This is a genomic window from Dechloromonas sp. H13 (assembly GCF_009469615.1).
GTDB lineage: Bacteria > Pseudomonadota > Gammaproteobacteria > Burkholderiales > Rhodocyclaceae > Azonexus.
Genome location: NZ_SSXX01000006.1, coordinates 1 through 57,278, shown reverse-complemented (window position 1 = coordinate 57,278; position 57,278 = coordinate 1). Strand labels below are relative to the sequence as shown.

Annotated in this window: 51 protein-coding genes (1 of these 51 running past the window's edge); 37 read left to right on the top strand and 14 right to left on the bottom strand. The window is 64.7% G+C overall.

Features of this window, described 5'->3' with window-relative positions:
• The 7 genes in view from smc to GH660_RS13425 are tightly spaced (each overlapping or abutting the next) and all read left to right on the top strand, a layout consistent with a single transcriptional unit that may run on beyond the window.
• Positions 1–2,332: the 3' portion of a chromosome segregation protein SMC gene (gene smc, locus GH660_RS13455; RefSeq protein WP_153147196.1), read on the top strand. Its footprint begins 1,181 nt before the window's first position; only the last 2,332 of its 3,513 coding nucleotides appear in the window; its start codon lies off the left edge, out of view; its stop codon occupies positions 2,330–2,332.
• Positions 2,333–3,547 (top strand): cell division protein ZipA C-terminal FtsZ-binding domain-containing protein, encoded by a 1,215-nt coding sequence (locus tag GH660_RS13450; RefSeq protein ID WP_153147195.1) that lies wholly within the window; start codon positions 2,333–2,335, stop codon positions 3,545–3,547.
• The gene (gene ligA, locus GH660_RS13445) at positions 3,547–5,931 is read left to right on the top strand and encodes an NAD-dependent DNA ligase LigA (protein ID WP_153147194.1); all 2,385 of its coding nucleotides are present in this window, start codon (positions 3,547–3,549) and stop codon (positions 5,929–5,931) included. Before GH660_RS13450 ends, ligA begins: the two co-directional genes overlap by 1 nt.
• The gene (galU, locus tag GH660_RS13440) at positions 5,928–6,797 is read left to right on the top strand and encodes a UTP--glucose-1-phosphate uridylyltransferase GalU (RefSeq protein WP_153147193.1); all 870 of its coding nucleotides are present in this window, start codon (positions 5,928–5,930) and stop codon (positions 6,795–6,797) included. The genes ligA and galU overlap by 4 nt, the downstream gene beginning before the upstream one ends.
• A complete protein-coding gene (locus GH660_RS13435; RefSeq protein WP_153147192.1) occupies positions 6,798–7,349 on the top strand; it encodes a hypoxanthine-guanine phosphoribosyltransferase in 552 nt (183 codons plus the stop codon). It begins immediately after the preceding gene.
• On the top strand, positions 7,346–8,050 hold the full coding sequence (locus GH660_RS13430; protein ID WP_153147191.1) for a class I SAM-dependent methyltransferase: 705 nt from the start codon (positions 7,346–7,348) through the stop codon (positions 8,048–8,050). Before GH660_RS13435 ends, GH660_RS13430 begins: the two co-directional genes overlap by 4 nt.
• Entirely contained in the window at positions 8,051–8,821 is a 771-nt protein-coding gene (locus tag GH660_RS13425; RefSeq protein WP_153147190.1) for an S-methyl-5'-thioinosine phosphorylase, read from the top strand. It abuts the gene before it with no gap.
• Between the two features lie 51 nt (positions 8,822–8,872).
• On the opposite strand, the gene GH660_RS13420 is transcribed toward GH660_RS13425, so the two are convergent.
• Together GH660_RS13420 and map are read right to left on the bottom strand one after the other, a co-directional pair.
• On the bottom strand, positions 8,873–11,437 hold the full coding sequence (locus GH660_RS13420; protein ID WP_153147189.1) for a [protein-PII] uridylyltransferase: 2,565 nt from the start codon (positions 11,435–11,437) through the stop codon (positions 8,873–8,875).
• Positions 11,437–12,237, bottom strand: coding sequence for a type I methionyl aminopeptidase (gene map, locus GH660_RS13415; RefSeq protein WP_153147188.1), 801 nt, complete (start codon positions 12,235–12,237; stop codon positions 11,437–11,439). The genes GH660_RS13420 and map overlap by 1 nt, the downstream gene beginning before the upstream one ends.
• A 121-nt stretch (positions 12,238–12,358) precedes the next feature.
• Here map and rfbD point away from each other — a divergent pair, with 121 nt between their 5' ends.
• The 18 genes from rfbD to GH660_RS13325 all read left to right on the top strand — a co-directional run bounded on the left by rfbD (position 12,359) and on the right by GH660_RS13325 (position 28,738).
• Positions 12,359–13,270, top strand: a complete 912-nt coding sequence (rfbD, locus tag GH660_RS13410; RefSeq protein WP_153147187.1) for a dTDP-4-dehydrorhamnose reductase — start codon at positions 12,359–12,361, stop codon at positions 13,268–13,270.
• A 188-nt stretch (positions 13,271–13,458) separates the two neighbouring features.
• Positions 13,459–14,208 (top strand): 30S ribosomal protein S2, encoded by a 750-nt coding sequence (gene rpsB / locus GH660_RS13405; RefSeq protein WP_153147186.1) that lies wholly within the window; start codon positions 13,459–13,461, stop codon positions 14,206–14,208.
• 55 nt (positions 14,209–14,263) lie between these two features.
• Complete coding sequence (tsf, locus tag GH660_RS13400; RefSeq protein WP_153147185.1) at positions 14,264–15,163, top strand: translation elongation factor Ts; 900 nt, start codon at positions 14,264–14,266, stop codon at positions 15,161–15,163.
• Positions 15,164–15,179: 16 nt separating this feature from the next.
• Complete coding sequence (gene pyrH / locus GH660_RS13395) at positions 15,180–15,896, top strand: UMP kinase (protein ID WP_153147184.1); 717 nt, start codon at positions 15,180–15,182, stop codon at positions 15,894–15,896.
• A 10-nt stretch (positions 15,897–15,906) separates the two neighbouring features.
• Positions 15,907–16,464, top strand: coding sequence for a ribosome recycling factor (gene frr / locus GH660_RS13390; protein WP_153147183.1), 558 nt, complete (start codon positions 15,907–15,909; stop codon positions 16,462–16,464).
• 29 nt (positions 16,465–16,493) lie between these two features.
• The gene (uppS, locus tag GH660_RS13385) at positions 16,494–17,255 is read left to right on the top strand and encodes a polyprenyl diphosphate synthase (RefSeq protein ID WP_153147182.1); all 762 of its coding nucleotides are present in this window, start codon (positions 16,494–16,496) and stop codon (positions 17,253–17,255) included.
• Positions 17,248–18,087: a phosphatidate cytidylyltransferase gene (locus GH660_RS13380; RefSeq protein ID WP_153147181.1), complete on the top strand. Its 840-nt coding sequence runs from the start codon at positions 17,248–17,250 to the stop codon at positions 18,085–18,087. The genes uppS and GH660_RS13380 overlap by 8 nt, the downstream gene beginning before the upstream one ends.
• Positions 18,084–19,274, top strand: coding sequence for a 1-deoxy-D-xylulose-5-phosphate reductoisomerase (ispC, locus tag GH660_RS13375; RefSeq protein ID WP_153147180.1), 1,191 nt, complete (start codon positions 18,084–18,086; stop codon positions 19,272–19,274). Before GH660_RS13380 ends, ispC begins: the two co-directional genes overlap by 4 nt.
• Positions 19,271–20,638: an RIP metalloprotease RseP gene (gene rseP / locus GH660_RS13370; protein ID WP_153147179.1), complete on the top strand. Its 1,368-nt coding sequence runs from the start codon at positions 19,271–19,273 to the stop codon at positions 20,636–20,638. Before ispC ends, rseP begins: the two co-directional genes overlap by 4 nt.
• Before the next feature lie 3 nt (positions 20,639–20,641).
• A complete protein-coding gene (gene bamA / locus GH660_RS13365) occupies positions 20,642–22,927 on the top strand; it encodes an outer membrane protein assembly factor BamA (protein ID WP_153147178.1) in 2,286 nt (761 codons plus the stop codon).
• Positions 22,928–22,939: 12 nt separating this feature from the next.
• Positions 22,940–23,449 (top strand): OmpH family outer membrane protein, encoded by a 510-nt coding sequence (locus GH660_RS13360; protein ID WP_228276496.1) that lies wholly within the window; start codon positions 22,940–22,942, stop codon positions 23,447–23,449.
• A gap of 20 nt (positions 23,450–23,469) precedes the next feature.
• On the top strand, positions 23,470–24,492 hold the full coding sequence (gene lpxD / locus GH660_RS13355) for a UDP-3-O-(3-hydroxymyristoyl)glucosamine N-acyltransferase (RefSeq protein ID WP_228276495.1): 1,023 nt from the start codon (positions 23,470–23,472) through the stop codon (positions 24,490–24,492).
• Positions 24,493–24,496: 4 nt separating this feature from the next.
• Positions 24,497–24,931: a 3-hydroxyacyl-ACP dehydratase FabZ gene (fabZ, locus tag GH660_RS13350; protein ID WP_153147335.1), complete on the top strand. Its 435-nt coding sequence runs from the start codon at positions 24,497–24,499 to the stop codon at positions 24,929–24,931.
• Entirely contained in the window at positions 24,924–25,703 is a 780-nt protein-coding gene (lpxA, locus tag GH660_RS13345) for an acyl-ACP--UDP-N-acetylglucosamine O-acyltransferase (RefSeq protein WP_368666118.1), read from the top strand. Before fabZ ends, lpxA begins: the two co-directional genes overlap by 8 nt.
• Positions 25,703–26,851, top strand: a complete 1,149-nt coding sequence (gene lpxB / locus GH660_RS13340) for a lipid-A-disaccharide synthase (protein ID WP_153147175.1) — start codon at positions 25,703–25,705, stop codon at positions 26,849–26,851. Before lpxA ends, lpxB begins: the two co-directional genes overlap by 1 nt.
• A complete protein-coding gene (gene rnhB, locus GH660_RS13335) occupies positions 26,839–27,429 on the top strand; it encodes a ribonuclease HII (protein ID WP_153147174.1) in 591 nt (196 codons plus the stop codon). Before lpxB ends, rnhB begins: the two co-directional genes overlap by 13 nt.
• Positions 27,426–28,217 carry an RNA methyltransferase gene (locus GH660_RS13330; protein ID WP_153147173.1) on the top strand — a complete coding sequence of 264 codons (792 nt, stop codon included), beginning with the start codon at positions 27,426–27,428 and terminating at the stop codon, positions 28,215–28,217. Before rnhB ends, GH660_RS13330 begins: the two co-directional genes overlap by 4 nt.
• A gap of 26 nt (positions 28,218–28,243) precedes the next feature.
• A complete protein-coding gene (locus GH660_RS13325) occupies positions 28,244–28,738 on the top strand; it encodes a hypothetical protein (protein WP_153147172.1) in 495 nt (164 codons plus the stop codon).
• A gap of 51 nt (positions 28,739–28,789) precedes the next feature.
• Here the strand turns inward: GH660_RS13325 and GH660_RS13320 are convergent, their stop codons facing one another.
• From GH660_RS13320 to GH660_RS13290, 7 genes are all read right to left on the bottom strand, one after another.
• Positions 28,790–29,608, bottom strand: coding sequence for a pyruvate, water dikinase regulatory protein (locus GH660_RS13320; RefSeq protein ID WP_153147171.1), 819 nt, complete (start codon positions 29,606–29,608; stop codon positions 28,790–28,792).
• A gap of 9 nt (positions 29,609–29,617) precedes the next feature.
• Entirely contained in the window at positions 29,618–32,380 is a 2,763-nt protein-coding gene (gene ppc / locus GH660_RS13315; protein WP_153147170.1) for a phosphoenolpyruvate carboxylase, read from the bottom strand.
• Positions 32,381–32,827: a universal stress protein gene (locus GH660_RS13310; protein WP_153147169.1), complete on the bottom strand. Its 447-nt coding sequence runs from the start codon at positions 32,825–32,827 to the stop codon at positions 32,381–32,383. It lies immediately after the preceding gene.
• A gap of 75 nt (positions 32,828–32,902) precedes the next feature.
• Positions 32,903–35,671, bottom strand: a complete 2,769-nt coding sequence (locus GH660_RS13305; RefSeq protein WP_153147168.1) for an FAD-binding and (Fe-S)-binding domain-containing protein — start codon at positions 35,669–35,671, stop codon at positions 32,903–32,905.
• A 676-nt stretch (positions 35,672–36,347) separates the two neighbouring features.
• Complete coding sequence (locus GH660_RS13300) at positions 36,348–37,778, bottom strand: LutB/LldF family L-lactate oxidation iron-sulfur protein (protein ID WP_153147167.1); 1,431 nt, start codon at positions 37,776–37,778, stop codon at positions 36,348–36,350.
• Positions 37,775–38,443, bottom strand: a complete 669-nt coding sequence (locus GH660_RS13295; RefSeq protein ID WP_153147166.1) for a lactate utilization protein C — start codon at positions 38,441–38,443, stop codon at positions 37,775–37,777. The genes GH660_RS13300 and GH660_RS13295 overlap by 4 nt, the downstream gene beginning before the upstream one ends.
• A complete protein-coding gene (locus GH660_RS13290) occupies positions 38,440–39,234 on the bottom strand; it encodes a (Fe-S)-binding protein (protein WP_153147165.1) in 795 nt (264 codons plus the stop codon). The genes GH660_RS13295 and GH660_RS13290 overlap by 4 nt, the downstream gene beginning before the upstream one ends.
• A gap of 159 nt (positions 39,235–39,393) precedes the next feature.
• Here GH660_RS13290 and GH660_RS13285 point away from each other — a divergent pair, with 159 nt between their 5' ends.
• The 4 genes from GH660_RS13285 to GH660_RS13270 all read left to right on the top strand — a co-directional run bounded on the left by GH660_RS13285 (position 39,394) and on the right by GH660_RS13270 (position 43,349).
• The gene (locus GH660_RS13285) at positions 39,394–40,179 is read left to right on the top strand and encodes a FadR/GntR family transcriptional regulator (RefSeq protein WP_153147164.1); all 786 of its coding nucleotides are present in this window, start codon (positions 39,394–39,396) and stop codon (positions 40,177–40,179) included.
• 25 nt (positions 40,180–40,204) lie between these two features.
• Positions 40,205–42,580: a phosphoenolpyruvate synthase gene (ppsA, locus tag GH660_RS13280; RefSeq protein ID WP_153147163.1), complete on the top strand. Its 2,376-nt coding sequence runs from the start codon at positions 40,205–40,207 to the stop codon at positions 42,578–42,580.
• Positions 42,581–42,723: 143 nt separating this feature from the next.
• The gene (locus tag GH660_RS13275) at positions 42,724–42,975 is read left to right on the top strand and encodes an AbrB/MazE/SpoVT family DNA-binding domain-containing protein (protein ID WP_153147162.1); all 252 of its coding nucleotides are present in this window, start codon (positions 42,724–42,726) and stop codon (positions 42,973–42,975) included.
• On the top strand, positions 42,969–43,349 hold the full coding sequence (locus GH660_RS13270) for a type II toxin-antitoxin system PemK/MazF family toxin (RefSeq protein ID WP_153147161.1): 381 nt from the start codon (positions 42,969–42,971) through the stop codon (positions 43,347–43,349). The genes GH660_RS13275 and GH660_RS13270 overlap by 7 nt, the downstream gene beginning before the upstream one ends.
• A 277-nt stretch (positions 43,350–43,626) precedes the next feature.
• On the opposite strand, the gene GH660_RS13265 is transcribed toward GH660_RS13270, so the two are convergent.
• Positions 43,627–44,529: a DMT family transporter gene (locus GH660_RS13265; protein WP_153147160.1), complete on the bottom strand. Its 903-nt coding sequence runs from the start codon at positions 44,527–44,529 to the stop codon at positions 43,627–43,629.
• 7 nt (positions 44,530–44,536) lie between these two features.
• Positions 44,537–44,929: a tautomerase family protein gene (locus GH660_RS13260; protein ID WP_153147159.1), complete on the bottom strand. Its 393-nt coding sequence runs from the start codon at positions 44,927–44,929 to the stop codon at positions 44,537–44,539.
• Positions 44,930–45,039: 110 nt separating this feature from the next.
• On the opposite strand from GH660_RS13260, the gene GH660_RS13255 reads away from it, so the two are divergent.
• Entirely contained in the window at positions 45,040–45,957 is a 918-nt protein-coding gene (locus tag GH660_RS13255; RefSeq protein ID WP_153147158.1) for a LysR substrate-binding domain-containing protein, read from the top strand.
• Positions 45,958–46,073: 116 nt separating this feature from the next.
• Here GH660_RS13255 and GH660_RS13250 read toward each other — a convergent pair whose 3' ends face one another.
• The 3 genes from GH660_RS13250 to GH660_RS13240 form a co-directional block, all read right to left on the bottom strand.
• Positions 46,074–46,292: a Nif11-like leader peptide family natural product precursor gene (locus GH660_RS13250; protein ID WP_153147157.1), complete on the bottom strand. Its 219-nt coding sequence runs from the start codon at positions 46,290–46,292 to the stop codon at positions 46,074–46,076.
• Positions 46,293–46,341: 49 nt separating this feature from the next.
• A complete protein-coding gene (locus GH660_RS13245) occupies positions 46,342–46,623 on the bottom strand; it encodes a DUF6156 family protein (RefSeq protein WP_153147156.1) in 282 nt (93 codons plus the stop codon).
• Positions 46,624–46,950: 327 nt separating this feature from the next.
• Positions 46,951–48,645, bottom strand: coding sequence for a Na/Pi cotransporter family protein (locus GH660_RS13240; RefSeq protein WP_153147155.1), 1,695 nt, complete (start codon positions 48,643–48,645; stop codon positions 46,951–46,953).
• 306 nt (positions 48,646–48,951) lie between these two features.
• Here GH660_RS13240 and GH660_RS13235 point away from each other — a divergent pair, with 306 nt between their 5' ends.
• The 7 genes from GH660_RS13235 (at position 48,952) to GH660_RS13205 (ending at position 56,411) form a co-directional block, all read left to right on the top strand.
• Complete coding sequence (locus GH660_RS13235) at positions 48,952–50,877, top strand: ATP-dependent DNA helicase (protein WP_228276494.1); 1,926 nt, start codon at positions 48,952–48,954, stop codon at positions 50,875–50,877.
• Positions 50,874–52,007, top strand: coding sequence for a hypothetical protein (locus GH660_RS13230; RefSeq protein ID WP_153147154.1), 1,134 nt, complete (start codon positions 50,874–50,876; stop codon positions 52,005–52,007). The genes GH660_RS13235 and GH660_RS13230 overlap by 4 nt, the downstream gene beginning before the upstream one ends.
• Before the next feature lie 17 nt (positions 52,008–52,024).
• The gene (mobB, locus tag GH660_RS13225; protein ID WP_153147153.1) at positions 52,025–52,525 is read left to right on the top strand and encodes a molybdopterin-guanine dinucleotide biosynthesis protein B; all 501 of its coding nucleotides are present in this window, start codon (positions 52,025–52,027) and stop codon (positions 52,523–52,525) included.
• The gene (gene glp / locus GH660_RS13220; RefSeq protein ID WP_194266319.1) at positions 52,525–53,730 is read left to right on the top strand and encodes a gephyrin-like molybdotransferase Glp; all 1,206 of its coding nucleotides are present in this window, start codon (positions 52,525–52,527) and stop codon (positions 53,728–53,730) included. The genes mobB and glp overlap by 1 nt, the downstream gene beginning before the upstream one ends.
• The gene (moaD, locus tag GH660_RS13215) at positions 53,727–53,975 is read left to right on the top strand and encodes a molybdopterin converting factor subunit 1 (RefSeq protein ID WP_153147152.1); all 249 of its coding nucleotides are present in this window, start codon (positions 53,727–53,729) and stop codon (positions 53,973–53,975) included. The genes glp and moaD overlap by 4 nt, the downstream gene beginning before the upstream one ends.
• A 1-nt stretch (position 53,976) precedes the next feature.
• On the top strand, positions 53,977–54,438 hold the full coding sequence (gene moaE / locus GH660_RS13210) for a molybdopterin synthase catalytic subunit MoaE (protein ID WP_153147151.1): 462 nt from the start codon (positions 53,977–53,979) through the stop codon (positions 54,436–54,438).
• Between the two features lie 638 nt (positions 54,439–55,076).
• The gene (locus GH660_RS13205; protein ID WP_153147150.1) at positions 55,077–56,411 is read left to right on the top strand and encodes a triacylglycerol lipase; all 1,335 of its coding nucleotides are present in this window, start codon (positions 55,077–55,079) and stop codon (positions 56,409–56,411) included.
• The last annotated feature ends 867 nt before the right edge of the window (positions 56,412–57,278 follow it).

The window sequence follows — 57,278 nt, the reverse complement described above, 5'->3', positions numbered from 1 at the left end:
CGAGCAGCGCCTGGAGGTCGAGCTGACCAACAAGTCGCATGCCCAGCGCGCGCTGCAGGCCATCGTCCAGCGCCGCGAGCGGTTGCGCGACGAGGGCGGCGGACAGGATGCGCCGGATGCGCTGGACCTGGCCGAGAAGGAAGAGGAACTGGCGTTGCTGCGCGAGGAGCTGGCCGGTGACCAGGACCATTTGCAGCAGTTGCAGCAGGAATTGCCGCAGCTCGAAGCCTCCCGCAAGCAGGTCCAGGGCGAGCTGCAGCGCAACGAGCGCGAACTGGCCGCCGGCCAGGCACGGCGCGCCGCGCTGGAGCAGATGCAGGCGCGCGCCCGCGAATCGGGCAGGTTGCCGGAATGGCTGCGCCGCCACGGGCTGGAAAACGCGACGCCGCTATGGCAGCAGATTCATGTCGAGGCCGGCTGGGAGTCGGCGGTCGAGGCGGTCCTGCGTGAACGCCTGAACGCCATCGCCTGTGACGATCCGGCCAAGCTCGACGAATGGCTGCACGACCGGCCCGACGCGCACCTGAGCGTGATGCTGGCCGCCGCAGCCGGCGACGGCGAGCAGGCCGGGCGGCTGAGCGAGCGGGTACGCTGCGACAATCCGGCGATCGCCGCCGCGCTGGCCGACTGGCTCGGTGCGGTGCACACGGCCGAATCGCTCGACGCTGCCCTGGCCCGGCGCGCCGAACTGGCGCCGGGGGCGGTGCTGGTAACGGCCGGCGGCGACCTGGTGACGCACGCCAGTCTCACCTTCTTCGCGCCCGACCAGGGCGAGCATGGCCTGCTCGAACGCCAGCGCGAAATCGAGACCCTGGCCGCAGATATTGCCGCCGGCGAGGAGCAGGCCGCGGCGGTGCGCGAGCAGCTGGCGATGCTCGACGAGCAGTACGCCGACAAGCAGGAAGAAATCGGCGAAATCCGCCAGTACGTGGCCGATCGCCAGCAGCGCGTACATGCGGTGCAGCTCGAGGTGCTCAAGCTCGGCCAGGCGATCGAGCGCCACCGCGAACAGAAGGAGCGCCTGCAGGAGCAGATGGCCGAACTCGCCGAGGAAGAGGAGGCCGAGCGCGAACGCGACATGGCAGCCGACGACAAGATCGCCGAGGTGCGTGACGGCCTGGCGCGCATCCGCGTGCTGGTCGCCGGTGCCCAGTCGCGGCTGGACGAGGCCGAACGCGCCGTGCGCGCCGAACGCGAGCGCAACGCCGACCTCGACCGCGCCCTGCGCGAGGCGCAGTTCTCGCAGCGTGAAAGCGAAGGCAAGCTGCAGGACGTGTTCGCCCAGCAGGCGGTGGCGCAGCGCGAACTGAACCGCATCGAGGCGGATCGCGCCCAGTGCGCCGAGCAGGTGGCGGTGGCGCCGGCCGACGTCATGGAGGACAACCTGCAGGCGGCGCTGGAAACGCGGCAGGAAAGGGAAAAGGCGCTGGCCCAATGCCGCGATGCCCTGGAGGCGGCGACCAATGCGCTGCGCGGGCTGGAAGAGCAGCGGCTGCGCATAGAACAGGGTCTGGAGCCGCTGCGCGTGCGCATCGGCGACCTCAAGCTGAAGGAGCAGGCGGCGGCGCTCAACACGGAGCAGTTCGCCCAGCAACTGCTGGAAGCCGGCGCCGACGAGGCGGCGCTGGCGCAGGAACTCGACAGCCAGGGCGGCGCCGTCCGGCCGGCGGCCCTGCAGGGCGAGATCACCCGCCTCGGCAACGCCATCGGCGAACTCGGCGCGGTCAACCTGGCGGCGTTGCAGGAACTGGAGACGGCGACCGAGCGCAAGGGCTACCTCGACATGCAGGCGGCCGACCTGACCGAGGCGATGGAAACGCTGGAAAACGCCATCCGCCGCATCGACCGCGAGACGCGCGACCTGCTGCAAAGCACCTTCGACACGGTCAACGGCCATTTCGGCCGGCTTTTCCCGGAACTCTTCGGCGGCGGCCGCGCCGAGCTGGTGATGACCGGCGACGAGATCCTCGATGCCGGCGTCCAGGTCATCGCCCAGCCGCCGGGCAAGAAGAACTCGACCATCCACCTGCTGTCCGGCGGCGAGAAGGCGCTGACGGCGATCGCGCTGGTCTTCTCGATGTTCCAGCTCAACCCGGCGCCGTTCTGCCTGCTCGACGAGGTCGACGCGCCGCTCGACGATACCAATACCGAGCGCTTTTGCGGCATGGTGCAGAAAATGTCCGCCAACACGCAGTTTCTATTCATTTCCCATAATAAAATCGCCATGGAAATGGCCGAGCAGCTGGTCGGCGTGACGATGCAGGAATCCGGCGTATCGCGCGTCGTGGAAGTGGATATCGAAGAAGCTTTGAAGATGAGGGATGCGGCTTAAATGACCGAACTCCAGATGGGATTGATTGGCCTGGGCGCGACGGCGGTGGTCGGCGTGTTCGCCTACAACAAGTGGCAGGAATACCGCCAGCGCAAGCTCGCCGAGGCGCTGCTGAAACCGCAGCACGAGGACGTGCTGCTCGGCGAAGGCCCGAAGGCGGCACCGGTGGTGCGCAACGAACCGGAATTCCATGCCGCCAGCCCGGTAGTCGCCGCGGAGCGCCGCGAACCGGTGCTGGCCGACGCCGCGCCGGAAGACGAGGGCGCCGCGCGGGATTTGCCGCCGAGCCTGGCAGATGCCGATACCGAAGTGCAGATGGCCTCGCCGGCCGCGGCTGCACCCGTGCCGGAACCCGAGATCGAAATTCCCGACCTGCCGGCCGGACTGGTGCCGGGCACGCTGCTCGACCCGCGCCTGGAATTCATCGCCGCCATGGAGCTGGTCGATGCGGTGCCCGGGGCGCAGATCGTCCATGCCCAGCACGCCACGCTGCAGCACCTGGGCAAGCCGGTGCATTGGGTCGCCTTCAACGAGCGCACGCGCGAGTGGGAACGCATCGCGCCGGACAGCGAGGTGCCGGTGCGCCGCCTGCGGGTCGGCCTGCAGCTGGTCGATCGCACCGGCCCGGTGTCGGATGCCGATCTGGCGACCTTTACCGAAGCCATGCACGACCTCGCTGACCAGTTGCTGGCGGTGGCCGACATGCCGGCCAGCCGCCTGGGTGACCAGGCGGCCGAGATCGACCGTTTCTGCGCTGCGGTCGACCTGGAAATCGGGGTCAATCTGGTCAGCCGTGCGGCGCCGTTTTCCGGCACCAAGATTCGTGCCCTCGCCGAGGCGGCCGGCATGGTGCTCGGCGATGACGGCGCCTTCACGCGCTACGATGACGACGGCCGCACCCAGTTCACGCTGCAGAACTTCGAGACGACCCGCTTTTCCGGGGAGGCGATGCGCAACCTGACGACGCATGGCCTGACCTTCGTTCTCGACGTGCCGCGCGTCGCCCACGGCGAGCGGGTTTTCCTGCAGATGGTCGACCTCGCCAGGCGTTTCGCGGAAACCCTGCAGGGCACGCTGGTGGACGACAACCGGCAACCGCTCAACGACATGCAGCTCGACCACATCCGGCGCGAATTCATCGGCAAGCCGCAAGCGACGATGGCCAGCTACGGAATTCCCGCCGGCTCGGCGCAGGCGCTGCGGCTCTTCTCCTGATGGCGGTGCCGGTGCCGGCCGCCGAGCGCGCCGCCTGGCTGCGCGGCGAAATCGAAAGCCACAACCACGCCTATTACGTCCTCGATGCGCCGACCGTTCCGGATGCCGAGTACGACCGGCTGTTCCGCGAACTGCAGGCGCTGGAGGCGGAACATCCCGGGCTGCGCACCGCCGATTCGCCCACCCTGCGCGTCGGCGCGCCGGCGCTCGCCCAGTTCGCGCCGGTACGCCACGACGTGCCGATGCTGTCGATCCAGACCGAAACCGACACCGGACCGAGCGGCGCGCTGAATTTCGACGCGCGCATCCGGCGCGAATTGCTGCTGGCGGACGACGCGCCGCCTGTCGATTACGCCGCCGAACTGAAATTCGACGGTCTGGCGATCAGCCTGCGCTACGAAAACGGCGTCCTCGTGCGCGGCGCGACGCGCGGCGACGGCGCCACCGGCGAGGACGTCACGCAGAACCTGCGTACCGTGCGGCAGATTCCGCTGCGCCTTTGGGGTGCGGCGCCGCCGCTGCTGGAAGTGCGCGGCGAGGTTTACATGCGGCGCGACGATCTCGAACGCTACAACGCGGCGGCCGCGGCGCGCGGCGAGAAGACGCTGGTCAATCCGCGCAACGCGGCGGCCGGTAGCATCCGCCAACTCGACCCGGCAGTGGCGGCGAGCCGGCCGCTGTGTTTCTTCGCCTACGGCCTGGGTGCGGTCGACGGCTGGGAAATGCCGAAAACGCATGCCGGCGTGCTCGACGCGCTGGCCGCCTTCGGCCTGCCGGTCTGCGAACACCGCGCCGTGCTGGCCGGCGGCGAGGCACTGGCCGGCTTCCACCGGCGCATCGCCGGGCTGCGCGACAGCCTGCCGTTCGACATCGACGGCGTGGTGTACAAGGTCAACAGCCTGGAGCTGCAATGCCGCCTCGGTTTCCGTTCGCGCGAGCCGCGCTGGGCGGTCGCCCACAAATACCCGCCGCAGGAGGCGTTGACCGTCGTCGAGGCGATCGACATCCAGGTCGGCCGCACCGGCGCGCTGACCCCGGTGGCGCGCCTGCAGCCGGTCTTCGTCGGCGGCGTCACGGTGACCAACGCGACCCTGCACAACGCCGACGAGGTCGAGCGCAAGGGCGGCATCTGTGTTGGCGACACCGTGATCGTCCGCCGCGCCGGCGACGTCATCCCGGAAGTGCTGGGCGTCGTCGCCGAACGCCGGCCCGTCGACGCGAAGCCTTTCGTGATGCCCGACGCCTGCCCGGTCTGCGGCGCGCACGTCGTGCGCGAGCCGGGCGAGGCGGTGACGCGCTGCTCCGGCGGTTTTTCGTGCCGCGCACAGCGCATCCAGGCCATCCTGCATTTCGCCGGGCGGCGCATGATGGACATCGAAGGTCTGGGCGAGCGTTACGTCGAGCGCCTGGTCGAGTTCGACTACGTGCATGGCGTCGCCGACCTCTATCGCCTGAAACTCGACGACCTGCTCGACATGAAGCGGCGCGCCGACGAGCGCGACGGCACGGTGCCGGAAACGGTCAAGGCTGGGCAGGTGCCGACGCGCTGGGCCGAGAACCTGCTCGCCGGGATTGCCGCCAGCTGCCGGCCGAGCCTGGCGCGGCTGCTCTTTGCACTGGGTATCCGCCACGTCGGCGAGTCGACCGCGAAAACGCTGGCCGACTGGTTGGGCAGCTTCGAGCGCGTGCGCCGGGCGCCGGCGCCGCTGCTCGCCGTGCTGCCGGACATCGGGGCGACGGTGGCGGCGGCGATCGCCGATTTCTTCGCCGAGGAACGCAACGTCGCCGCGGTCGATGCACTGCTCGCCGAAGGCGTGGCGCCGGCCGACGAGCATGCGCCGCATCCCGGGCTGGCCGAACGGCTGGCCTGGAGCGAACTCTACGGCGCGCTCGGCGTGCCGAAGCTGACGCCCCTGCGGGCGCAACAACTGGCCGCGCTGGTCGATGGTTCGAGGCTGGCGGCCGAGGGTGTCAATGGCGCGGCGCTGTCGAGCGGCGGCTTGCCGGGCGAAGTGATCGACGCGCTGGCCCACTGGCTGCAGACGCCGGGCAAGCGCGGCCTGCTCGCTGCCGTCGCGATGCGCCGGGAAGAATTGGTGGCGATGCTGCCTGCTGCGGTCGACGGTGAAAAAGGGCCAATTTCGGCGCTGGCCGGCAAGACCTTCGTGCTGACCGGCACGCTGCCGACGCTGAAGCGCGACGCGGCCAGGGACATGATCGAGGCGGCGGGCGGCAAGGTGGCCGGTTCGGTATCGAAGAAGACGGATTTCGTGGTGGCCGGCGAGGAGGCTGGTTCCAAGCTGGAAAAGGCGCGGGAACTGGGCGTGCCGGTGATCGATGAGGCAGAATTGCTGGAATTGCTCGAAGAGGGAGAGAAAGAATGAAAAAAGTCAGAAAAGCGGTCTTTCCGGTAGCCGGCATGGGGACCCGTTTCCTGCCGGCGACCAAGGCCAGCCCGAAGGAAATGCTGCCCATCGTCGATAAGCCGCTGATCCAGTTCGCGGTCGAGGAAGCGGTGGCGGCCGGGATTACCGACATGGTGTTCGTCACCGGCCGCTCCAAGCGTTCCATCGAGGACCATTTCGACAAGGCCTACGAGTTGGAATCGGAACTGGCGGCGCGCGGCAAGGACGAGATGCTGGAGTTCGTGCGTAACATGATTCCGAAGAACATCAACTGTATCTACATCCGCCAGGCCGAAGCGCTCGGCCTCGGCCACGCCGTGCTGTGCGCCAAGCCGGTGATCGGCGACGAGCCGTTCGCCGTGCTGCTGGCCGATGACCTGCTCGACGGCCAGCCGCCGGTGATGAAGCAGATGACCGATACCTACGACTATTACCGCTGCTCCGTGCTCGGCGTGCAGGATGTGCCACGCGCAGACACCCGGAGCTATGGCATTGTTGATGCGCGCAAGGTCGCCGACCGGGTGGAGCAGGTCGGCGCCATCGTCGAGAAGCCGAAGCCGGAAGAGGCGCCGTCGACGCTGGCGGTCGTCGGACGCTACATCCTGACGCCGCGCATCTTCCACCACCTGGAGAACGTCAGGCCGGGGGCTGGGGGCGAAATCCAGCTCACCGACGGCATCGCCTCGCTGCTCAGCGAGGAGCAGGTGCTGGCCTACCGCTACGCCGGCACCCGCTACGACTGCGGCTCCAAGCTCGGCTACCTGCAGGCGACGGTCGTCTTCGGCCAGCGCCACCCGGAAGTCGGGCCCGCCTTCGATGCCTATCTGAAATCCCTGGGGGCCTGAGTGGAACGACAGGAAGCACGCACGCTGCTGGCCGGGGCCGAGGAGATTCATTCCGCCACGGCCGTCCAGGCCGCCCTGGACGACGTTGCGGCGCGAATTCGCGCGCAGCTGGCGGAGAGCAACCCGCTGGTGCTGTGCGTGATGACCGGCGGCGTGATCTTCTGCGGTCAACTGCTGCCGAAGCTCGATTTTCCGCTCGACTTCGACTACCTGCACGCGACGCGCTATGGCGCCGAAACGCAGGGCGGCAAGATCTCGTGGCGCAGCGCGCCGTGGATTACGGTCAAGAACCGCACCGTCCTCGTGGTCGACGACATTCTCGACGAAGGCGTGACCCTCGCCGCGGTCAAGGAAAGCCTGACGCGCCTCGGTGCCGCCCGGGTCCTGTTGGCGGTTTTCGCCGACAAGCTGAACGGCAAGCGCAAACCGGTTTCTGCCGATTTTGTCGGGTTGACCGTGCCTGACCGCTTCGTTTTCGGCTACGGCATGGATGTCGGCGGCGCCTGGCGCAACCTGCCGGCGATCTACGCGCTCAAGGAACAGGCCGAATGAGCGGCGCCACGGTCGGCGAGTTTCTCGGCTACTGGCGGAGCGAAGGCGATGCCTATGCCCGGCACGGCGATTACGAATGGATGGCGTCGCTGGTCACGGGTAGCCGGGTCCTCGAGATCGGCTGCGGGCTCGGTTTCGGCACCGCGGCCCTGGTGGCGCGCGGACTGGCGGTGCTGGCCATCGACACGCTGCCGGAATGCCTGGCGGCGACCGGCGGACGGCCGGATGTTGGCGCCGGCGTCGTGTTGCGGCAGGCCGATGTCGCGAACCTCGACAGCGACGCGCTGGCGGCGATTACCGCCTTCGCACCGGATACCGTGGTCTGCTGGCTGATGGGCGCACCCGCAACGACGACCGGGGCGGCGGCCGGCGACGGCGGACAGGCGGTGGTCGCCTATCGCGAAGCCATGCATCGCAAGGTGGCCGAACTGGCGGCGGCGCTGCCGTCGGTGCGTCACCTGCATCTTGTCGACCGGACGGCGATTCCCTGGCAGGCCAAGGATATCGGGCGCGACACGCTGGTCCGCTATCATCTGGGCAAGACCCTGCGCGACCTGCCGTTCTCCGCCGAACGCGGCAACGCGCTCTACCGCAAGCTCGCGAGCAGCGCGCCGGAACTGGCGCATTTGCGGCGCGCCCATCCGTCGCTCAAGGGCGTCGTCCCGACACTGGCCTCGCTGATGGCCGAAAGGAACAACTGAATGCTGGCAATCATCGGCGGCAGCGGCCTTACCACGCTGTCGAATCTCGACGTTTCGCGCCGCGAAGTGGTGCGCACACCCTATGGCGAGCCCTCAGGCGCACTGGTCTTCGGGCAGATCTGCGGCCGGCCGGCGATGTTCCTGCCGCGCCACGGCTACGGCCACACCATCCCGCCGCACATGGTTAACTATCGGGCGAACCTCTGGGCGCTGCATCATCACCGGGCGACCGGGGTGATTTCCGTCGCTTCGGTCGGCGGCATCCGCGCCGACCTGCAGCCGGGCGACATCGTCATTCCCGACCAGATCATCGACTACACCTGGGGGCGCAAGGCGACCTTCTTCGAGGGCAACGGTTCGCCGGTGACGCATGTCGACTTCACCGAGCCGTACGACCGCGAATTGCGCACCCGGATACAGGAGGCCGGCGCGGCGCTCGGGATCGAAATGAAGGTCGGCGGCGTCTATGCCGCGACGCAGGGGCCACGCCTCGAAACGGCGGCCGAGATCAACCGCCTTGAACGCGACGGCGCCGACCTGGTCGGCATGACCGGGATGCCGGAAGCGGTTCTGGCGCGCGAACTGGGCCTGCCCTACGCGGCCATCAGCGTGGTCGCCAACCATGCCGCGGGGCGTGGCGACAGTGCCAACGGCATCCAGTTCTCCAGCCTCGAGCATGTCCTGCACGAAGCCATGGGGCGCGTGCGGAGCGTCATCGAGCGGCTCGTCGGCTGCCAGAACGGCACGCCGCCGATGGGCATGTCGGTCTGACTAGGGCGTGTTCACAGTAACCGGCAGCCCGCTGCTTGCTGTGAACACGCCCTAAGCGCTGACCTTCAGCCGCTCCATCAGCTCGGATTCGAGCTGGATGCGCCGGGAGCTCTGGCGCAGGTCGCCGCCGCTGATCAGGAAGACGTCTTCCGCCCGCTCGCCGAGCGTGGTGATCTTGGCGGTGTGCAGGTTGGCCCCGTGCTCCGCGATGGTGGTGGCCACGGTGTAGAGCAGGCCGGGGCGGTCGGCGGCCACCAGCGTCAGCACGAAGTGGGCGCCCTTGTCGTCGGGGCGGATTTCTGCTTCCGCCTTGATCGGGAAATGCTTGACCTGCCGCGACAGGCGGCCGGAGGAGGGCGCTTCCGGCGGCGTCTGCCGGATCAGGCGATCTTCCAGTTCATGCTCGATGTAGGCCACCATTTCGCGGTCGTTGTGGCGTTGCGCGACATCGAGGACGACGAAGCTGTCCAGCGCGTAGCCGTGCGCCGTGGTATGGATCTTGGCGTCGACGATGCTGTAGCCGGCGCGGGCGAAAAAGCCGACGATGCGGGCGAACAGATCGGGCTGGTCCTGGGTGTAGACCATCACCTGCAGGCCGTCGCCATCCTGGTGCGGGCGGGCGCGCACGACCGGCTGGTCGTTGAAGATGCGATAGTGCAGTGAGCGCGTGTGCCAGGCAATCTCTTCGGCCGAATGGCGCAGGAAATAGACGGTATCCAGCTGCTTCCACAGCCGCTCATGGACGGTGTCGGAAAGCGCGAAGTAGCGCAACAGGCGCATCGCCCCGGCCTGCCGTTCGGCGATGATGCCCTGCGGCGCCTGCGGGCTTTCCTGGCCGAGATGTTCCTGGGTCAGGTGGTAGAGGTCGGCCATCAGCTTGCCCTTCCACTGGTTCCACACCTTCGGGCTGGTGCCGCGGATGTCGGCATGGGTCAACAGGTAGAGGGCGGTCAGGTGCCGGTAGTCGCCGACCAGGCGGCTGAAGGAGGTGATCACGATGGGATCGGAGAGGTCTTCCTTCTGCGCGACCTGGGACATGATCAGGTGGTGGCGGACCAGCCAGACGACCAGTTCGGTGTCTTCCGCCGAGAAGCCGTGGTCTTCGCAGAAGGTCTGCGCATCGACCGTGCCGAGCTCCGAATGATCGCCGCCACGGCCCTTGGCGATGTCGTGGAAGAGCGCCGCCACATAGAGCAGCCAGGGGCGGTCGAATTCAGCGATGGCGCGCGCACACAGCGGGTATTCATGGGCGAACTCGCTCATGGTGAAGCGCCGGATATTGCGCAGGACCTGCAGGATGTGCTGGTCGACCGTATAGACGTGGAACAGGTCGTGCTGCATCTGGCCGACGATGCGCCCGAAGCAGGGCAGGTAGGCGCCCAGGATGTCGAGCTGGTTCATGCGGCGGAACTCGTGTACGACGCCACGCTCGCTTTGCAGCAGCTTGATGAAGGCGGCGCGATTCTCGGGCCGGGCGCGAAACTCCGGGGTGATGAGGTCGCGCGCATGCCACAGGGCGCGCAGGGTACGCGCGGTCATGCCATGCAGATCGGGGTTTTCCTGCATGACCAGGAAACTGTCCAGGATGAGCGCCGGCTTGCTGGCGAAGATGCCTTCGTCGCGAACGTCGAGCAGGCCGCCGACCGACTGGAAATGTTCGTCGATCGGTTGCGGCAACTGTTCGCTTTCCGGCGCCAGGGCGGCGCCGATGTTCTGCATCAGGATCGTGTTGATCAGGGTGATCGCCTTGGCGTTGCGATAATAGCCCTGCATCAACTGCTCGGACGCGCGCTTTGCCAGCGTCGACTCGAAGCCGTACTGGGCGGCGAGCGTGTTCTGGTAGTCGAACAGCAGGCGATCCTCGCGCCGGCCGAGCATCAGGTGCAGGCGGATGCGCAGGTGCTGCAAGTATTCCTCGCTGCGTCGGGCCTGTTCCAGTCCTTCACTGGAAAGGATGCCGTTCCTTTCCAGTTCGTCCCAGGTCGTGCCGTAGCCGGCGGCCTTCGCCACCCAGAAGATCACCTGCAGGTCGCGCAGGCCGCCCGGTGCCTCCTTGAAGTTCGGTTCCAGGCTGTAGGGGGTTTCGTTGAAGCGCAGGTGGCGCTCCTGCTGTTCGAGCCGCTTGCACTCGAAGAACACCAGCGGGTCGAGATTGCCGCGCAGCCGCTTTTCGAAGGTGGTGAACAGCTTCTTGTTGCCGGTCAGCAGGCGGGCTTCAAGCAGCGCCGTCTGCACCGTGATGTCGTCGGCGGCTTCGTTCAGGCATTCCTGGACGGTGCGGACGCTATGTCCGATTTCCAGACCGATGTCCCAGAAATGACCGATCAGCTTTTCCAGGCGCTCCTGCAGCGCCGGCCCGGGTTCCTGCGGCAGCAGGATCAGCAGGTCGATGTCGGACGCCGGGTACAGTTCGCCCCGCCCGTAACCGCCGACCGCCGCGAGGGCCAGCGAGGCCGGAAAGTCCAGGCTCGCCCAGAGGCGGTTGAGGACGCTGTCGACCTGCTGGCAGCGATTTCTGAGCAGCGCCTGCGCGTCGTTGTTCAGCGCATAGGCTTCGCGCAGGTTTTGCTGCCCGCTCCGAATTTCGTTGCGCAGCGCAGCAAGGTCGATGCTCATCATGCGATCCAGTCAGGCTTCGGCCGGCACCCGGCGGAGAGGGTGAGGACTTCGTAGCCGGTAGCGGTGACGAGGACGGTATGTTCCCACTGGGCGGACAGGCTATGATCCTTGGTGACGATCGTCCAGCCGTCGGCCAGTTCGCGAATGGCGGCCTTGCCGGCATTGATCATCGGCTCGATGGTGAAGATCATGCCGGGTTCCATTTTCGGTCCGGTGCCCGCTTTGCCGTAGTGCGTCACCTGGGGATCCTCGTGGAACTTGGCGCCGATGCCGTGGCCGCAGAATTCACGGACCACCGAATAGCCATTCTTCTCGGCGTGCTTCTGGATGATGGCGCCGATGTCACCGATATGGCCGCCGGGACGGACCACGGAAATGCCCAGCCACATGCACTCGAAGGTGATTTCGCACAGGCGTTTCGCCTGGATGGAAGGTTCACCGATCAGGTACATGCGGCTGGTGTCGCCGTGGTAACCGTCCTTGATCGGGGTGACGTCGAGGTTGATGATGTCGCCGTTCTTCAGCACGCGGTCGCCGGGCACGCCGTGACAGACCTGGTGGTTGACCGAGGTGCAGATGGACTTGGGGTAGGGGTTGTAGCCGGACGGCGCATAGTTCAGCGGCGCCGGAATGCCGCCCTGCACATTCACCGTGTAGTCGTGGCAGAGACGGTCGAGCTCGTCGGTCGTCACGCCGGCCTTCACGAAAGGTGCGACATAGTCGAGGACCTCGCCAGCAAGGCGCCCGGCGACGCGCATTTTCTCGATTTCTTCCGGTGTCTTGATGGAGATGCTCATGGATGGACGGTGGACCGTGCGGTTGGAAAGGGGCGAAGGATAAAGGATGCCACCTGTTTCTCAAAGCCGGGGGCGGCGACGGATGGCATAATTAGACGATCTGCATTTCTTCGGCAAGGCAATGGGCATTCTCCTTCTCGGCAAGGACGGTCAGGTCGGCTGGCAGCTGCAACGCTCGCTGGCGCCGCATGGTCCGGTGATCGCCTGTGGGCGTTCGGATTGCGATCTGACCGATCTCGATCGTCTGCGTTCCATGGTCCGACAGCTGAAACCGGCGGTCGTCGTCAATGCGTCGGCCTATACCGCGGTGGATCGCGCCGAATCCGAAGCTGAGCTGGCCATGCGCGTCAATGGCGAGGCCCCGGGCCTGTTGGCCGAGGAGACGGCGCGGCTCGGGGCGCTGTTGATCCACTATTCGACGGATTATGTCTACGACGGTCGCAAGACGTCGCCCTATCTGGAGAGCGACCCGACCAATCCGCAAAGCGTCTATGGCCGCAGCAAGCTGGCGGGCGAGGAGGCGATCCGCGCGGCGGGCGGGAAATCCGTCATCTTCAGGACGAGTTGGGTTTTCGGTGCGCGAGGTGGGAATTTCGTCAAGACCATCCTGCGCCTGGCGCGCGAGAAGGAGAGCTTGAACGTGGTCGCCGACCAGGTCGGCTCGCCGACGCCGGCGGCAATGATCGCAACCGTCACCGGCGTCGTGCTCGCCATGTTGCGCAAGGGGCGGGCGATGAACCGCGAGAAGCAGCGGCTTTACCACCTTTGCTCCGGTCGACCGGTCAGCTGGCACGAATTTGCCTGCACCATCGTCGACCGTGCCGGCGCCGTGCCGGGCTTCGACTTGCGGCTGACATCCGAGGCGATCCGCGCCATCGCGAGCAGCGAATATCCGACGGCCGCCGTGCGGCCCGCCAATTCCCGCCTCGACTGCACGCGCCTGGAACGCGATTTCGGCCTCCAGATGCCCGACTGGGAGCCTTATCTGGTGCGCATGCTGCAATTGCTTTCGCTCAAGCAAAACGGCTATTGAGCTTTATTTGCATAATTCAGCGATGCTATAATTCAAAAGTTTTTCCGAGATGAAAGTCTCGAAAAAAACGGTTGTGCACGTGGTGTGTGCAATCAATCCACACATCCGCCGATTAAGGGTGTCCGCCATTTTCAAGCGTGGCGGGCGTTTCCGGCGGGTGGCGGTTCAACCCTTAAAGGAGTTTCACTATGTCCGTGACCATGCGTCAAATGCTGGAGGCCGGCGTGCACTTCGGCCACCAGACCCGTTTCTGGTCCCCCAAGATGGCACCGTATATCTTCGGTGCGCGTAACAAGATTCACATCGTCAACCTTGAAAAGACCCTGGCCAAGTACAACGAAGCCATGGCTTTCGTGAAGAAGCTGGCCGCCAACCGTGGCAACATCCTGTTCGTCGGCACCAAGCGCCAAGCCCGCGAGATCATCGGCGAAGAAGCGCTGCGCGCCGGCGCCCCGTATGTCGACCAGCGGTGGTTGGGCGGCATGCTGACCAACTTCAAGACGGTCAAGACCTCGATCAAGCGCCTGAAGGACATGGAACTGGCCGTCGAGGCCGGCGAACTCGATCGCATGCCCAAGAAGGAGGCGCTGACCTTCCGCCGCGAACTGGAAAAGCTGCAGAAGTCCATCGGCGGTATCAAGGACATGGCCGGCCTGCCGGACGCCATCTTCGTCATCGACGTCGGCTATCACAAGATCGCCATCACCGAGGCCGAAAAGCTCGGCATCCCGGTCATCGGCGTCGTCGATACCAACCATTCCCCGGATGGCGTGGCCTACGTGATCCCGGGTAACGACGACTCGTCCCGCGCCATCCAGTTGTATGCCCGCGGCGTGGCCGATGCCATCCTCGAGGGCCGCAGCCAGGTCGTCCAGGAAATCGTTGCCGCCGGCGGCGATGACGAGTTCGTCGAAGTTCAGGAAGAAGCAGCGCAATAAGGTTGCAAGGGCGGGGCCCAGTGCTCCGCCCGTCTGTAAAGCTCAGGAGAATAATATGGCGGCAATTACCGCAAGCATGGTGTCCGAACTGCGCGGCAAGACCGACGCACCGATGATGGAATGCAAGAAGGCCTTGACCGAAGCCGACGGCGACATGGCCAAGGCCGAGGAAATCCTTCGCGTCAAGCTCGGCAACAAGGCCTCCAAGGCCGCGACCCGCGTTGCGGCCGAAGGCATCGTCGCCGTCAGCATCGCCGCTGACGGCAAGACCGGTGCCATTATCGAAGTGAACAGCGAAACCGATTTCGTCGCCAAGAACGACGAGTTCATCGCGCTGGCCAATGGCTCCGCCGCGCTGGTCGCTGAAAAAAATCCGGCCGACGTCGCTGCGCTGTCCGCGCTGCCGATGGGCGAGGGGACCGTCGAATCGACCCGTTCCGCCCTGGTCGGCAAGATCGGCGAAAACATGACGATCCGCCGCTTCGTCCGTTTCGAAGCCAAGGGCCGGCTGGTCTCCTACATCCACGGTGGCGCCAAGGTTGGCGTCGTGGTCGATGTGATCGGTGGCGACGAGCAACTGGGCAAGGATCTGGCGATGCACATCGCCGCCTCCAAACCGAAGTCGCTGGATGCCTCCGGGGTTCCCGCCGAGCTGCTCGACATGGAGCGCCGCATCGCCGTCGAAAAGGCGCGCGAGGCCGGCAAGCCGGAAGCGATGCTGGAAAAGATCGCCGAAGGTACGGTTCAGAAGTACCTCAAGGACGTCACGCTGCTCGGTCAGGTCTTCGTCAAGGCAGCCGATGGCAAGCAGACTATCGAGCAGCTGCTGAAGGAGAAGGGCGCTTCGGTCGCCGCCTTCACGCTGTTCGTGGTGGGTGAAGGCATCGAGAAGAAGGTCGACGACTTCGCCGCCGAAGTCGCTGCCCAGGCTGCTGCTGCCGCCGCCAAGAAGTAATCTGCAGGGAAAAGCCATGACCACGCCCAGATACAAGCGCATCCTCCTCAAGCTCTCCGGCGAGGCCCTGATGGGCAACGACGCCTACGGCATCAATCCCCAGACCATCGCGGGGATCGTCGGGGAGATCAAGGCGGTTGCCGATCTGGGCGTCGAAATTGGCGTCGTGATCGGCGGCGGTAACATCTTTCGCGGCATGGCCGGTACGGCCACCGGGATGGATCGCGCTACCGCGGATTACATGGGCATGCTGGCGACGGTGATGAACGCCATGGCGCTCTCGGATGCGTTCCGCCAGGCGGGACTCAATGCCCGCGTGCAGTCGGCGCTGAACATCGAGCAGGTGGTCGAGCCGTATATCCGCGGCAAGGCCATACGCTACCTCGAGGAAGGCAAGATCGTCATCTTCGGTGCCGGGACGGGCAACCCGTTCTTTACCACCGATACCGCAGCAGCCTTGCGCGGGTCGGAAATCGGTGCCGAAATCGTTCTCAAGGCCACCAAGGTGGACGGTATCTATTCCGCCGATCCAAAGAAGGTTCCTGCGGCAACCCGCTTCGACAGGATCAGCTTCAACGACGCCATCGCCAGGAATCTCGCCGTCATGGATGCCACGGCCTTCGCGTTGTGCCGCGACCAGAAATTGCCGATCAACGTGTTCTCCATCTTCAAGCCCGGCGCGCTGAAGCGCGTGGTCTGCGGCGAGGATGAGGGTACGCTGGTCTATTGCTGAGGGAGACAAAATGATTCCGGAACTCAAGAAGACAGCCGAAGGCAAGATGCAGAAGTCGCTCGAGGCGCTGAAGAACGACCTCCAGAAGATCCGTACCGGTCGCGCTCATACCGGTCTGCTCGATCACGTCCAGGTGGACTATTACGGTTCCCTGGTGCCGGTCAATCAGGTCGCCAACATCACCCTGATCGATGCCCGAACGATCGGCGTGCAGCCCTGGGAAAAGGGAATGGCGCAGAAGGTCGAGAAGGCCATTCGCGACTCCGACCTCGGCCTCAATCCGGCTTCGCAGGGCGACCTGATCCGCGTGCCGATGCCGGCACTGACGGAAGAGCGGCGCAAGGAAATGATCAAGGTCGTCAGGCACGAAGGCGAGGGCGCCAAGGTGGCGATCCGCAATCTACGCCGCGATGCCATCGCCCACCTCAAGGACGCCTTGAAGAAGGGCGACATTCCCGAGGATGACGAGCGCAAGGCGCAGGACGATGTCCAGAAGCTGACCGACCGATACGTCGCCGATGTCGACAAGATGCTCGCCCAGAAAGAGGCCGAGCTGATGCAGGTTTAGTGCGCATTCCGGCTGAAATTTCCAGCTGAATGGCGCTCTTCACCAGTTCCACCCGACAGGTTCCCGAGGCGGCGGCCGTGCCGCAGCACGTGGCCGTCATCATGGACGGCAATGGCCGCTGGGCGAAGAAGCGCTTCATGCCGCGCTTTTCCGGGCATGCGAAAGGTGTGGAGATGGTGCGCAAGATGGTGCGTGCCTGTCTCGAGCGCGGCATTGAATATCTGACCCTGTTCGCCTTCAGTTCAGAAAACTGGCGGCGGCCGGAGGAAGAGGTCAGCCTGCTGATGCAACTCTTCATCAAGGCGCTGGAGCAGCAGGTCGACAAACTGGACGAGAACGGTGTCCGTCTGCGCATCATCGGCGACATCACGCGTTTCGATTCCCGCCTGCAGGAACTGATCCGTGCTGCCGAGGCGCGCACTGCCGCGAACGAGCGGCTGCAACTGACGATCGCCGCGAACTATGGCGGCCGCTGGGACATCATGCAGGCAGTCAATGCCATGCTGCAGGCGCAGCCTGAAAAACGCACCGGGTGGGCGGAGGCGGATCTGGAGCCTTACCTTTCCATGCATTTCGCGCCGGAGCCGGACCTCTTCATTCGTACCGGCGGCGAGGAGCGGATCAGCAACTTCCTGCTCTGGCAGCTCGCCTATACCGAACTCTATTTCACCAGCACCTTGTGGCCGGAATTCGACCGCAGCAAGTTCGACCTGGCCATCGCCTCGTACCAGAAACGGGAGCGGCGATTCGGACGGACCGGCGAGCAGCTGGCCGGCGAAGCCAATGCTTAGGACCCGCGTCATTACCGCGCTGGCCCTGCTGGCGCTGGTCCTGCCCAGCCTTTTCCTTTTGCCCCAGGCTTACTGGGCGATGCTCGTCGCCATCTTCATCGGCATCGGTGCCTGGGAGTGGGGGGGCTTGCTGAAGATGACCGAGGCTGGACGGCGCCTGCTCGGCGCGGTGCTGGCCATCATTTGTGCCGCGGTTTCGCTGCTGGAGCCGGCGGCGATGGGTATCGGCGCCGGCGCCGGCCTGGCGGCCCCTTGGGTGCTGGCGGCGTATGGCGTGGCGGCCGTGTTCTGGTGCGCGGTGGTTCCGCTGTGGCTGCGGGCCAAATGGGCGTTGCCGCATGGCCTGCCGGGCATCGTGGTCGGGGCCGTCGTGCTTTTCCCGACCTGGCTGGCCCTCGTCCAGCTGAGGGTTTCCGGACCGGGCATCCTGCTGGCGATCCTCGCGGTGGTCTGGATGGCCGATATCGCGGCCTATTTTTCCGGCAAGGCGTTCGGCAGGCACAAGCTGGCGCCAGCGATCAGTCCCGGCAAGACCTGGGAGGGCGCGATCGGCGCCGGGCTCGGCGTCGTGCTGTACGGACTGGCCCTGCGCCTCGGGTTTTCATTCGCGCCAGTCGGCTTGCCGTTGTGGATTGTCTGCCTGCTGGCGGTGACGGCGATCAGCATCGTCGGTGACCTTTATGAATCGATGCTCAAGCGGCAGGCCGGGATCAAGGACAGCAGCAACGTCCTGCCTGGTCACGGCGGGGTGCTCGACCGGATCGACAGCCTGACTTCGACGCTGCCGGTAGTGGCGTTGCTGTGGCTGCTCTTGTCGCGGGGGCAGGGGTGAAGCGCCAGAACGTGACGATTCTCGGCGCCACCGGTTCGATCGGCGTCAACACGCTCGACGTCATTCGCCGTCACCCCGACCGCTACCGTGCCTTTGCACTGTGTGCACACAGCCAGATCGACAAGCTGTTTGAGCAGTGCCGGGAATTTACGCCGGCGTTCGCCGTCGTGCGCGATGCGCCGCTGGCCGAAGAACTGTCGTTGTTGTGCCGGAAGGCTGGTTTGCCGACCGAAGTGCTCCACGGGGTCGCGGCGCTGGTCGCCATGGCTACCCATGGCGAGGTCGATGCCGTGATGGCGGCCATCGTCGGCGCGGCGGGTCTCGAACCGACCCTGGCCGCGGCGCAGGCGGGCAAGAAGATCCTGCTCGCCAACAAGGAAGTGCTGGTCATGGCTGGCGAGCTCTTCATGCACGCGGTGCGCGAGCATGGTGCGGTGCTGCTGCCCGTGGATAGTGAACATAACGCGATATTTCAATCACTTCCGTCCGATTTTTCACGTGGATTGTCTGAATCCGGGGTGCGCCGGATCTTGCTGACGGCGTCTGGCGGTCCCTTCCGCACCACCCCGCTGGCCGCCCTCTCCGACGTGACGCCCGAGGCAGCGTGCGCGCATCCGAACTGGGTGATGGGGCGCAAGATTTCCGTCGATTCGGCGTCGATGATGAACAAGGGCCTGGAGGTGATCGAGGCCCACTGGCTGTTCGCCTGTCCACCGGAGCGGATCCAGGTGGTCGTACATCCGCAGAGCGTCATCCATTCGCTGGTCGAATACGTCGACGGTTCCGTCCTAGCGCAGCTGGGCAATCCCGACATGCGGACGCCGATCGCCTATGCGCTGGCCTATCCGGAGCGGATCGACGCCGGCGTGGCCTCACTCGACCTGTTCCAGATCGCCCGTCTCGATTTCGAAGCGCCCGATTTCGCCCGCTTTCCCTGTCTGCAGCTTGCCTACGACGCCCTGCGGTCGGGCGGTACCGCGCCGGCGGTACTCAATGCCGCAAACGAAGTGGCGGTCGCGGCGTTCCTCGACCGCCAGTTGCCCTTCCTCGGCATCCCGCGGCTGATCGAGTCGACCCTGAACGCCGTGCCTTCCGGGCCCGAGGGCAGCCTCGCCGATGTGCTGCAGGCCGATGCCGAAGCGCGGCACGTCGCATCCCGTCTCGTCCGCGCATCCTGTCCCGCGTGAGCGAGCTTCCGTTCTATCTGCTGGCCTTCGTCGTCGTTCTCGGTGTGCTCATCGTGGTGCACGAGTTCGGGCATTATCTGGCGGCGCGTTATTGCGGCGTCCGCGTCCTGCGTTTCTCGGTTGGTTTCGGCCGGACCCTCTGGCAGTGCCGTTTCGGCCGGGATGGAACCGAATGGGCGGTCAGCATTTTTCCGCTCGGCGGCTATGTCAAGATGCTCGACGAGCGCGAAGCCGAAGTCGCGCCGGAAGAGCGTCACCGCGCCTTCAATCGCCAGTCGGTTGGCAAGCGCAGCCTGATCGTGGCCGCCGGGCCGGTCGCCAATTTCCTGCTGGCCATCGTCCTGTACTGGGCGGTATTCATGGTCGGCAGCAACGAATTGCTGCCGATTCTCGGGACGCCGCCGGCGGCGTCGCCGGCCGCCAGTGCCGGTATCGTCAATGGCGAGCAGGTGCGGGCGGTGGATGGGCAGCCCGTGGCGACCTGGAACGACCTGCGCTGGACGCTACTGCACAAGGCGGTCGATCAGGAAGCGGCGACGCTCGAGGTCATCAACGAGCAGAGCGAGGTCGCCTTCCGCCGCCTCGCTTTGCAGGCGGCGGGCGAGCAGGGCTGGGAGGGCGACGCGCTGGAGCGCCTCGGCATCCGGTTTTTCCGCCCCAAGCTGCCGCCGGTGGTCGGTAAGGTGCTGGCGGGAAGTCCCGGGGAGGTTGCCGGGCTGCGCAGCGGCGATGAAATCGTCGCGGTCGATGGCAGCGAAGTCGTCACCTGGCACGATTTCGTGCTCAAGGTGCGCGATGCCGCCGAGCGTACCCTGCGTGTCGAGTTGCTGCGCGACGGACGGCCTGTTGCGGTCGACGTTGTTCCGGAGGCCATTTCCGAGCGCGGCAGGCGAATCGGCAGGGTGGGCGTGGCGGTTGCCGAAAGCCCCGATGCCGTCCGGGAGGTCAGGGTTTTCGTGCGCTACGGCTTTTTTGCGGCGGGCGGCAAGGCGCTGGCGGAAACCTGGGACAAGTCGATATTCAGCCTGGTGATGCTGGGCAAGATGCTGACCGGCGAGGTGTCGTGGCGCAACCTGTCGGGGCCGGTGACGATCGCCGACTATGCCGGCCAGTCGGCACGGCTGGGCATCGACTACTACCTCAAGTTCATGGCTCTCGTCAGCATCAGCCTGGGGGTGCTCAATCTGCTGCCGATCCCGGTTCTGGACGGGGGGCATTTGATGTATCATATGATAGAAGTCGTCAGGCGTCGGCCGCTTTCCGAGCGTGCCATGGAGATCGCCCAGCAAGTTGGCCTCTCCATTCTCTTCGTCCTGATGGCTTTCGCATTTTTTAACGACATGAACCGCCTGTTTTCCGGCTGAATAATGAAGAAATCCCTGATCCCCGTTCTCGTCGCCGGACTATTTTCGCTCCCCGCACTGGCTTTCGAACCCTTCGTCGTCAAGGATATCCGTGTCGAAGGAATCCAGCGGACCGAGGCGGGCACGGTCTTCGGCTATCTCCCGGTCAAGGTCGGCGAGACGCTGAATGACGAGAAGGCGGCCCAGGCGATTAGGACCCTGTTCGGCACCGGTTTCTTCCGCGACGTGCGGATCGAGATCGAGAACGATGTCATGGTCGTGGTGGTGCAGGAACGCCCGGCCATTGCCCAGGTCGATTTCGTCGGTCTCAAGGAATTCGACAAGGATGTCATCCTCAAGGCGCTCAAGGAAATCGGGATCGCCGAAGGGCGCATTTTCGACCGGGCGCAGCTCGAGAAGGCGGAGCAGGAGCTCAAGCGACAATACCTGACCAAGGGCAAGTACGGCGTGGTGATCACGACGACGGTCACGCCGCTCGAACGCAATCGCGTCGGCATCAACTTCAACATCGAAGAGGGTGTTTCGGCCAAGATCAAGCAGATCAACATCGTCGGCGCCAAAGATTTCACGGAAAAGGATTTGCTCAGCCAGTTCGAGCTGACCACGCCGGGCTGGATCACCTGGTACACGAAGAACGACCAGTATTCCCGGCAAAAGCTGTCGGCCGACCTCGAGAAGCTGAAATCCTTCTACATGAACCGGGGTTATCTGGAGTTCGCGGTCGACTCGACGCAGGTGTCGATTTCGCCCGATAAGCAGGATGTGTATATCACCATCAACGTGAACGAGGGTGCGCGCTATCAGGTTTCCTCGGTCAAGCTGGCCGGCGATTTCACGATCAGCGAAGAGGAACTGGCCAAGCTGGTCATCATCAAGCCGGGCGACGTCTTCTCCCGCGAGAAGCTCAACGAATCGAACAAGGCCATCAGCGACCGGCTGGGCAAGGAAGGTTACGCCTTCGCAAACGTCAATGCCGCGCCTGAAATCGACAAGGAAAAGCGTCAGGTCGCGTTCACCATCTTCGTCGATCCGGGAAAGCGGGTATACGTGCGGCGCATCAACGTGACCGGAAACACGAAGACGCGCGACGAGGTCATCCGCCGCGAGCTTCGCCAGATGGAAGGCGGCTGGTACGACGCCGACCGCGTGACGGCGTCCAAGCAGCGTCTCGACCGGCTTGGCTATTTCTCCGAGACGACGGTCGAGACGCCCGCGGTGCCGGGCACGGCGGACCAGCTCGATGTCAATATCAAGGTGACCGAAAAGCCGACCGGCAACCTGATGCTGGGTGCCGGCGTGTCGAGTACGGAAGGCCTGATCCTGTCCGGCTCGATTTCGCAGAACAACTTCCTCGGCAGCGGCAACAACGTCACGCTCGCCCTCAATACCGGCAAGATCAACCAGGTCGCGTCGATCTCTTACACCAATCCGTATTTCACGGTGGATGGCATCAGCCAGGGCTTCGACATCTATCACCGCAATATCGATTCGACCTCGACCTCGGTGGCGCCCTACAAGTCGTCCTCCAACGGTGCGGCAGTACGCTTCGGCTTCCCGATCGGCGAGAAGCAGTCGCTGAGCTTCGGTGTCGGTATCGACCAGACGAAAATCACGTCCTACGACAACAGTTCCCCGAGCACGATCAACTTCGTCAATCAGTACGGCGATACCAACCTGACCATCCCGGTTACCTTGAACTGGGTGGCGGACGGCAAGGACAGCTTCCTCTTCCCGACCACCGGCTGGTACCAGAAGGCCTCGCTGGAAGTCGCGATTCCCGGCGGGGACCTTACCTTCTACCGGGCCTCCTACCAGTTGCAGCGCTACTTCGCACTGTCCCGCTCCTTCACCCTGATGCTCAACGGCGAAGTCGGCTATGCCGACGGCTACAACGGCGATGGCCTGCCGTTCTATAAGAACTTCTATGCTGGCGGCGTAAACTCCGTGCGCGGCTTCAAGGCCGGCAGCCTGGGTCCGCAGGATATCAACGGCAACACGATCGGCGGCAACGAGCGCGTGATCGCCCAGGCCGAACTGCTGTGGGGCATTCCGGGCATGGAAAAATCCCTGCGCATGGGCTGGTTCGTCGATGCCGGCCAGGTCTGGGGCGACTATCAGGCGGGTTACACGAAGCCTGGCATCGACGACAGTTTGCGCTATTCTACGGGCTTGTCCCTGGCGTGGATTTCGCCGGTCGGCCCGCTCAAGATCAGCTACGGTTATCCGATCAACAAGCAGGACGGCGACCGCACGGAAGCGTTCCAGTTCCAGTTGGGTACAACTTTTTGATTCAGGAGTCTCATGTTGAAAGCTAAGTCGCTCGTTCTGGCATCGTCGTTGATGTCCATCCTGTTCTTTGCGGGTGAAGCTGCAGCCGAACTGAAGGTTGGCTACGTCAATACGCAACGCATCTTCCGCGATGCACCGGCGGCCCAAAAGGCCGGGAAGAAGCTCGAAGGCGAGTTTGCCAAGCGCGATCAGGATCTGCAGAAAATGGCCAAGCAACTGCAGGGCCTGCAGGAAAACCTCGAAAAGAATTCGGTGACCATGGCGGAAACCGAGCGCCGGGCCAAGGAGAAGGAATTCGGCGAACTGTCACGCGAATTCCAGCGTCGTCAGCGCGAGTTCCGCGAAGACCTCAACCTGCGCCAGAACGAGGAGAATGCCGCCGTGATCGAGAAGGCCAACAAGGCGATCAAGCAGATCGCCGAGGCCGACAAGTTCGATCTCATCCTGCAGGACGTCGTCTGGGTCAGTCCCAAGCTCGATATCACCGATCGCGTAATCAAGGCGCTCGCCGACACCAAGTAATGGTCCGGCAAGGCGAGTTGATGCTCACGCTTTCCGACATCGCCGCCCAATTGGGCGGCGATGTGCTTGGAGAACGGCAAACCGCCATTCGGCGGGTGGCGACGCTGGCCTCGGCCGGCGCCGGCGACATCGCCTTCCTGGCCAACCGCAAGTACCGCGGCCAACTGCAGACGACCGGGGCGGCGGCGGTCATCCTGGCGCCGGCGTTTGCCGACGAATTCGCCGGGCCGCGCATCGTGACGGCCAATCCCTACGCCTACTACGCCCGCGTTGCCAGCCTGCTCAATCCGGTTCGTGCCGGGTTTGCCGGCGTGCATCCCTCGGCGGTGGTTGGTTCGCCGTTGCCGGCCAGCGCCGCCATCGGCCCGCAGGTGACCATCGGCAGCGGTGTCGCCCTGGGTGAAAACGTCGTGATTCACGCTGGCTGCACGATCGGCGACGGCGTCAGCATCGGCGACGGCAGCATCCTCTACCCGCGGGTGACGATCTATCATGGCTGCCGCATCGGCAAGCGCGCCATCCTGCATTCCGGGGCGGTGATCGGCGCCGACGGCTTCGGCTTCGCGCCGGAAGGCCGGGAGTGGATCAAGATTCCGCAGATCGGCGGCGTCGTCATCGGCGACGATGTCGAGATCGGGGCGAATACGACGGTCGACCGCGGCGCCCTTGACGATACCGTGATCGGCGACGGGTGCAAGATCGACAACCTGGTCCAGGTTGCCCACAACTGCAACATCGGTGCCTACAGCGTGCTGGCCGGGTGCACCGGCATCGCTGGCAGCGTGACCTTGGGCGAGCACTGCATCGTCGGCGGCGCCGGCATGATCTCGGGCCATGTGACGCTGGCGCCGGGAACGACGATTTCCGGTGGCTCGCTGGTGATGAAGAACATCACTCAGCCCGGCCTCTATACCAGCGTGTTCCCGATCGACAGCCACGACGAATGGGTGCGCAATGCTGCCCATATCCGCCGCTTGTCACACCTCGCGGAGCGTGTTTCCGAACTTGAGAAAAAACTGAAAGAGATAAGCGCAAATGATTGATTCAATGGAAATCAAGGATATCATGGAGCACCTGCCGCACCGTTACCCCTTCCTGCTGGTGGACCGGGTGGTGTCGATGGAACTGGGCAAGCGCATCCATGCCTACAAGAACGTCAGCTTCAACGAACCGCATTTCACCGGGCATTTTCCGCACCATCCGGTGATGCCCGGCGTGCTCATCATGGAAGCCCTGGCCCAGGCGGCGGGCATCCTCGCCTTCAAGACCGCCGGCGAGAAGCCGACACCGGGCTCACTCTTCATGTTCGCCGGCATCGACGACGCGCGCTTCAAGCGCCAGGTGATGCCCGGCGACCAGCTCCATCTGCACGTCGAGATCGAGCGCTGGATGCGCAACGTGCTCAAGCTCAAGGCCGAGGCCCGCGTCGATGGCGAACTGGCGGCGGAAGCTCGCCTGATCTGCGCCAAGAAGGATGTCTGAGATGATTCACCCCACTGCGATCGTCGAGCCGGGCGCGCGAATCGGCGCCAACGTGCAGATCGGTCCCTATTCGATCATCGGGCCGGATGTCGAGATCGGCGACAACACCATCGTCGGCCCGCACGTCGTCATCAAGGGCCACACCCGCATCGGGCGCGACAACCACATCTTCCAGTTCTGCTCGCTGGGCGAGGTGCCGCAGGACAAGAAATACGCCGGCGAACCGACGCGCCTCGAAATCGGTGACCGCAACACCATCCGCGAGTTCTGCACCTTCAACCTGGGGACCGTGCAGGATCGGGGGGTGACCAGTATTGGTGACGACAACTGGGTGATGGCCAACTGCCATATTGCACATGACTGCTGCGTCGGCAACAAGACCATCTTCGCCAACGGCGCCTCGCTCGCCGGGCATGTCGTCGTCGATGATTGGGTCATTTTTGGCGGCTATACCGGCGTTCACCAGTTCTGCCGCATTGGGGCCCACGTGATCACGGCGGCCTCATCGCTGGTTCTCCAGGACGTGCCGCCCTATCTGATGGCGGCCGGCAATACCGCGCAGCCTTACGGTATCCATGTCGAAGGCCTGAAGCGGCGCGGCTTTACGAGCGAGGCGATTACCGAACTCAAGCGCGCCTATCGAACCCTCTACAAATCCGGCCTCCTGCTCGAAGAGGCCAAGGGGAAGCTGGCGGAACAGGCAAAAACGCAGCCGGATGTCCAGCGCATGGTCGACTTCCTGGAGGCGTCGAAGCGGGGCATCATCCGCTGATGGGGCGTACGGTGCGGATTGCGATGGTGGCGGGAGAGGCCTCCGGGGATCTCCTGGGCAGCCTCCTGATTGCCGCCCTGAAGAGAAAGCTGCCGGATGCCGATTTCTACGGCATCGGCGGGCCGAAGATGCAGGCGCAGGGCTTCGAGGCGTGGTGGCCGATCGAAAAGCTTTCAGTCATTGGCTACATCGATGCGCTGAAAAATTTTCGCGAAATCTACGGCATTCGGCGCCAGTTGAAGAAGCGCCTGCTGGAGCGTCGGCCGGACGTCTTCATCGGCATCGACGCGCCGGACTTCAACCTCGGCCTGGAAACGGCGCTCAAGTCCGCCGGCATCAAGACCATCCATTACGTCAGTCCGTCGATCTGGGCCTGGCGCGGCGGTCGGATCAAGAAAATCGGCCGTGCCGTCAATCGCGTGCTGGCGCTTTTCCCGATGGAGCCACCGCTCTACGACCGGGAAGGTATTCCGGTGTCCTACGTCGGGCACCCGCTGGCCGACCTCATCCCGCTCGAAACCAGCAAGCAGGCGGTCCGCGAAAAACTGGGCCTGCCCAAGGCGGCGCCGGTTTTCGCGCTCCTGCCCGGCAGCCGCAAGGGCGAACTTGAGCGGATGGCCGCCACTTTCGTGCAGACCGCGAAAATCATCCGCGAGCGCTTCCTGCCCAACGCCCAGTTCGTTGTGCCGCTGACCACCCGCGAAACCCGCCTGCAGTTCGAAAACGCGATCTACGCCGAGCAGGCCGGCGAAGTGCCGTTCCGCCTTCTCTTCGGGCACGCCCAGGACGCCCTCGGCGCCGCCGACGTCTCGCTGGTGGCGAGCGGCACGGCGACGCTGGAAGCCGCCCTGATCAAGCGGCCGATGGTCATCACCTACAAGCTGGCGCCCAGTTCCTGGTGGATCGGCAAGCGTATGGTCCGCTCGCCGTACGTCGGGCTGCCCAACATCCTGGCCGGCCGTTTCGTCGTGCCGGAAATCTTGCAGGACGACGCGACCCCGGAAAACCTCGCGGAAGCGCTGATCAAGCTCTACGAGGACAAGGAAAACGCCGCGGCGGTGGCCGAGGCATTCACCGAAATCCACCTGCAACTGCGCCAGAACAACGCCGAAAAGGCCGCCTGCGCGGTGGTCGAATGCCTGAACTGATCATTCCGCCCGGCCTTGTCTGCGGCATCGACGAAGCCGGGCGCGGGCCGCTGGCCGGCCCGGTGGTCGCCGCGGCGGTGATCCTCGATCCGGCGCGGCCGATCCCCGGCCTCAACGACTCCAAGAAACTCAGCGAGAAGAAGCGCGATGCGCTCGCGGTATTGATCCGCGAACGGGCCGTCGCTTGGGCCGTGGCCGAAGCGACGGTCGGGGAAATCGACCTCCTCAACATCTTGCATGCCACCATGCTGGCCATGCAGCGGGCGGTGGCCGGGCTCGCCGTGCAGCCGACGGCCGCCCTGGTCGACGGCAACCGCTGCCCCAAACTGGCGATCCCGGTCGAGGCCGTCGTCAAGGGCGACGGCAAGATCGCCTCGATCGCCGCAGCATCCATCCTCGCCAAGACGGTCCGTGACGCAGGCATGCTGGCCCTCCACGAGACCTATCCGCAATACGGCTTCGACCGCCACATGGGCTACCCGACGGCGCTGCATTGCCAGGCGCTGGAAGAGCACGGCGCGTCGCCGGCGCACCGGCGCAGTTTCGGCCCGGTGGCGCGGCAGCTTTCCCTGCTATGAAGCTGATCCGCTCGCGCGACAACCCTTTTTTCAAGTCCCTGAAGCGGCTGGCGGAATCGGGGCGCGAGCGGCGCAAGGCAGGCCGGACGCTGCTCGACGGCGTGCATCTGGTCGCTGCCTACGAGCAGGCGGTCGGGCCGGTGGAGACCCTTGTTGTCGCCGAATCGGCGCTGGGCGGCGGCGAGGTCGCCGCCTATGTCGACGGCCGCGAATGCGCGGTCCTGGCCGATGCCCTGATGCGTGATCTCGGGCTGGTCGACACGCCGAGCGGCCTCTTGGCGGTGGCGGCGATGCCGGCGGCGACGGTTGCGGTCGACCCCGAAAAGGATGCCATTTTGCTCGACGGTGTGCAGGATCCCGGCAATGTCGGGACGCTGCTGCGCACGGCCGCCGCCGCCGGGGTGAAGCAGGCATTGCTGTCGCCGGTCTGCGCCGCGGCGTGGTCGCCCAAGGTCCTGCGCGCCGGGCAAGGCGCACATTTTGCGCTGGCGATCCACGAAGATGCCGATCTGGCGGAATTCATGGCCGATTTTCGCGGCACGACGGCGGTTACCTGTCTCGATAGTGCCACCTCGCTTTACGAAGCCAAATGGCACGGCCCGCTGGCCTGGGTTTTCGGCGCCGAAGGGCAGGGGGTGCGGCGCGAACTGATCGCCGCCGCCCGATTGCGGATCAGGATTTCCATGCCGGGTGCCGTCGAATCGCTGAATGTCGGTGCGGCAGCGGCAATTTGCCTGTTCGAGATGGTGCGGCGCAGGGCGACTGCGGTTCCTGGCGATCTGGCATAATCATTCTTTTGACATTTGCCGCTGCCATGAACCTTAGCCACCTCGTCACTGCTCTCGCCCTTACCATACCGCTGGCTGCCGTCGCCCAGGGTAACCAGAAATCGCAGGATTTCAACAAGCGCTTTCAAGCGGCGGATGTGGATAAGGACGGCAAGCTGACCCGCGCCGAAGCCTATGCTGCGTTTCCGCTCATGCCCCAGTACTTCGACGAGATCGATGTAAACCGGGATGGCTCGATTACCATGGTCGAAGTCGATGCGGCGATGAAAAAGCGCGTTGATGCGGCGCTCGCCGCCAGCAAAACGACAAGCGGCCACTACGCGTTGCCCCCGGATGCAGCAGGCGTGTCCGGGCCGGCAACGGCCGCCACTTCGCCGGTACTGGTTGACCATGATGAGGCGAAGGTTTTTCACGGTCGCCAATATTACGATTCGCTGGCCGGCGAGCTGGCGCAAGAACAGATGCGCGGCGAACCGGTTCCGCGCAATCCGGCACCTGATCAGTTCCAGAAGTCGTTCTGAGCGGTTGCCGGCGGCGGCGAGGAAGCTTCGTCCCGCTCCGAGGGGCGCGATTCAGCGCAGCTTCAGTTCCTGAAGAATCGTGGTCGAGATTTCCTCGATCGACTTGGTCGACGAGTCGAGCCAGCGGATGCCTTCGCGGCGCATCATCTTTTCCGCCTCGGCGATCTCGAAGCGGCAGTTGGCGAGCGAGGCGTACTTGCTGCCGGCGCGGCGTTCCTCGCGGATCTGGTGCAGGCGCTCGGGCTGGATGGTCAGGCCGAACAGTTTGGCGCGATGCCTTTCCAGCGTGCCGGGCAGGCGGCCGCGGTCGAAATCTTCGGGAATCAGCGGGAAATTGGCGGCCTTGAGGCCGAACTGCATGGCCAGGTAGAGCGAGGTCGGCGTCTTGCCGCAGCGCGAGACGGCGACGAGGATGACGTCGGCTTCCTCGAGGTCGCGGTCGGTGATGCCGTCGTCGTGAGCCAGGGTGTAGTTGATCGACTCGATGCGCTTCTTGTAGTCGGAGCTGTCGGCCGAACCATGCGAGCGGCCGACGGTGTGGCTGGACTTGACGCCCAGTTCGGCTTCCAGCGGCGCCAGGAAGGTCTCGAAGTAGGACAGGCAGAAGGCGTCGGCCTGGTGCACGATGTTGGCGAGTTCCGGGTTGACCAGCGTCGTGAACACGATCGGGCGCATGCCGTCGGCCTCGCCCTGGTCGTTGATGCGAACGACGGCCTCCTGGGCCTTGGCGATGTTGTCGAGGAAGGGAATGCGGATCTGCTTGAATTCCACTTCCTCGAACTGCGTCAGGAGACTGTGGCCGAGCGCTTCCGCGGTCAGGCCGGTGCCGTCGGAAACGAAGAATACGGTGCGTTTGATTGGATTGGGCATCCCGCGATTCTAACCGCTGTTGCGCAATCCCGAGGCGACTCCGTTGATTGACAGATGGATACCGCGGGCCAGGCGCTCGTCGGTGTCGCCGGCGCGGTGGCGCTTGAGCAGTTCGACCTGCAGGTGGTTGAGCGGGTCCATGTAGGGCGAGCGCAGCTGCAGCGAACGCTTGAGCATCGGGTTGTCGGCGAGGAAATCGTCCTGTTCGAGGATGGCCAGCAGGTGCTGCCTGGTCAGCGCCCATTCGCCCCGGATGCGGCCGAAGATGCTTTCGCGCAGTTCGCCATCGGCGACCAGCTCGGCATAGCGCGAGGCGATGGCGAGGTCGGTCTTGGCCAGCACCATGTCCATATTAGACAACAGGCTCTGGAAGAAGGGCCACGACTTGAGCATGCGGCGCAGCGTGGCGAGGCCGTCCGGATTGGCGGCCAGCCAGCCGTCGACTGCCGAACCGAAGCCGTACCAGCCGGGCAGCATCAGCCGGCATTGCGCCCAGCTGAAGACCCAGGGGATGGCGCGCAGGTCCTCGATGCGATCGGATGCCTTGCGCGAGGCGGGGCGGCTGCCGATGTTGAGCGAGGCGATCTCCGAAACCACCGTCGATTGCCGGAAATAGGTGGTGAAGCCGGGGGTTTCATAGACCAGCCCGCGATAGGCGGTGAAGGCGCGGGCCGAGAGGTCGTCCATCACGGCGTGGAACTGGCCGGCCGGCTCGACCTTGTTCTCGTGGTCGGTCAGGCTGGCTTCCAGCGTTGCGGCGAGCAGCACTTCGAGGTTGCGACGGCCGGTGTCGGGGTTGCCGTACTTGGTCGAGATCACTTCGCCCTGCTCGGTCAGGCGGATCTGGCCGGCGACGGCGCCGGCCGGCTGGGCGAGGATGGCGTGGTAGGTCGGGCCGCCGCCGCGCCCGACCGAGCCGCCCCGGCCGTGGAACAGGCGCAGGCGGACCTTGTGTTCGGCGAAGACGCGGGCCAGTTCGATCTCGGCCTTGTACAGCTCCCAGCCGGAGGTCAGGAAACCGCCGTCCTTGTTGCTGTCGGAATAGCCGAGCATGACTTCGTGCTCGTCGCCGCGGCCGGCGATCAGCTCGCGGTAGGCCGGCAGCCTGAAGACGCCGTCCATGGTGGCGGCGCTCTTCTGCAGGTCCTCGATGGTTTCGAAGAGGGGAATGATGTTGACGTCGAGACGCGGCGTTGCGCCCGGCCGCAGCAGGCCGGCTTCCTTGAGCAGCAGGGCCAGTTCGAGGAGGTCGGAGACGCCGTCGGTCTTCGAGATGATGCAGTTGGGCAGCGCCGCGGCGCCGTAGCGGCCGCGCAGCTCGCGGGCGGCGAAGAAGATGGCCAGCTCGCCCTGCGTTTCGTCCGAGTAGGTCAGGTAGGGCGAATACAGCGGGCGCGGCGTGCTGATTTCCTCGATCAGCAGCCGGATGCGGTCGACCTCGGACAGCGCCTCGTAATCGGGACAGCGGCCGGCGCCGGCGAGCAGTTCGGCGACGCTGCGGGCGTGGACTTCGGAGTTCTGGCGCAGGTCGATCGGCGCCAGGTGGTAGCCGAAGACCTCGACGGCGCGCAACAGACGGCGCAGGCGGCCATTGGCCAGCGCGGCGCTGCCGTTCTGCTTGAGCGAGGTGGACAGTACCTTGAGGTCGGTGCGCAGAGCGTCTGGAGTGTCATACGGGGCGGCGCTGCCGATTTCGTGGCGCACCGGCTCGAAATGGTCGAGGGCGCGCGCGGTGGCGGCGAGGCGCGCGTAGATGCCGGAGAGGGCGCGGCGGTAGGGTTCGTCGGCGCGCTGCGGCGAGTGGTCGGTCGAGTGCTCGGCAAGTGAAATCAGTTCGGGCGTCACCTTGACCAGGAGGTCGGAGAGCGGCAGTTCGCCGCCCAATTCATGGACTTCCTCGAGGTAGTGGTTGAGCGCGGCGGCCGACTGCAGGCGCAGCGCTTCCCTGAGGATGTCGGCGGTGACGAAGGGGTTGCCGTCGCGGTCGCCGCCGATCCACGAGCCGACTCGGAAGAAGGGCGGCAGCGCCCAGGTCTTGTCCGGGTAGCGTTGCTGCAGCTGCTGCGTGGCCTGGATGTAGAGGCGCGGCAGTTCGGTGAAGAAGGTTTCCTTGAAGTAGGTGATGCCGTTCTTGACCTCGTCGAGTACCTTGAGGCGCACCGGGCGCAGCATGCGCGACTGCCACAGGGTCAGGATGGCGTTGGCCAGCGCCAGGTCGTTCTCGGCCAGTTCTTCCGGCGTCATCTGCAGGCGTTCGCGCTGGTCGAGCAGGCGGGCAAGGTCGCGGTGGTTGCGGATCAGGCTCTGGCGTTGCACCTCGGTCGGGTGCGCGGTGAGCACCGGGGCGACGACGGCGTGAGCGAAGAAGTCGGCGACGGCTTCCGGCGAGACGGCTGCGGTCGACAGCGCGTCGAGGGCAAAAACCAGGCTGCCCTCGCGCGGCGGCGAGCCGGCCAGGTCGTAGGCGCGGCGCCGCCGGATGTGGTGCTCGTCCTCGGCGATGTTGGTCAGTTGCAGGAAGTAGCTGAAGGCGCGGACGACGGCCTGCGTCGTGTCGCCCGGCAGAGGGTCGAGCAGCGCGGCGAGCTCGGCGCGGGCGGCGGGGTCGCCGTCGCGGGCGAAGCGCACGGCGGTTTGGCGGACGCGCTCGACGACGTCGAAGACGGCCTCGCCTTCCTGTTCGCGCACCGTATCGCCGAGGATGCGGCCCAGCAGGCGGATGTCGTGGCGCAGCGGTTGCTCCTTGGCGGCGTCGGGCACGGCGGGCGGCATTTAGTGCTTCCTGACCAGCAGAACGGAGGCGTCGGCCATCTTGGCCAGCTGTTCGGCGACCGAGCCGAGGATCAGCTTGGCCAGGCCGCGCTGGCCGTGGCGGCCGATGACGATCAGGTCGATGCCCAGTTCCCTGGCCTTGTCGGCGATGGTTTCCGAAACCCGGCGGTTGCGCGCTTCTAGCAGCAGGGGTTCGGCGTCGACGCCGCTGGCCGTTTTCATCGCCTCGACGAGCAGTTCGCGGCCGGCATTGGCGATCGCCTGGATCGCGTGGTCGAGGTTCAGCGAGGTCGTGAAGGTGCGGCCGTGCATGCCCATCAGCGTCTCGTCGGCGACGTGCGTGATGTAGAGCTTGGCATTGCTGGTGCGGGCGATGTGCAGGGCTTCGGTCAGGGCGCAGCGGGAGGTCTCGCTGTCGTCGATGGCGACCAGGATGTTCTTGTACATGGGTGTTCTCCTTGGAATTTGGCGGATCGGACGTACCTTAGCAATTCGCCGCGTTTTCGGCTGTTAGGGAAATCCTCAACAGCCGCCGGTTTGCGGCCGGCTGCATCTTTCGAGCAGGTAGGCGAGCGACTGGTAGGTGCGTCTGGTTTCGGCGGTCAGGCCGATTTCGCAGGTGCGGTTGGTCGAGACGCCGCAGGCGCAGCCGGCGGGCAGTTCGTCGTGGATGTGACGCAGGGCGTGGCGATTGAGTTCCGGCACGACGAAGCCGCGGTCGCCGGCGAAACCGCAGCAGGTGACGCCGGCCGGCTCGACGATCTGCTCGACGCACGCGGCCAGCACCTTCCGCAGCTTGGCGTCCGAGCCGTTCTTGCGCACGCTGCAATTGACGTGCAATGCGACCGGGCCGGCTTCGCGGGTGATCATCAGGCGCGGCAGCAGGGCGTCGTGGGCGAATTCGTGGAAATCGTAGAGCTTGAGGCGACCGGCGAGATGTTCCTGCATGCGGATCGAACAGCTGCTGGCGTCCATGATGATCGGGTAGCGACCGTTCTCGCTGGCCGTCATGAGCGCCGCTTCAAGCGTCCGCGACATGGCCTCGGCTTCTTCCGCCATGCCCTTGCTCGCCAGCATCTGGCCGCAGCACAGCTGGTCGAAGCCTGCCGGCAGGCGCGGCGCGTAGCCGGCGCGAACCAGCAGTTCGCTGATGACGTCGCCGAGCTGCGCGGTGCCGGATTCGGACGGCCCGAAGATGCGCCCGCCGCAGGCCGGGAAATAGACGACCGGATCGCCCTGGGCGGTGCGGGCCGCCGGCGCCTTGCCGGCGTGCGGCATGCGCTGCTTCCAGGCGCCGCCGGAAACCCGGGCGAGGAAGTTGTCGCCGAGGACGCCGGAGACGGCATGCCCCACCTTGAGGCCGAGGCGCGAGGCGTTGGCCAGCGTGCCGAAATGCTCGCCCGTCCACGCATTGACGCGACGCGCGCCGTCGCCCATCCGGCGCCCGCGCAGGCGGCGGGTGAGGTCGCCGGTGTTGATGCCGACCGGGCAGGCGGTCGAGCACAGGCCGCAGCCGGCGCAGGTGTCGAGGCCCATGTAGGCGTAGTCCTCGCCGACGGCCCCGGCCGGCTCGCCGGCGGCGGCGCGGCGGGCGAGCTCGCGGACGCTGACGATGCGCTGGCGCGGGCTGAGCGTGAGCCGGTGCGATGGGCACAGCGGTTCGCAGAAGCCGCATTCGATGCAGCGGTCGACGATGTCCTCGGCGGCCGGCATCGGCTTCAGGTTTTCGAGGTGGGCGTGCGGATTGTCGTTGAGGATGACGCCGGGGTTGAGCAGGTTGTCCGGGTCGAACAGTTGCTTGATGCGGCGCATCAGGGTGGCGGCCTCCTTGCCCCATTCCATCTCGACGAACGGCGCCATGTTGCGGCCGGTGCCGTGCTCGGCCTTGAGCGAGCCGTCGTACTTGTCGACCACCATGTGACAGACGTCGTCCATGAAGCGGGCGTAGCGGTCGACCTCGCTCGGGTCGCCGAAATCCTGGGTGATGACGAAGTGCAGGTTGCCTTCGAGCGCGTGGCCGAAGATGATCGCCTCGTGGTAGCCGTGGTGGCGTAGCAGCGCCTGCAGGTCGAGCGTGGCGTCGGCCAGGTTCTCGATGTGGAAGGCGATGTCCTCGATCAGCACCGTGGTGCCGGTGCGGCGCATGGCGCCGACCGCCGGGAAGGTGCCCTTGCGTACCTTCCAGTACATCTCGCACGTCGCCGGGTCAGTCGAGAAGGCCATCGGCTCGACCATGGCGACGCCGGCCAGCGCGGCGTGGACGGCGGAAATCTTGTCCTGCAGCGCGTCGACCGCGGCAGCCCGGACCTCGATCAGCAGGGCGGCGGCGTCCTCACCCAGTTCGCGCATGATCGCCGGCAGCCCGGGCTTGTTCTCGACCGAATGCAGGGCGGGGCGGTCGAGCAGTTCGACGGCCGAGACCGGCTGCGGCTTTAGGCGGATGACCGCCTCGCAGGCGGTGCGGATGTCGGGGAAGAAGACCAGCGCGCTGGCCTTGTGCGGATCCTCGACGACGGTCTGGTAGGTGATGCGCGAAATGAAGCCGAGCGTGCCTTCGGAGCCGATCATCAGGTGCGCCAGGATGTCGATCGGGTCTTCGTAGTCGATCAGCGCGTTGAGGCTGTAGCCGGTGGTGTTCTTGATCTTGAACTTGTGGCGGATGCGCCCGGCCAGCGCGGCATTGGCGCGAGTGTCGCGGCCCAGGCGCTCGAGTTCGCCGAGCAGCACGGCGTGGCTGCGCGAGAAGGCGGCGACGCTGAGCGGGTCCTCGGTATCGAGCAGGGTGCCGTCAGCCAGCATGACGCGCAGGCCGGCCAGCGTCCGGTAGCTGTTCTGCGCCGTACCGCAGCACATGCCGGAAGCGTTGTTGGCGGCGATGCCGCCGATCTTGCAGGCGTTGATCGACGCCGGATCGGGGCCGATCTTGCGGCCGAAAGGCGCCAGCCGTCGATTGATCTCACCGCCGACGATGCCGGGGCCGGCCTGGACCCGGCTCGCATCGGCGCTGATCTCGCAGCCGGCGAAGCCCTCGCCGATAAGGGCCAGCACGCCGTCGGTGATCGCCTGGCCGGAAAGGCTGGTGCCGGCGGCGCGGAAGGTGACGGCGGTCTTGTTCCGGCGGGCGGCCTGGAGGAGGGCGCGAACCTCGTCTTCCGATTCGACGACGGCGATGACCTGCGGGATCAGGCGGTAGAAGCTGGCGTCGGTGCCGTAGGCGAGGCGACGTAGGTCGTCGGTGATGATCTGCTTTTCCGGCAGTTGCTGGCGGAGGTGCTGGATGAGCTGGCTCATGGTTGGTTGTCTCGGGGGGTTTTGGTTTGGTTACTGCGGGATTTGGCTTTCGCGTTTGAGGCGGGTGCGGATTTTTTTGATGCGCTGTTTTCCGCCTGGCCGGCGGGCGTACTTTTTCTTGTTTGGCCAAGAAAAAGTAGCCAAAAAGAAGGCCACCCCTGGGTCGGCGCCGGGCTGTGCCCAGTGCCCTGCGCTAATCGAAGCGCCGGGCGGCTGCGCAACTCGGGGCTACGCCCCTCAGACAGTGCTCGCCGAAATCCCCCGGCGCTTCTGCGTTGCTCGGCGCCTCCCAAGGGGCCCGGAAAACCGCGGGTGTGCAAAGGGCGCTTCGCATTTTTGGCCTTTTGGGATGGTCGACCGCAGCAGCCCATATTGCTGTTTGCCGGTCGCGCTTCGACGCCTTTCGGGTCCCCATGTGGCGCGCCGAGCAACGCAGGTGCTGGCGGAAAAAGGGCGAGGACTGTCTGAGTGGCACAGCCCCGAGTTCCGCAGCCCCCGCCAGTGCCGAGTAGCGCAGGGAACCCGGCGTAGCCGGGCGCAAAACCTGGGGTCGCCTTTTCTTTGGCTACTTTCTTTTGGCGAAGCAAAAGAAGGTACGCCCGCCGGCCGGCGGAAAGCCGCGCATCAAAAAAAACCATCCGCCCGTCAGACGCGGAAACCAGCGTTTCAGAAAACACTATCCCCGTTCCTTCAACATATCCCGCAACCGCTTCGGTGCCGGCTTCAACGGCACCCGCACCGTCGTCCACGGTCCCTGATTCGACGGCATAAGCCAGGCGAACCTGCTTCCCAGCCAGGTCGCCAACCGGTACAGCGACGGCGACCGATACACTGCCGCCCAGCCGCGCCAGATGGCCGTCACCCAGGGCTTGTATCCCGCCCCCTGGCCGCGCATCGCCGGGTTCTCGTGCGGCGCCGAGAAGGATTCCTCGCGCAGGCGCATCAGCAGTTCGGGAATCGGTATGCGTACCGGGCAGACTTCGCCGCAGGCGCCACATAGCGACGAGGCGGTGGCCATCGTCGCCGTCGCTTCCAGCCCGAGCATGTGCGGCGAGATGATCTTGCCGATCGGGCCGGGGTAGGTGGTGCCGTAGGCGTGGCCGCCGATCCGCGTATAGACGGGGCAGTGGTTCATGCAGGCGCCGCAGCGGATGCACTGCAACGTCTTGCGCAGTTGGTCGTCGGCATAGGCCTGGCTGCGGCCGTTGTCGAGCAGCACGAGGTGGACTTCCTGCGGGCCGTCCTTCTCGTGCGGCTTGCGCGGGCCGGAGATCATGTTGAAGTAGGTCGAGATGTTCTGGCCGGTGGCCGAGCGGGTCAGCAGCGAGAGCAGCGGCGGCACGTGTTCCAGCTTTTCGACGATCTTCTCGATGCCGGTGATGGCGACATGAACCGGCGGCGCGGTGGTGCACATGCGGCCGTTGCCTTCGTTCTCGACCAGGCACAGCGTGCCGGTCTCGGCGACGGCGAAATTGACGCCGGACAGCCCGATGTCGGCTTCCAGGAATTTCTGGCGCAGGACGCGGCGGCCGATCTGGATCAGCGCATCGACGTTGTCGGTGTAGTCGACGCCGGGCACCTTCTCGTGGAACAGGGTGGCGATCTCTTCCTTGGTCTTGTGGATGGCCGGCATGATGATGTGCGACGGCTTCTCGCCGGCGAGCTGGACGATGTACTCGCCCATGTCGGACTCCAGCGCGCCGATGCCGGCGGCCTCGGCGGCATGGTTGAGCTCGATCTCCTCGCTGACCATCGACTTGCCCTTGACCATCAGCTTCGCCGAATGCTTCTGGCAGATGCCGAGGATGATGGCGTTGGCCTCGTCGGGCGTTTCCGCCCAATGGACGTGGATGCCGTTGCGCGCCAGGTTTTCCTCGAGCTGCACCAGCAGGTCGGGCAGCTTGCCGAGGTTGTACTGGCGGATGTGCTCGCCCAGCGTGCGCAGGCTGTCGAGTTCCTCGGCGTCCGGGAACTGGGCGGCGCGCTTGGTCATCAGGAAATCCATCGCGCCGCGGAAGCTCTGGCGCAGGAAGGGGTTGTCGACCACGGCTTTGGCCCGGCCGCGGAAACCTTCGGACGGCTTGAAATGGATGGGCTGGGCGTTCATGCGTCTTCTCCCATCAGCAGCACGACCAGTTCCTTCGGGCCGTGCGCGCCGTAGGCCAGGGTCACCTGGATGTCGGCGGTCTTCGACGGGCCGGAGACGAGCAGGGCGTTGGTCGGCAGGCCGTCCTTCCAGCCTTCCTGCTGCGTCGCCTCGAAAAAGGTGTTGTAGATGCGGGTGCTGTCGAGCAGCACGACATGGACCGGAGGCACCAGCGACATCAGGCGCGGCTCGTGATCGTCGGGCCACAGGATCAGCGTGCCGGTCTCGGCGACGGCGGCGCGGGCGGCGGTGAACCCGGCGGGAATGTAATGGAACATTTCCTCCTTCCACTGCTCGATGGCCCGGTCGTAGGCCCTGCACTCGATGCCGCTCTGCGACAGCTGGTTCATGGCGCGTGCACCATGTTCGGTGCCGGGGGCCAGCAGCAGGCGACGAATCTCCCTGGCTGCCAGCACTTCCCACAGCTTCTGCACCCAGTTGGCGGACGAGACGGCATGCACCTCGGCGTGCGCCAGCTCGATGAAATGGCGGAAGCGCGCGGCCTTTTCGGCCTTGCCTTCGACCGGCCGGTGGCCGGCGAACCAGCCGGCCACATCGGGCGCCGGACGATTCTCGGCCGGCATGGCGTTGCGCAGCTTGGCCAGGATGCGATCACGGGCGCTCATTTGCCGCTCCTTTCTTCGGTACGACGCAACAGGAAGCTGGCGATGTGCTCGCCGGGCAGGCTCGGCTGCGCGCGGCCTTCCTGGCGGTCCTTCCAGGCGGCGTGGCCGAGGATGTTCATCAGGCAGCCGCAGTCGGCGCTGACGACGCGCTCGGCGCCGGTCGCCTTGAGCGACTTGACCTTGTCCTCGACCATGGCGCCGGAAATTTCCGGCTGCTTGATCGAGAAGGTGCCGCCGAAACCGCAGCATTCGGATTCGTGATCCTGCTGGGCGACGGTGACGTGCGCCAGGTCGCCGAGCAGCTTGCGGCCAGTCAGGTGGACGCCCATCTCGCGGCGCGCCGAACAGGAGGTATGGAGCACGACGGTACATTCGCCGCCCTTGTCCTCCGGCTGCCAGCCGAGCACATTGACCAGGAAGTCGGTGAATTCATGAATGCGTGCCGACAGCGCCTCCGCCTGCGCCTTGCGCGCCGGGTCATTGGCGAACAGGGTCGGGTAGTGGTGCTTCATCATGCCGGCGCAGGAGCCGGACGGCACGATCACCGGCCAGTCGTTGGGGAACAGGGTCAGCTGCTGCGCCGCCACCTTGCGTGCCTCGTCGGGAAAACCGCTGGTGTAGGCCGGTTGACCGCAGCAGGTCTGTTCTTCGGGGAAATGAACGCGGATGCCGGCGCGTTCGAGCAGGGTGATGGCATCGAGCCCGGCGCCGGGGAAGAACTGGTCGACCACGCAGGTCGCGAAGAAATAGACGTCGGCGGGGCGCTGGCCGGTTTTTGCCTGTTCGCTCATTTTGTCTCCAATGGTAAATTGGTCAAACCAATATGTCTCGGTTGTGGAAATGTACTATACAAGAGCTACTTAGTCAATCAAATAGGGGTTTATACCAAGCTTGCGGTTTACCGGTTCCGTGATTAAAATGTGCTGGTCTTACCAATCGAGCGATTCATTTTGCCTACTCCGCAAACCAAGCTGCAGGTCCCGCGCATTTCCGATGCCGTCGCCTCCGCGCTGGAGCGCCGCATCCTCGAAGGCTCGCTCAAGCCGGGCGACCGCCTGCCGCCGGAGCGCGAGCTTTCGCTCGAACTGGGCGTTTCCCGGCCGTCGTTGCGCGAAGCGATCCAGAAGCTGGCCTCCAAGGGCATGGTGCAGAGCCGCCAGGGTGGCGGCACCTATGTGACCGACCGCCTCGAGTCGAGTTTCTTCGATCCCTGGCAGGACATGATGGGCGCCCACCCGAACCTGCGCGAGGACATGCTCGAATTCCGCCGCATGCTTGAAGGGCAGGCCGCCGAATGGGCCGCCGAGCGCGCCACCGAAGCCGACCTGACGCGCCTCGACCAGGCTTTCGCGACGCTCGCCGAGGCCTTCGCGGCCGATGACCTGGAACGCCGTTCGAGCGCCGACATCGCCTTCCACCAGGCGGTCGGCGAGGCGTCGCACAACGCGCTGGTCGGCCATCTGTCGGCCGCCCTGCTGCGCCTGATGCAGGACAACATCCGCCTCAACCTCGGCGAGCTGAAGAGCATCCCGGCCGCCGGTTCGCTGCTGATGGGCCAGCACGCAGCCATCCACGCCGCCATCCGCGAGCGCAAGCCGCAGGCTGCGCGCGCCGCCGCCGAAACCCACATCGATTTCGTCCGCGAGACGCTGGCCCAGTCACTGCGCTCCGCGGCCCGCCGCGAAACCGCCGCGCGCCGCCTGAACACCGATTTTTCACCTTCCACCATTTCTTGATTCGACCCCTCTGAAAGGAATCCGCATGGAGCCCCTGGTTATCCCCTTTGAAAAGCTGCGCATGACCGACGTTGAACAGGTCGGCGGCAAGAATTCGTCGCTCGGCGAAATGATCTCCCAGCTGGCCGACACCGGCGTCCGCGTGCCGGGCGGCTTCGCCACCACGGCTCATGCCTACCGCGTCTTCCTGGCGCAGAGCGGTCTCGACAAGAAGATCAACGCCGCGCTCGACGCCCTCGACGTCGAGGACGTCAATGCGCTGGCCAAGACCGGTGCCGAGATTCGCCAGTGGGTGCTCGACACGCCGTTCCCGATGGAACTGACCATCGCCATCACCGAGCAATACCAGCGTCTGGTCGCCGATTCCACCGCCGACATGTCCTTCGCCGTGCGCTCCTCGGCCACCGCCGAAGACCTGCCGGACGCCTCCTTCGCCGGCCAGCAGGAAACCTTCCTCAACATCGTCGGCCTGGAAAACATCATGCACGCGATCAAGGAAGTGTTCGCGTCGCTGTACAACGACCGTGCCATTTCCTACCGCGTACACAAGGGCTTCCTGCACGCCGACGTCGCCCTCTCCGCCGGCATCCAGCGCATGGTGCGTTCGGACAAGGGCGCCGCCGGCGTGATGTTCACCCTCGATACCGAATCCGGTTTCCGTGATGCCGTCTTCGTCACCTCCAGCTACGGCCTCGGCGAAACCGTCGTCCAGGGTGCCGTCAATCCGGACGAGTTCTACGTGCACAAGCCGATGCTGGCCGCCGGCAGGAAGGCCGTCGTGCGCCGCAACATCGGCTCCAAGATGATCAAGATGACCTTCGCCGCCGAGAAGGTCGCCGGCAAGTCCACGATTACCGAAGACGTCGAGGAAAGCCTGCGCCACCAGTTCTCGATCAACGATGAGGAAGTCCTCGAACTGGCCCGCTACGCGATGATCATCGAGAAGCACTACGGCCGCCCGATGGACATCGAGTGGGGCAAGGACGGCGTCGACGGCAAGCTGTACATCCTGCAGGCGCGTCCGGAAACCGTGCAGTCGCAGACCGGCGCCGGCAAGATCGAGAAGTTCAAGCTCAAGTCCTTCTCCAAGGTGCTCGCCTCCGGCCGCGCCATCGGCCAGAAGATCGGCGTCGGCCCGGTGCGCATCGTCAAGGACCCGAAGGAGATGGACCAGGTCAAGCCGGGTGACGTGCTCGTCGCCGACATGACCGACCCCAACTGGGAGCCGGTGATGAAGCGCGCTTCCGCGATCGTCACCAACCGTGGCGGCCGCACCTGCCACGCCGCGATCATCGCCCGCGAACTGGGTATCCCGGCCATCGTCGGCTGCGGCGACGCGACCGAAACCCTGAACGAAGGCGAAGTGGTCACCGTTTCCTGCACCGAGGGCGATACCGGCCACGTCTATCGCGGCAGCCTTGATTTCGAAGTCACCACGCGCGACATCTCGGCCATGCCGGACGTCCCGGTCAAGGTCATGATGAACGTCGGCAACCCCGAACTGGCCTTCGAATTTGCCCAGCTGCCGAACGCCGGCGTCGGCCTGGCCCGCGTCGAGTTCATCATCAACAACGTCATCGGCATCCACCCGAAGGCCATCCTCGACGTCGAGCGCCTGCCGGCCTCCAAGCGCGACGAGATCAAGCGCCGCGCCCGTGGCTACGCCTCGCCGAAGGAATTCTTCGTCGAGAAGCTGGTGGAAGGCGTGTCCACCATCGCCGCCGCCTTCTGGCCGAACCCGGTGATCGTCCGCCTGTCCGACTTCAAGTCCAACGAATACCGCAAGCTGCTCGGCGGCGAGCTCTACGAGCCGGAAGAAGAAAACCCGATGCTCGGCTTCCGCGGCGCCTCGCGCTACATCGCGCAAAGCTTCCGCGACTGTTTCGAGATGGAATGCCGCGCGATGAAGAAGGTGCGCGAGGAAATGGGCCTCACCAACGTCCAGCTGATGGTGCCCTTCGTCCGCACCGTCGGCGAAGGCCAGGGCGTCGTCGACCTGCTGGCCGAGCACGGCCTGAAGCAGGGCGAGCATGACCTCAAGCTGATCATGATGTGCGAAATCCCGTCCAACGCGCTGCTCGCCGACGATTTCCTCAAGATCTTCGACGGCTTCTCGATCGGCTCCAACGACCTGACCCAGCTTACGCTCGGCCTCGACCGCGACTCCGGCCTCGTCGCCAACCTCTTTGATGAACGCGACCCGGCCGTCAAGAAGCTGCTGGCCATGGCCATCGCCTCCGCCAACAAGGCCGGCAAGTACATCGGCATCTGCGGCCAGGGCCCGTCCGACCACCCCGATCTGGCCGAATGGCTGATGGACCAGGGCATCAGCAGCATCTCGCTGAACCCGGATACCGTCGTCGACACCTGGACCCGCCTGGCGGGCCACAAGAAAGGCTGATCGCTGCGGTCGACCGCGGAAATAAGGCAAAAATCAAAAGGCCGGGAGCAATCCCGGCCTTTTTCATTTCTGCCACTGCTCATTTCCTGTTTGCAATATCCCGACAGGTGTTTATACTTTGTTTAAACTACTGGAATGAAAAAATGGCCGAAGCGATTCTGGATATCAAACATTGGGGTAACAACCTCGGCGTCCGTTTGCCTGCCGCAGTGGCGAGAGAGGCGCATTTGCATGCCGACCAGCGGGTGCGCGTGACTGTTGAAGCGGGTCGGGTCGTGATCGAGCCGATCAAGGATCAAGTTCCGACACTGGAACAGCGGCTATCGCTTTTTGACCCAGCTTTGCATGGCGGGGAGGTCATGCCTGCCAGCGAGCTTGGAGCCGAGCGGTGGTAGCCAAAAGGAAAGCCAACTGGGTACCGGAACGACAGGAGATCATCTGGATCGATTGCAATCCTCAAGCCGGCACGGAAATGCAGGATCGCCATCCTTTCCTGGTGCTGTCTCCCCGGGCTTTCAACGAGCGAACCTCACTGGTGATCGGCTTGCCGATGACCACGGCGGCCTACAACGCGAGTAACCCGTTCGCCGTAGTGGCGGGGATCGCCGGCGGCACCAAATCCGGCAAGACCAGTTATGTGCTTTGTCATCAACCCAAATCATTCGACTGGCGAGTTCGCCTGGCCGCTCCACACCCGATGGGCGAACTGGCCGATGTCCGTTTTGCAGAAGTTTGTGGCGTGCTGAATCAGATCGTGCAGTTGGGGTGATGCGATCGAGGGGCATGGAAAGCGGGGGTAGCCCAAATGCATTACGTTCGGTTGGCGGTAATGTTTTGGAAATGTGTATTCACTGGTGCCCGGCTAATCTGATTTACCCAATAAAAATTAATTTTGTTGGGTAATGACCCGCATTTTCCGTGGGCGAGGCCGGTTGCGGTCGACCGCAAAAAAGGGGCAAAAATGAAGAAGGCCGGGAGCGATCCCGGCCACAATTGTCGACCAGTGGTTCGTGAATCCCGTTGGATGCCTGTCGCCCGGCGCTCCGTTACTCCGGATTGCGAATTGCCAGCGTGACGCCCGTAGCGGCCACTGCGATGCCCAGCCATTGCAGCGGCGCGATGCCCTGATCGAACAGCAGCCAGGCGGCCAGCGCGGCCGAGACAGGCACCAGGTAGAACAAGCCGGCCACCCGGCTGACCGCGTCGCGCCGGATCAGCACCACGAGGAGGCTGACGGCGCCCACCGACACGACGACTGCCATCCACAGCAGGGCGACGACGAATTCGCCCGTCCACCGCACCGGCGTCGGCTCAAAGGCCAGCCAGCCAAGCGCGCAGGCGACGGCGCACGCCGCGCACTGCACGGCACCGCCGGCGAACGGATGCATCGCCGCGCAATGCGCCTTCTGCAGGAGGTTGCCGGCCGACAGGCCGGCGAGCCCGGCGAAGGAGGCGGCGACCGCCCAGCCGGGCGCTGCACCGCTGGCCAGCCCATCGCGCAACACCAGAAAGACGCCGGCCAGCCCGAGCAGCAGCCCAGTCCATCGGCGCGGCGCAACCCGTTCGCCGAGCAGGCCGGGCGCCAGCGTGGCGACCAGCACAGGGTGCAGGGCGATGATCAGCGCCGAAACGGCGGGCGGCACGCCGCCGGCGATGCTGACGAAGACCCCCACCGAAAACACGCCGACGGTCAGCAGTCCGGCCAGCACGATCGCCGGCAATGCCTGCCGCGCCGGCCACGGCGCCCGGAAGGCCCGCGCCAGCGCGGCAAGGAGGACGGCGGCCAGGGCGAAGCGCAGGGCCAGGAAGGCGAGCGGTCCGGCGTGCGGCAGGCCGAGCCGGGCGCCGACGAAGCCGGCGCCGTAGAGCGTCACGAAAGCCAGCGCCGGCAGGCGTTCATCGGCCAGCAGGCCGAAGCCGGCGCGGCGGGCGAGGGCGGCGGTGGCCATGGCCGCCTCAGCGCGTCGCCGGGCGGCGGGCGGCCTGGGTCAGGCCGGCGTAGCCCCAGTCGGTGGCCGGTACTTCCTGGATCACGATGTAGCTCGCTTCCGGAAGCGGCCCGAGCACTTCCGTCAGCAGCGCGTGCAGGTCGGCGATGCAGGCCGCTTTCTCCGCCGGGCTGTTGGTGCCGGTCGTGATGTAGACGACGCAGTGCGCCGGCCGCAGGGCGGGCGCCACCGGCATACCGGCGACGCACCAGGCCTCGCCGGCGTGCTCGGCGACGCGCACGGCGGTGACCTCGCGGCGCTTGTGCAGGCGTTCGACGATGATGTCGGTCGCCCGGCCGGCGAGGGTGCGGCGGTTTTCCAGGCTGGCCGGTTGGCCGAGCTGCAGGTCGATGAAGGGCATGGCGGTCTCCTTGAAGTGAGAGGGTTGGGGCTTGCTTCAAGGGAACTCTAACGGCTAGGATTAAATTAAAAAAATTGATTTATTTGTTTTCAAAATACGGAATTAAAATTATGAGTCGCCACCTCGATATCGAAGCACTGCGCGCCCTCGTCGGCATCGTGGATCTCGGCGGCTTCTCCGCCGCGGCGCAGCACCTCGGCCGCACCCAGTCGGCGGTCAGCCTGCAGCTCAAGCGGCTGGAGGAAACCCTCGGCCAGACCCTGCTCAGGCGCGCCCAGGGCCGCGTGGACGGCGTCACCGCCGAGGGGGCCGCGCTGCTCGCCTATGCCCGCCAGATCCTGCGCCTGAACGACGAGGCCTATGCCGCCGTCGCCCGCGACGACGCAGTCGGCAGCCTGCGCCTCGGCCTGCCGGAAGAGCTGATGGAAAGCGTCTTCCCGGCGGCCATGAGCGCCTTTCGCGCGGCCTATCCGCGCCTGCGCCTGAATGTCCTGGCCGATACCTCGGCCACGCTGCGGCGGGCGCTCGCCGACGGCCAGCTCGACCTGGCGCTGGTCAAGGATTGCGGCCCGGAAGCGGCGGCCGAAGGCGACGTCCTCTGGCAGGAAGCGCTGGTCTGGATGGCCGGCGAGGCCTACCGCGACAGCGCCCCGGCGCCCGACGAGCGCGGCCTGCCGCTCGCCCTGTTCGGCGAGAACTGCGCCTTCCGCCTCGCCGCCACCGCCGCGCTGGCCCGTGCCGGCCTGCCGTGGATGCTGCAATACACCGGCAGCAGCGTCACCGGTCTGCGCCACGCCATCGCCTGTGGCCTCGGCCTCACCGCGCTGCCGCACAGCCTGCTCGCGCCGGGCCTGGTGGTGGTCGAGGCCTGCGGCGGGCAGGCCCTGCCGGCCTTGCCGGCGGCTCGTCTGCTGGCGTTGTTTGCCCCGGGGGGCGTCAGTGCCCCTTGTCGTCGCCTCGCCGACTGGATGGGCGAGGCGATGGTGGCACGCAGCGGCGCACCGGGCGGCACGCGGCGGATCGGGTGAGCGCTCCGCACCGCGGTCGTTCGGGGCGCGGCCGGTTGCGGTCGACCGCCAAAAAAGGGGCAAAAATGACGAAGGCCGGGTTTCCCCGGCCTTCCGGCGCCGTCGGGCGGGCGTTGTCAGGCGCGCAGCAGCGCCTTGACCAGGCGTTCGGAAAGCTGGTCCTCGGTAAATTGCGGCTCGTTCGGCGGGTAGAGGGAGTTTTCCTCGATCGTGAAGCCGTGGTCCTGGGCGAGGGCGCGCAGTTCCTTGATCTTCTGGCAGGCCTTGAGTTGCGTTTTCAGTTCCGCGTCGGTCTTGGCCTTATCCGAGAACGCCTTGATGGGCACGATGGACATGTTTTCTCCTGAAGGATGTTGATGGGGAAACGGGAAGGCAGGCGCCGGCTCACGCGGGATAGTCGATGACCGCGGGCTCGTCGCCGCCGTCGTCGATCGTCGCCCGGGCGAGGCGGCCGTCGGGGTGGTAGCTGTAGTCGTGGCGCAGTTCGGTTTCGCCATAGACGATCTTCTCGCAGGCGATCAGCTGGCCGGCCAGGTCGAAGCTGCCGCAGTAGTAGGTGTTGCGGTTGCGCATGTCAGCCGGCGCCAGTTCGCCGACCAGCTTGAGGGGCAGCCGGGCGCCGCTGTAGCTGGTGAAATAGCGGGTGGTGGTGTCGCTTGCAGTCATCGGGTCGTTCTCGGGGCAGGCGGCGGGCGCGCATTTTTCCGCCGTTGTCGGAAAAGCGTCGACGCCCAAGCCTGCCGCGCCAGAAAATGTCGTCTTGGTGACAAGTTTTCCCGCTGTTTCGCGGGTCGGCGACCACTGAGCAATATCGGGGCCAACCTGCTGGAGGGCCCGGGGATGGATCACGGCTTTTGTTCAGACAGGTTGTAAGGCTGTCCTGAAGCCGCGCCATTTATTCCGGATTTCCCGGTCGACCGTAACCGGGTAGGGGGAAAACGCGGCGTGTTCGCTGTGGTTCGCGATATCCGGGCCGGATTGCGCGTTACAAGGTTACGTCGTCGAAGACCAAGCGGACAGTTCCCCGACGAGAACGCTCCGTGGCAGTATCGAGATCGCCATGTGCTCAGCCACACTGTAGAGGCGCCGCAGCCGGTCGAGTATTTCGAGTTGCACGCGGAGCTTGAGCAGGCGATCCGGCTCGTTCCCGGCGAGACGCACGGCCTGTTGCCGGTGGAACTCGGAGGTGAGTTTCAGGATCGCAGCGCGGTTCGCGACCACGGTCTGCGCCGCCGTCTCGTCCTGCGATACCAGCGCCCGCAGCGCGGACTGCGCCGACGCCTGGATCGTCTGGAACAGCCTTTCCAGCAGATCTGTGGTCTCCTTCGAAGGGGTGGTGTTCGCCTCCTTCAGGGTCTGGGCCAGCGGGATCAGTTCGTAGCTGAGCGCCGCGCTCATGTTCTCGATTTCGCCGATGGCGGCAACCACTCGTGCATGCTCGTCAGCTTCGGCGTCGTTCAACTCGGCACGCCCGACCTGCTGCAGGTAGCTGAGCAAGGCCTCTCGCAGCACCACGATCCGGTCATGTTGCTGCGACAGTGGGCCGAGATCCCTGGATTCGAGAACCGGCCTGACCTTGCCAAGCATCCCTTCGGTCAGTTCCGCCATGTGCCCGAGCTCCCTCCGCGCCAGTTCCAGGGCCATCGATGGCACCTGGATCAGTTCGTCGTCGAGATACCTGGGGCGGATGATGGCCTTTTCCTCGACTGGCCGGTCCGGGATGATCCTGATCGCCATCTTCGCAAACAAACCGGCGAACGGCAGGAAAAACACCGTGTTGGCGGTCGCCCAGATGGTTGCGGCATTGGCGATCTGGCGCGGCACCTCCTCGGCGAGCCGTTCCACACCCTCCAGATGCGCCGCAACCGGCGAAACCGTCTCGGCGAGTCCCGCGAGCTGGGCGATGAACGGCAACCAGATCACGGCGCCCAGCACATTGAACAGGACATGCACGGCGGCCGCCCGCTTCGCATCCCGTGGCTTGCCGATCGCGGCGAGGATCGCCGTGATCCCGGTGCCGATCTTTGCCCCGAACAGGATCGCGATGCCCGCCGGCAGGGAAAGCAATCCCTGGGTCGCCATGACCACCGAAAGGCCGATGGTTGCCGAAGACGACTGCACCAGGGCGGTAAACACCGCGCCGGCCAGCATCCCAAGGACCGGATTCTTCAGGGATTGCAGCAACTCGGCAAAGCCCTCGTGCGTGCGCAACGGCGCCATGGCCGAGCCCATCGCCGCCATGCCGTAGAAGATCAGCCCCAGTCCCATGAGCATGGCGCCATAGTGGCGAACGACGCCCTGCTTCCAGACGAAGCTCATGAAAAACCCGATGGCGATGAGCGGATAGGCAAGGGCGGTGGTGTTGAACGCCACGATCTGTGCCGTGACCGTAGTGCCCACATTGGCCCCGAAGATTACCCCCACCGACTGGACCAGCGTCATGATCCCGGCACTCACGAACCCCACCACGAGCACCGTGGTCACCGACGACGACTGGATCACCGCGGTCACGATGGCGCCGGTGATGGCACCCAGAACTGCGTTGCCGGTCAGTTTCGCCAACAGCGCATTCATCTGCTGCCCGGCGGCCGCCTTCAACCCCTCGGTCATCTTCTCCATGCCGTAGAGAAAGAGCGCGAGCCCGCCGAGCAGCTCGACGGTCATCGTCAGTGGATTGAGTTCGCTCATGATCGCCCTCGCTGTGACAGGAAGCCATACTATAACAAGGGCTTAAACACCAATCCGCAATCTGCAACCCGGAAACGGTTTGAGCAGTGTTTCCCGGCACCTGTTGCGGTCGACAGTCAAAAAACGCCGAAAATCAGGATTCGCAGGTGTGGGTTGCGACGCGCAAACAGGAAAATTCGGCGAGCGGCGATTCGCCGGTATCCCGACCTGATCAAGCGGGCGCCCCGCGGCTTGCTGCGTCGCCGTCGGATCGTTAATCGACGCCCCATCTGCTAAGATTCGCCCCACTTTTTCAGGCGTTTCCCCTTGTCGTCCCTCCCGGAAATCTTTTCTCCCGACGGCCCGCTGGCGCAGGCGATCAGCGGCTATCGCGTGCGCGAACAGCAGCTCGACATGGCCGAGCGCATCGCCGCCGCCATCGACGGCTGTTCGGTATTCATCGCCGAGGCCGGGACCGGCACCGGCAAGACCTTTGCCTACCTGGTGCCGGCGCTGCGCTCGGGCGGCAAGGTGATCGTTTCCACCGGCACCAAGACCCTGCAGGATCAGCTGTTCAACAAGGACCTGCCGATGGTCCGCGATGCCTTGAAGGCGCCGGTCAAAATTGCGCTGCTCAAGGGCCGCGCCAACTACGTCTGTCCCTACCATCTCGAACGCGCGCTGGCCGACGGCCGTTTTTTGACCCGCGAGGACGCCGCCGACGCGCGCCGCATCGCGGTCTTCGCCAAAGTGACCAAGAGCGGCGACAAGGCCGAATGCCTGGAGGTGTCGGAAAACTCGCCGGTGTGGAACCATGCGACGTCCACCCGCGAAAACTGCCTCGGGCAGGACTGCCCGGATTACAAGGACTGCTTCGTCATGCAGGCGCGGCGCGAGGCGATGGCGGCCGACCTGGTCGTCGTCAATCACCACCTCTTCTTCGCCGACGTCATGCTGCGCGACGAAGGCATGGCCGAGCTGCTGCCGGCCTGCAACACGGTGATCTTCGACGAGGCCCACCAGCTGCCGGAAGTGGCGACGCTGTTCTTCGGCGACACCGTGTCGACGGCGCAGGTCGTCGACCTGGCGCGCGACGCGCGGGCCGAGGGGCTGACCAGCGCCCGCGACTGCCTCGAACTGCAGAGCGGCAGCAAGGCACTCGAAAAGGTCGCCCGCGACCTGCGCCTGACGGTCGGCATCGACGCCGGCCGCTTCTCCTGCGGTCAACTGCTCGAAAAGCCCGAATTTGCCCCGGCCCTCAAGCTGCTCGAAGACGAGGTCGTCAAATTCGCCGCCATCCTCGAAACCCAGGCCGAGCGCGCCGAGGGGCTGGAAAAGTGCTGGCAGCGGGCGCTCGAACTGGCGCAGCGCCTGGGCGCTTGGCAGAAGGCCGGCGACGACGGCTACGTGCGCTGGGCCGAGGCGTTCACCCAGTCGCTGCAGCTCAATTCGACGCCGCTCGACGTCGCCGAGATTTTCAGGAAGCAGATGGGCGGCCACCCGCGCGCCTGGATCTTCACCTCGGCGACGCTCGCCGTGCAGGGCAAGTTCCACCATTACTGCGCCGAACTGGGCCTCGGCGAGCCGGATTCGGCGTGCTGGGAAAGCCCCTTCGACTACGGCAGCCAGGCCGTCCTCTACGCACCGCTCGGCATGCCGGAGCCGAATTCCTTCGGCTACACCGACGCCGTCGTCGACGCCGCCTTTCCGGCCGTTGTGGCGGCCGGCGGCGGCGCCTTCTTCCTGTGCACCAGCCTGCGCGCCATGCGCCGCACGCACGAGCTGCTCAAGGCGCGGCTGGAGGACGAGGGCATCGACATGCCGCTGCTGCTCCAGGGCGAGGGCAGCAAGAACGACTTGCTGCAACGCTTCCGCCATCTCGGCAACGCCATCCTGGTCGGCAGTCAGAGCTTCTGGGAAGGCGTGGACGTGCGCGGCGAGGCGCTGTCGCTGGTCGTCATCGACAAGATTCCCTTCGCGCCGCCCGACGACCCGGTGCTGTCGGCGCGCATCGAGCAGATGAAGCAGCAGGGCCGCAACGCCTTCATGGAATACCAGCTGCCGCGCGCCGTGATCAACGTCAAGCAGGGCGCCGGCCGGCTGATCCGCGACGAGACCGACCGCGGTGTGCTGATGATCTGCGATCCACGACTTCTATCAAAGCCATACGGCCGCCGCGTCTGGCAAAGTCTGCCGCCGATGAAGCGAACCAAGGAACTCCAGGACGTGCTCAACTTTTTCGCCAGCCGATGAAAGCCACCTTCGACCAACTGCGCGCACAGCAGCCGCAGCTCTTCTCGGCCGCCGCCGTCGCCATCGCCCCGCGCGCCATGCAGGACATGGCGGTGATCGTCGCCGCCATCGAGTCGGTGATCGCCTTGCCGGCTTTCCAGGAGCGCGTGCTGGCGCAGGCGCCGGCCATCGCCCGCCTGCCGGCGCGGGCGCGCGGCGCCTTTCTCGGCTACGACTTCCACCTGACCGATGACGGCCCGAAACTCATCGAGATCAACACCAATGCCGGCGGCGGGCTGCTCAACGCCTACCTGCTGGCCGAGCACGGGCGGGCGGAGGAGGGCGCCCGCGTGCGCGACGATTTCGTCGCCATGTTCCGTGAGGAATGGCGGCTGGAACGCGGCGCCGCGCCGCTGCGGCGCATTGCCATCGTCGACGAGAATCCGGCCGGGCAGTTCCTGGCGCCGGAATTCGCGCTCTTCAGGGAGCTGTTCGAGGAGCACGGCATCGCCGCCGTCATCGCCGGTCCCGGCGAACTGGTCGTTGCCGGCGGCGGCCTGGTGCACGCCGGCGAACCGGTCGACCTGATCTACAACCGGCTCACCGACTTTTCGCTCGACTCCCCGGCCAACGCCCATCTGCGGGCCGTCTTCGAGGCCGGTGGCGTCGTCGTGACGCCGCATCCGCGCGCCCACGCGCTCTACGCCGACAAACGCAACCTGATGCTGCTCTCGGACGCCGCCGTGTTGCAGGCCTTCGGCGTCGATGAAGCGACGCAGCGCACGCTGCTCGCCGGCATTCCGCGGACGGTTGCGGTCGACCCCGAAAAGGAGGCCGATTTCTGGGTCGACCGCAAGCGCTGGTTCTTCAAGCCTCCGGCCGGCTTCGGCAGCCGCGCCGCCTACCGTGGCGACAAGCTGACGCGCCGCGTCTTCGAGGAAATCCTGCATGGCGGCTACATCGCCCAGGAAATCGCCCCACCGTCCGAACACGTCGTCCAGGTCGGCGACGAGGCGCAACGCATGAAGGCCGATATCCGCTGCTACGTCTACGCCGGCCGCATCCAGCTGGTCGCCGCCCGCCTCTACCAGGGGCAGACGACCAATTTCCGCACCCCGGGCGGCGGTTTTGCGCCGGCCTTCGCTGACTGAACGGGCAGGATCACCGCATGAAAGTTTTCGGCATCGCCGGCTATTCCGGTTCCGGCAAGACCACGCTGCTGGAGAAGCTGATTCCCCAGTTCACCGCGCGCGGCCTCAAGGTCTCGGTCATCAAGCACGCCCACCACGGTTTCGACATCGACCGTCCGGGCAAGGATTCCTACCGACACCGCGAGGCCGGCGCCAGCGAAGTGCTGCTCTCCTGCGGCGAGCGCTGGGCGCTGATGCACGAGCGGCGGCACGAGGGCGACGTCATGCTCGACGAACTGCTGGCTCGGCTGGCACCTTGCGACCTGGTGCTGGTCGAAGGCTTCAAGCAGGAACCGGTGCCCAAGCTCGAAGTCTATCGCCCGGAAAACGGCAAGCCGCCGCTTTTTCCCGATCGCGACGACATCGTCGCGGTAGCCACCGAGGCCGCGATCGACACCGCACTCCCGGTATTGCCGCTCAACGACGCCGCGGCCATCGCCCGATTCGTTATCGACACCCTTCAATTGCAGGAACGCTGATGCTGACCTTCGAACAAGCCCTGGAAAAACTGCTCGCTGCCGCCCAGCCCGTCGCGGAAGTGCGCTCGCTCCCCCTGACTGCCGCCGCCGGCCGCGTCCTGGCCGCTGCCCAGCGGGCGACCGTCGCCGTGCCGCCGCTCGCCAACTCGGCGATGGACGGCTACGCCGTGCGCGCCGCCGATGTGGCCGCCACCGGCGTCCGCCTGCCGGTCAGCCAGCGCATCCCGGCTGGCACGGTCGGCAGCGCGCTGCAGCCGGGCAGCGCCGCCCGCATCTTCACCGGCGCCCCGGTGCCCGCGGGGGCCGATGCGGTGGTGATGCAGGAACGCTGCGAGCACAGCGACGGCGCCGTCGTCATCAATCATGTGCCGCGCCCCGGCGAGAACGTCCGTCCGGCCGGCGAGGACATCGCGCTCGACCGCGAGATCCTGGCCGCCGGCATCAGGCTGCGCCCGCAGGACGTCGCGCTGGCCGCTGCAGCCGGGCTGGCCGAACTGCCGGTGCGCCGCCGCCTGCGCGTCGGCACCTTCTTTACCGGCGACGAGCTGGTGCAGCCCGGCGAGCCGCTGCCGCCCGGCGCCATCTACAACTCCAACCGCTTCGCGCTGCGCGCGCTGCTCGAAGGGCTCGGCTGCGAAGTCCGCGACCTCGGCACCGTGCCGGACAAGCTCGATGCGACCCGCGAGGCGCTGCGCCAGGCGGCCGCCGACAACGACCTGATCATCACCTGCGGCGGCGTTTCGGTCGGCGAGGAGGATCACGTCAAGCCGGCGGTCGAGGCCGAAGGGCGCCTCGACATGTGGCAGGTGGCGACCAAGCCCGGCAAGCCGCTGGCCTTCGGCGAAATCCCGCGCCCCGACGGCAAGGCCTGGTTCATCGGCCTGCCGGGCAACCCGGTGTCGGCCATCGTCACCTTCATGATGACCGTGCGCCCCTTCGTGCTGCGCCTGCAGGGCGTCGACCAGGTCATGCCGCAGGTGCTGACGCTGCCCGCCGAGTTCGACTGGCCGCGCCCCGACGTGCGCCGCGAATTCCTGCGCGCCCGCCTGAACGAGGCCGGCGGCGTCGAACTGTTTCCCAACCAGGGCGCCGGGGTGCAGACCTCGCTCGTCTGGAGCAACGGCATCGTCGACAACCCGCCCGGCCAGGCGGTCAAACGCGGTGACCCGGTGCGTTTCATTCCCTATTCGGAGCTGCTGTCGTGAGCGTGAAGATTCTCTATTTCGCCGGGCTGCGCGAGGCGCTCGGCATCGGCAGCGAAACGCTGGAACTGCCGGCCGGGGTCGCCACCGTGGGCACCCTGCGCGACTGGCTGGTCGGGCTGGGCCGCGAAAGGCTGGCGAGCGCGAAGAACCTGCGCTGCGCCGTCAATCAGGAAATGGGTGGCCCGGAAACTGCCGTCCGCGATGGCGACGAGGTGGCCTTCTTTCCGCCGGTGACCGGAGGCTGACATGACGGTGCGCGTCCAGGAAGCGGATTTCGACCTCAACGCCGAGTTGACCGCGCTCAGGGCCGGCGACGCCCGCGTCGGCGCGCTGGCCAGCTTCGTCGGCCTGGTGCGCGACATCAACGACGGCGCCGGTGTCTCGGAAATTACGCTGGAACACTATCCGGGCATGACCGAGAGGGCGCTGGAAGCCATCGTCGACGAAGCGAAAACGCGCTGGGACCTTTACGGCGTCCTCGTCATCCACCGCGTCGGACCGCTCCGGCCGTGCGACCAGATCGTCCTCGTCGCCGTCACCAGCGCCCACCGCGGCGAAGCCTTCGCCGCCTGCGAATTCATCATGGACTACCTGAAGACCCGCGCGCCGTTCTGGAAGCGCGAAGCGACGCCGGACGGCGCGCGCTGGGTCGATGCGCGGGAAGCCGACGACAGTGCGGCGGCACGGTGGCAGAAGGAAGATTCTTGATCTCCGGCGCCAGACTGGCGAGAAATCGTTAGTCGTACTTCGCACCGTTGTTGTCGTTGGTCGCCGGGATGCGACGGCGCCAGGTTCCCGAGTTCAGCGGACGCTCAGGCAGTCTGATCACCGAGTGCTCGTCGGCCACTGCGGTCGTTCGACTAGCTGACCCTCTCGGTCAGCAATGCGCCGGTTAGCGGCCGCTCGGCAAGGTTTCGACCCGAGCGTCACCTTTCTAAACCTGCGAACGCGTACTCCCGACCCAAACCGGAATTAGCCAACTTGTAGAAGCAGATGTTCAGGCACCCATAAGCTTTGAGGCGCCAGATTCAACTTATGAACCATCAAACCCCATCCTCCTTCATCTTGAAAGTTGCTGACTCACTTCGGGACGACTGAAAACAACAAAATATGGCAAGATCATGCAGCGATGAGCCACTAGGTGTTGAACTTGCAGGGAATTCAGGATGAATTGAAGGAAAGCTCGCTCGGGCCGGATCAACATTTTTGAAACCCTAAAGTCACTGCCGTAACCAATAGGGTCAAATAACATAACCGCCGGATATTGAAAGTAATTTAATTATACTTAACAGCCCTCGATAACGAGGTAATTATATTTAAATTGATATTTTGTCGGGAGCGATCTAATGGAGTACATAGCGATAATTTTGATTGTTATTGGATTCTTGGCATATTTCAGCGCCATTTTGACTGCTTTGGTTGTTGTTCTGTTTAGCCGTTTATGGAAAAAAAATGAACATGTTTTTCAAACGGACGAATTTGATAACAACCCAGATATAGTGATTACTTTAGTTCACGGAACATGGGCGAGAAAAAGCAAATGGATTTCTCCGAATGCTGCATTTTCTAGTAGGCTACGTTATCTACTGAAACCCTGCAGTGTAATAACGCAAGAGTTTCGTTGGTCGGGAAGGAATTCAATTTCCGCACGACATCAAGCGGGAGCAGAACTTGCACATCAATTGGAAGAGAATCTAGAAAAGTGGCCCGAGGCACGTCATTTTATTATTGGGCATAGCCATGGGGGTGCTGTTGCATTAAAGTCGCTCACAAACAGTAATATTTGCGATCAAATTGATGGGGTGATAACTTTGTCTACGCCATTTATTTTGTATCAAGCAAGGGCTCAAAACATATTTCACACGGCTTCACTAAGGGTTGCACCATTTATTTTTATGTCAACTATCCTACCCAGTGTGCTATTATATTTATTTCAAATTCTCCATCGCGTCGAACCCGCAATTTACTTATTTGGATTTTTTTCCGGAGTTTGGTTTCTTATAGTATCCCCTGCTTATTTTAAAAAATTTTCCGCAAAGTTAATGGAGCGACTGGCGCTACCCACAGTTTCAAGTGAAAAAGTCCTTATTCTTCGAGGGACAATGGATGAAGCATTATTGGCATTAAATGCGGCGCAGGCTATTAGTTTTTCATTTAATGCAATCTATTCGTTTCCAGCAATCTTGCTGCAGCAGGCCTTGGAAAGAGTTTCAATTTGGAGCCGGGCTGTTCTTCGCCATGAACAGACAATAAATTTTTCATTGTTTACAATGTGGTGGCTGTCGCTTTTGCTGGCTATATGGTCTGCAGCCAATAATAATATATTTTCATTGGGTATTTTTGTGTTTCTAGCAGTTACGTTTATTTGGATTGTTTGCCGCTCATTGCTGAACGACGGGGCGGAAGGGGGGAAAATTCTTGGTGGTCTATTGGTGGGGGTGGTTTCTGTCCCCCTTTTCGCTTTGCTGTCAATTCTAGCTATTCCGCTTGGCTATGAGCTTGCTGCAGCGGCTATTCTTCTTCAGGTGTCAGCGGAACCTACGCCCAGCGGGCGATGGATTGTGTGGCACTGGCATCCCGATGTTTCGCTGAATCCTCTCGAGAAATTGTCGCATAGTGCTTTGTATGACGACCAAAGCGCGTCATTACAGATTTCAGATTTCATTCGCTCAAGGTTGTAAGCAAACTTCACTTGGGCTTTTTTTGCGTAAATTAAATAAATACGCTGTTTATTTGTGCTAAAAACCCTCTCGGATTCCACATAACGAACCAATTAAACGTCACAGAAACTCGGACTTCAATGTCCGCTTCGGGATGAAATATTCAATGGCTGCTATTGGCCGATTGAGTAAGTTGGCGCCTACGCCAGTAAGCCGACGATCGCCAAACTTCGAATTTTCCACTGGCCAGTATCAGGAAGCAGCAACCAATAAGTGCTGTCGGTCACAACCAGCCGGCCACCTTCTCTCCAGACCGGACGCCTGAAGGACTGCTTAACTATGGAACCTGCCGGAAGAGCAATTCCAGCTCATCGGCCTAAGCCGACCTTAGGGATTGTGCCAAACTCAGGCAGCAATGCACCCTTGGATTCAACCGGTCAGCTGCCGTTGGTCCGGACGGGGGGCCAAACGACAGCTTCCGGATCTAGCGAACTCCCACACCCGACTCTGATCAGACCTTGTGTGTTCTCAGGGCATACTTCCACTGTCAAAGCCAGATCAAATGTTAACGTTCGGCTCGCAGTAGAAATGGTCAGCAGGACGTTTGTTACCGGCGACTCGGGGATGGAAACTCGCGTATGCCAAACTTTCGTTCAATGCGTTTATGTTAATCTTTTATTAAGAATAACTTTTAACGCTTTATTTTTATGGAATTTCATGACATTCCGGGCTACATTTATGCAACGATCGGTGATTCAGAGTGAATCGCCCCGGAACCTCTAGACGCTCCGTAGCCTTAAACTTAGGCAAAAGGAGAAGTCATGAGCAGCAAGCGTTATCCGGAAGAATTCAGGATCGAGGCGGTCAAGCAGGTCACGGAACGAGGTC

Bases quoted from the DNA above. Each gene is read 5' to 3' on its own strand.
- GH660_RS13260 (WP_153147159.1), bottom strand. From the start codon at position 44,929: ATGCCCTTCATCGACCTGCAGCTCGGCCAACCGGCCAGCCTGGAAAAC.
- GH660_RS13295 (WP_153147166.1), bottom strand. From the start codon at position 38,443: ATGAGCGCCCGTGATCGCATCCTGGCCAAGCTGCGCAACGCCATGCCG.
- GH660_RS13310 (WP_153147169.1), bottom strand. From the start codon at position 32,827: ATGTACAAGAACATCCTGGTCGCCATCGACGACAGCGAGACCTCCCGC.
- lpxB (WP_153147175.1), top strand. From the start codon at position 25,703: ATGGGGCGTACGGTGCGGATTGCGATGGTGGCGGGAGAGGCCTCCGGG.
- glp (WP_194266319.1), top strand. From the start codon at position 52,525: ATGCTGACCTTCGAACAAGCCCTGGAAAAACTGCTCGCTGCCGCCCAG.
- tsf (WP_153147185.1), top strand. From the start codon at position 14,264: ATGGCGGCAATTACCGCAAGCATGGTGTCCGAACTGCGCGGCAAGACC.
- GH660_RS13250 (WP_153147157.1), bottom strand. From the start codon at position 46,292: ATGTCCATCGTGCCCATCAAGGCGTTCTCGGATAAGGCCAAGACCGAC.
- frr (WP_153147183.1), top strand. From the start codon at position 15,907: ATGATTCCGGAACTCAAGAAGACAGCCGAAGGCAAGATGCAGAAGTCG.
- GH660_RS13325 (WP_153147172.1), top strand. From the start codon at position 28,244: ATGAACCTTAGCCACCTCGTCACTGCTCTCGCCCTTACCATACCGCTG.
- GH660_RS13330 (WP_153147173.1), top strand. From the start codon at position 27,426: ATGAAGCTGATCCGCTCGCGCGACAACCCTTTTTTCAAGTCCCTGAAG.
- GH660_RS13450 (WP_153147195.1), top strand. From the start codon at position 2,333: ATGACCGAACTCCAGATGGGATTGATTGGCCTGGGCGCGACGGCGGTG.
- ppsA (WP_153147163.1), top strand. From the start codon at position 40,205: ATGGAGCCCCTGGTTATCCCCTTTGAAAAGCTGCGCATGACCGACGTT.
- rfbD (WP_153147187.1), top strand. From the start codon at position 12,359: ATGGGCATTCTCCTTCTCGGCAAGGACGGTCAGGTCGGCTGGCAGCTG.
- rnhB (WP_153147174.1), top strand. From the start codon at position 26,839: ATGCCTGAACTGATCATTCCGCCCGGCCTTGTCTGCGGCATCGACGAA.
- ligA (WP_153147194.1), top strand. From the start codon at position 3,547: ATGGCGGTGCCGGTGCCGGCCGCCGAGCGCGCCGCCTGGCTGCGCGGC.
- ppc (WP_153147170.1), bottom strand. From the start codon at position 32,380: ATGCCGCCCGCCGTGCCCGACGCCGCCAAGGAGCAACCGCTGCGCCAC.
- GH660_RS13425 (WP_153147190.1), top strand. From the start codon at position 8,051: ATGCTGGCAATCATCGGCGGCAGCGGCCTTACCACGCTGTCGAATCTC.
- GH660_RS13420 (WP_153147189.1), bottom strand. From the start codon at position 11,437: ATGAGCATCGACCTTGCTGCGCTGCGCAACGAAATTCGGAGCGGGCAG.
- GH660_RS13300 (WP_153147167.1), bottom strand. From the start codon at position 37,778: ATGAACGCCCAGCCCATCCATTTCAAGCCGTCCGAAGGTTTCCGCGGC.
- lpxD (WP_228276495.1), top strand. From the start codon at position 23,470: ATGCTCACGCTTTCCGACATCGCCGCCCAATTGGGCGGCGATGTGCTT.
- pyrH (WP_153147184.1), top strand. From the start codon at position 15,180: ATGACCACGCCCAGATACAAGCGCATCCTCCTCAAGCTCTCCGGCGAG.
- GH660_RS13255 (WP_153147158.1), top strand. From the start codon at position 45,040: ATGAGTCGCCACCTCGATATCGAAGCACTGCGCGCCCTCGTCGGCATC.
- GH660_RS13205 (WP_153147150.1), top strand. From the start codon at position 55,077: ATGGAGTACATAGCGATAATTTTGATTGTTATTGGATTCTTGGCATAT.
- mobB (WP_153147153.1), top strand. From the start codon at position 52,025: ATGAAAGTTTTCGGCATCGCCGGCTATTCCGGTTCCGGCAAGACCACG.
- GH660_RS13380 (WP_153147181.1), top strand. From the start codon at position 17,248: ATGCTTAGGACCCGCGTCATTACCGCGCTGGCCCTGCTGGCGCTGGTC.
- galU (WP_153147193.1), top strand. From the start codon at position 5,928: ATGAAAAAAGTCAGAAAAGCGGTCTTTCCGGTAGCCGGCATGGGGACC.
- GH660_RS13320 (WP_153147171.1), bottom strand. From the start codon at position 29,608: ATGCCCAATCCAATCAAACGCACCGTATTCTTCGTTTCCGACGGCACC.
- GH660_RS13430 (WP_153147191.1), top strand. From the start codon at position 7,346: ATGAGCGGCGCCACGGTCGGCGAGTTTCTCGGCTACTGGCGGAGCGAA.
- GH660_RS13230 (WP_153147154.1), top strand. From the start codon at position 50,874: ATGAAAGCCACCTTCGACCAACTGCGCGCACAGCAGCCGCAGCTCTTC.
- rpsB (WP_153147186.1), top strand. From the start codon at position 13,459: ATGTCCGTGACCATGCGTCAAATGCTGGAGGCCGGCGTGCACTTCGGC.
- bamA (WP_153147178.1), top strand. From the start codon at position 20,642: ATGAAGAAATCCCTGATCCCCGTTCTCGTCGCCGGACTATTTTCGCTC.
- GH660_RS13360 (WP_228276496.1), top strand. From the start codon at position 22,940: ATGTTGAAAGCTAAGTCGCTCGTTCTGGCATCGTCGTTGATGTCCATC.
- uppS (WP_153147182.1), top strand. From the start codon at position 16,494: ATGGCGCTCTTCACCAGTTCCACCCGACAGGTTCCCGAGGCGGCGGCC.
- GH660_RS13305 (WP_153147168.1), bottom strand. From the start codon at position 35,671: ATGAGCCAGCTCATCCAGCACCTCCGCCAGCAACTGCCGGAAAAGCAG.
- GH660_RS13245 (WP_153147156.1), bottom strand. From the start codon at position 46,623: ATGACTGCAAGCGACACCACCACCCGCTATTTCACCAGCTACAGCGGC.
- GH660_RS13275 (WP_153147162.1), top strand. From the start codon at position 42,724: ATGGCCGAAGCGATTCTGGATATCAAACATTGGGGTAACAACCTCGGC.
- moaE (WP_153147151.1), top strand. From the start codon at position 53,977: ATGACGGTGCGCGTCCAGGAAGCGGATTTCGACCTCAACGCCGAGTTG.
- map (WP_153147188.1), bottom strand. From the start codon at position 12,237: ATGAGCATCTCCATCAAGACACCGGAAGAAATCGAGAAAATGCGCGTC.
- lpxA (WP_368666118.1), top strand. From the start codon at position 24,924: ATGTCTGAGATGATTCACCCCACTGCGATCGTCGAGCCGGGCGCGCGA.
- GH660_RS13290 (WP_153147165.1), bottom strand. From the start codon at position 39,234: ATGAGCGAACAGGCAAAAACCGGCCAGCGCCCCGCCGACGTCTATTTC.
- fabZ (WP_153147335.1), top strand. From the start codon at position 24,497: ATGGAAATCAAGGATATCATGGAGCACCTGCCGCACCGTTACCCCTTC.
- GH660_RS13240 (WP_153147155.1), bottom strand. From the start codon at position 48,645: ATGAGCGAACTCAATCCACTGACGATGACCGTCGAGCTGCTCGGCGGG.
- GH660_RS13265 (WP_153147160.1), bottom strand. From the start codon at position 44,529: ATGGCCACCGCCGCCCTCGCCCGCCGCGCCGGCTTCGGCCTGCTGGCC.